This window comes from Amycolatopsis orientalis DSM 43388 (assembly GCF_000411975.1).
Classification (GTDB): Bacteria; Actinomycetota; Actinomycetes; order Mycobacteriales; family Pseudonocardiaceae; genus Amycolatopsis; species Amycolatopsis orientalis_D.
This window is the reverse complement of record NZ_ASXG01000040.1, coordinates 1-56143: the sequence shown is the minus strand read 5'-3', so window position 1 is coordinate 56143 and position 56143 is coordinate 1. Positions and strand designations below refer to the sequence as shown.

Below are 56143 nucleotides of genomic sequence, written 5' to 3'. Positions count from 1 at the left end.
GCCCAGCGGCAGCACGTTCGCGAGGAACGAGCCGCCGACGGCCAGGCCGAGCAGGCCGGTCACGACGTACAGGCCGGTGGCGGTCGCCTCGGCGTATTCGCACCAGTCGATCGGCCGCAGCCGGGCGAGCGCGCGGTAGCTGCCGGAGAGGTAGAGCAGGTGCCAGCCGGTGGCGAGGACGACGCCGCCCTGGAAACCGCCGCCGGGCGTCAGGTGCCCGTGCACGACGATGTCGATGCCCAGCAGCACCGAGACCGGCAGCAGCAGGAAGCCGGCGAGTTTCACCGCGGGCAGGACGTAGCCGGTCCCGTCCGTGTCCGGCTCTTTCTCGGGCGGCTGCAGCAGGGCGAGCGTGCCGACGACCGCGGCGGCGACGATCGTCTCCTCGCCGAGGGTGTCGAGCGCGCGGAGGTCGAAGTTGACCGACGACACCAGGTTCGGGGTGACCTCCCGGAACCCCATCGGCAGCACCAGGTCCCGGTAGACGTGGCCGGCGGCGCCGGCCACGGGCATGCGGGCGAACGCGGCGGCGAACAGCGCGGCGACCCCGGCCAGCCCGGCGGCGCCGACGACGTCGCGGGTCCTCATCGCTTGCCCGTCTTCCGGAGCGTCAGCAGGACGAGGAGCGGGACGACGGCCGCGCCGACGGCGAGTTCGGACAGCGCGACGTCCGGGGCTTGGAAAACGACGAAAAGCACCGTCAGGCACAGGGAAAACACCGTGAGCGTGATCGCTTGCCGGCGCGGGTCGTGCGTCGCGACCACGGCGTACCCGGCCACCGCGACCAGCGCGAGGGCCACCAGCAGCACGGCGGCGCTCACGAGGGGAGGTCCTCGTCGGTCTCGCCGCGGTGGCGAGCTTCGAGCCGGGCGGTGGCCGATTGCAGGATCGGGCTGGTGACCGCCAGCAGGACGACCGTCGCGAGGATCGCGCCCGAACCGAGCTGGACGCCGTTGACCAGGACGAGGCCGACACCGATGAGCGGCGCGCCGAGCGTGGTCGCCGGGGTGAGCAGGTGCAGGCGCGTGAGCAGGTCTTCGGCGCGGAGCAAACCGATCGCCGAGGCGAGGACGACGAACACCCCGGCGAACACGAGAATCTGCGCGGCGATCGTCATCGGGTCCCCAGAAGGCGCGCGAAGACGAGCGTTCCGGCGAAGGCGAGGACGGTCAGCGTCAAGGGGAGAATGACGGCGCTGGACGGGCCGTACGCCTGGACGAGCAGCAGAAGCGTCAGGACGGTGACGGTGCCGGCGAACTGCATCCCGGCGAGGCGTTCGATGGCGGTGCCCCGGGCGGCGAGCCACAACGCGGTGCCGAGGCCGCCGGCCATCAGGAGCAGCGCGGCGAGGAGCAGCCACGTCATCGCGTCACCCGATCGAGGGTCGCGGAACCGGAGAGCAACCGGTGGACCACGACGTCCGTGCGGTCCGGCGGGCTCGCGACGACCATCGCGCCGGGAGTGCAGCCGACGACCACGGTCGCGACGGCGAGCCGCGCTTCGTGCTCGGCGCGCGGCGCGGCGGGGACGGTGACGGTCTCGCACTTTCCGGCGGAGGGACGCCGGAAAACCGTGCGCACCGCGGCGACGGATTCGCTGACGGCGGCCTTGGGCAGCGGGGCCAGCCAGGTCAGCCAGCTGGTGGTGAAGTGCCACGAACCGTTCATCGCCCGGCGCGCGGAACGGGCGGCGAGCGCGCACACCGCCGCCGCGCCGGCGCCGGCGAGCAGCTCCGGTGCTGCCGGGGTGGAGAGCGTGAGGGTCCACAACCCGGTCAGGGCAAGCCACCACAGCAGGATCTCGGTCGGAGCGCGCATGTCTCACCTCGGGCAGGGGCTACCCACTTCGGAGACCGGCCAATCCGCCGCGACTTCCCCGGCCCGATCCGCGGCGCCAACGGTCCGTGAAGGACTCCTTGAGCGAATCAGATTCCCGCAAGGAGCCCTTCACGGACCACCTGACCTCAGCCGACGACGATCGTGTGGTCGGCGCGCGGAACCAGCTCGCCGATCACCGGGTAGCCGGGGAGCTCGCCGGCCACGAGCAAGCCGCCGGAGGTCTGCGCGTCCGCCAGCAGCAAGGTCTCGTCCTCGGAGATCCGCGACAGGTCGGCGTGCGGCCGGACCCAGTCGAGGTTCCGGCGGGTTCCACCGCTGACGTACCCGGCGCGCAACGCCTCCCGGGCGCCTTCGAGATACGGGACCGCCGCCGGGTCCAGGCGCGCGGTGACGCCGCTCGCCCGGGCCAGTTTGTGCAGGTGGCCGAGCAGACCGAACCCGGTGACGTCGGTCGCGCACACCGCGCCCGCGGCGAGCGCGGCGGCGGACGCGGCGCGGTTGAGCGCGGTCATCGCGGAGATCGCCTCCTCGGAGCGTTCGCCGGTGGCTTTGTGCCGCGAGTTCAGCACGCCGATCCCCAGCGGCTTGGTCAGCGTCAGCGGCGTGCCCGGCTTGCCCGAATCGTTGCGCAGCAACCGATCCGGGTCCGCGGTGCCGGTGACCGCGAGGCCGTACTTGGGCTCCGGGTCGTCGACGCTGTGCCCGCCGGACAGATGGCAGCCGGCCTCCGCGCAGACGTCCAGCCCGCCGCGCAGCACCTCGGCGGCCAGTTCGAACGGCAGCACCTCGCGCGGCCAGCCGAGGAGATTGACCGCGACCACCGGGACGCCGCCCATCGCGTACACGTCCGAGAGCGCGTTCGCGGCGGCGATCCGGCCCCAGTCGTACGGGTCGTCGACGACCGGGGTGAAGAAGTCCGTGGTCGCGATCAGCGCGACGTTCCCGGCGATGCGGACGGCCGCCGCGTCGTCGCCGTCGTCGAGGCCGACCAGGAGTTCGCCGGGCGGATTCCGCGGGGCGGCGCCGGCGAGGCCGCGGACGATCGATTCCAGTTCGCCGGGCGGGATTTTGCACGCGCAGCCGCCGCCGTGCGCGTACTGGGTCAGCCGGACGCTCATGCTGTTCATCATGCGGGGGCGCGGTGCTCTTGGCAGGATGGCGGAATGCCCCAGGGAGGCGTATCCGGCCTGGTGACCGGCGCGGTCTTCAACACCGTTGAGCGGCAGGTCCTGCCGCTGGCGGGTTCGATTCCCGTCCGCCTCCGCCATGGGTGACCCGCGCCGGGCGATCCCGCGCACCGACGCCGTGCTCGGCGAGCCGAGGATCGCGAAAGCCGTCGAGACGCTCGGCCGCGACCTGGTGAAGTCGCTGGTCGCGGCCGCGCAGCAGCGGGCAAGGGCGGGCGAGATCGAGCCCGGCGAAGTCGTCGCGGAGGTGGTGGCCCGGCTGCCCGCGAGGGTGTCGTCGCTGCGCCCGGTGCTCAACGCGACCGGCGTTCTCGTGCACACCAACCTCGGCCGCGCGCCGCTGTCCGCTGCCGCGTTGGACGCGATCGTCGCCGCCGGCGGAGCAACCGATGTGGAGTTCGCCCTCGAAACCGGGGAACGGGCCCAACGCGGTCGCGGCGCCTTGGCGGCGCTGGCGGAAGCGGTGCCAAGGGCCGAGGCGGTGCACGTGGTCAACAACAACGCGGCGGCGTTGCTGCTGTGCGCGCTGACGTTGGCTCCCGGCAAGGAAATCGTGGTCAGCCGCGGCGAACTGGTCGAGATCGGCGACGGCTTCCGCATCCCGGACCTGCTCGTCTCGACCGGAGCCCGGTTGCGCGAAGTCGGCACCACCAACCGGACTTCCGCGGCGGATTACGCGGCGGCGATCGGGCCGGACACCGGATTCGTGCTGAAAATCCATCCCTCGAACTACCGCGTCACCGGGTTCGCCTCGGAGGCGAGTGTCGCCGAACTGGCCGGGCTCGGCGTGCCGGTGGTCGCCGACGTGGGGTCCGGGCTGCTCGCGCCGCATCCGGTGCTGCCGGACGAACCGGACGTCGCGACCGCGCTGGCCGACGGCGCGAAGCTTGTCACCGCGAGCGGCGACAAGCTCCTCGGCGGCCCGCAGGCCGGACTGCTCTTCGGAGACGCCGGACTGGTGCACCGGTTGCGGCGGCATCCCGCGGCTCGCGCGCTGCGGGTCGACAAGCTGACCCTCGCCGCGCTCGAAGCCACCGTCCGCGGACCGGAACCACCCGTGCGGGCGGCACTTCTCGCGGAGGGGCTCCACGAGCGCGCCGAGGCACTGGCGCAGTCGCTGCAGTCGGCGGGGGTGGCCGCCGAAGCAGTGGACTCGACGGCGGTCGTGGGCGGCGGCGGCGCGCCGGGGGTGGAGCTGCCCAGCGCCGCGGTCGCGTTGCCCGCCCGGTACGCGGAGGCGCTGCGGCTGGGCGAGCCCGCGGTCGTCGGCCGGATCGTGCGGGACCGGTGCCTGCTCGACCTTCGGACGGTTTCCCCGGCGGACGACGCGGCGCTGCGGGAGGCGGTCCGCCGATGCGGGTGATCGCCACCGCCGGACACGTCGACCACGGGAAATCCACGCTCGTCCGCCGGCTCACCGGCATGGAGCCGGACCGGTGGGCCGAGGAACGCCGCCGCGGCCTGACCCTCGACCTCGGCTTCGCCTGGACCCGGCTGGGCGAAGAAGAAATCGCCTTCGTGGACGTCCCCGGGCATCAGCGGTTCGTCCCGAACATGCTGGCGGGCGTCGGTCCCGTCCCGGCCGCGTTGGTCGTCGTGGCCGCCGACGAGGGCTGGATGCCGCAATCGGCGGAACACCTGGCGGCACTCGACGCGTTCGGGGTCCGGCATGGCCTGCTGGCGGTGACCAAATCCGACCGCGCCGATCCAGCGAGGGCGACGGCGGCGGCGCTGGAGGAGATCGCGGCGACGGCGCTCGGCGAGGTGCCCGCGGTGAGCGTCAGCGGCACGACCGGCGAGGGGCTCGAAGACCTGCGCTCGCAGCTCGCCGAACTGGCCAGCCGGTTGCCGCCGCCGGATCCGGACGCGGATGTCCGGCTCTGGATCGACCGGGCGTTCACGATCAAGGGCGCGGGCACCGTCGTCACCGGCACGCTCGGCGGCGGAACGCTCCGGGTCGGCGACGAGCTGACTCTCGGGGAGACCAGCGTGCAGATCCGGGGCCTGCAGTCGCTCGGCGAACCGCGCGAAAGCGTGTCCGCGGTGGCTCGGATCGCGGTGAACTTGCGCGGGGTGCCCAAGGATTCCGTCGGACGAGGCGACGTGCTGCTGACCCCGGGCGCGTGGCGTCCGGCGACGGAAGCCGATGTCCGGTTGCGCGGCGCCGCTTCGGGCGAACTGCACCGGAACCTCGTGCTGCACCTCGGTTCCGCGGCGGTGCCGGCCCGGGTCCGTCCGCTCGGACCGGATACCGCCCGGCTCCTGCTCGCGAGCCCGTTGCCGCTCCGGACAGGCGATCGCGGACTGCTGCGCGACCCGGGGGAGCACCGGATCCCGGCCGGGTTCGACGTGCTGGACGTCCGGCCGCCGTCGCTCGCGCGCCGTGGCGCCGCGCGAGCCCGCGGCGAAGAACTGGCCACCCGGGAACCAGGCTGGGATTACCTCCGCCGCGAGGGTTTCGTGCGCCACGAGGAGTTCCGTGCGTTAGGGCTGCCGGAGGTCGGCGACCGGCTTGGCAACTGGCACGCGGACCCGGCGCACCTCGCCCGGTTGCGCGCGGAGGCCGGAAAAGCGGTCGTTGCGTGGAGCCGAGAACATCCACTGGCGGCGGGCATTCCGGCCGAAGCGCTCCGGCACCGGCTCGGCCTGCCGGACGCGGAACTCCTCCCGGCGGTCCTCAGCGACGGCCTGGTCCTCAAGGACGGGCTCGTCGGCAAACCCGGTGCGGGCTTGACCGCCGAAGTGGAAAAAGCCGTCAAGCTCCTGGAAAAGCGGTTCGCCGAGCACCCGTTCCGCGCGCCGGAAGCCGACGAATTGCGGAAACTCGGCCTGGGCAAACGGGAATTGGCCGCCGCCGTCCGCGTCGGCCGGTTGCGGGCGATCGCCGACGGAGTGGTGCTGAGCCCGGACGCGCCGCGCCGCGCGGCGGAAGTGCTGGCCGCGCTCGGCGAACCGTTCACCGTGTCGCGGGCGCGGCAGGCATTGGACAGCACTCGCCGGGTGATGATCCCGCTGCTGGAACACCTCGACGCCGCCGGGCTCACCGAACCGCTCGGCGACGGGACCCGCCGGATATGCTGCGCGGGCCCGGCGAACGGATTACCGTGACCGCATGGGCATGCGGCAGTGGATCGAAGGCTGGCCGGTGTACCGGCAGCTGGCCGGTCCCGACCGCACCGCGCGCGGCGCGGCGGCCAAATCCCGCGGTTCGGAACAATGGCACGCCCGCACCGAAGACGCCGACCGGGTAGTCCGTTCGATCTGCCCGTATTGCGCGGTCGGCTGCGGGCAGAAGGTGTACGTCAAGGACGGCGCGGTCACCCAGATCGAGGGCGACCCGGATTCGCCGATCTCGCGGGGCAGGCTGTGCCCGAAGGGATCCGCCAGCAAGCAGCTCGTGACCAGCCCGAGCCGCGTCACCGAGGTCCTCTACCGCCGGCCCTACGGCGCCGACTGGGAACGGCTGTCGCTCGACCAGGCGATGGACATGATCGCCGACCGGGTGCTGAAGACGCGCGCCGAAACGTGGCAGGACGCCGACGACCAGGGCCGCAAGCTCAACCGCACGCTCGGCATCGCGAGCCTGGGCGGCGCGACCCTGGACAACGAAGAGAACTACCTGATGAAGAAGCTGTACACCGCGCTCGGCGCGATACAGATCGAAAATCAGGCCCGTATTTGACACTCCGCCACGGTTCCCGGTCTGGGGACCTCCTTCGGTCGTGGGGGTGCCACGACGTTCCAGCAGGACCTCGCCAACGCCGACTGCGTCGTCATCCAGGGCTCGAACATGGCCGAATGCCATCCGGTCGGGTTCCAGTGGGTGATGGAGGCGAAGGCCCGCGGCGCGAAGATCATCCACGTCGACCCGCGGTTCACCCGCACGAGCGCGGTCGCGCACGTCCACGCTTCGGTGCGGGCGGGTTCGGACATCGCGTTCCTCGGCGGGCTGATCAACTACGTCCTGCAGCACGAGCTGGACTTCCGCGAGTACGTCGTGGCCTACACGAACGCGGCGGCGATCCTGACCGAGGAGTTCGCCGACACCGAGGATCTCGACGGCCTGTTCTCCGGATTCGATCCGGAAAAGCGCCAGTACGACAACTCGACCTGGGCGTACGAGGACGCTGAGGCGACCCCGGCGGCGGGCGCCCGCGACCCGGGGCAACCCGGCGGGCACCACGGCGGCGAGAAGCACCAGAGCTCCGCGCGCGCCGAGTCCTACGGCAGCGGCGGCGCGGCGATCGGCGCGAAGCCCAAGCGGGACGAGACGCTGCGGCATCCGCGCTGCGTCTACCAAGTCCTCAAACGGCATTTCTCCCGCTACACGCCCGAGGCGGTCGCGGACGTCTGCGGCCTGCCGGTCGAGCAGTTCACCGAAATCGCCGAGGCGATCACCGCGAACTCCGGCCGGGACCGCACCACGGCCTGGGTGTACTCGGTCGGCTGGACGCACCACACGGTCGGCGCGCAGTACATCCGCACGGCCTCGATCCTGCAGACGCTGCTGGGCAACATCGGCCGTCCGGGCGGCGGCATCCTGGCGCTGCGCGGGCACGCCAGCATCCAGGGCTCCACCGACATCCCGACGCTGTTCAACCTGCTGCCCGGCTACATCCCGATGCCGCACGCGCACCAGCATCTGGACCTCGACGGCTTCGTCGAATCCGACGCGGGCAAGACCGGCTTCTGGGGCAACATGCGCTCGTACACGGTGAGCCTGCTCAAGGCGTACTGGGGCGAGGCCGCCCAGCCGCACAACGACTTCCGGTTCGACTACCTGCCGCGGCTCACCGGCGACCACGGGACCTACGCGACGGTGCAGAAGCAGATCGCGGGGGAGTGCAAGGGGTACTTCCTGGTCGGCGAGAACCCGGCGGTCGGGTCGGCCAACGGGAAGTTCCAGCGGCTCGGGCTGGCCAATCTCGACTGGCTGGTGGTGCGCGACCTGCAGTTGATCGAGAGCGCGACGTTCTGGAAGAACGGCCCGGAGATCGAGACCGGCGAGCTCAGGCCCGAGGAGATCGGCACCGAGGTCTTCTTCCTGCCCGCCGCCGCGCACACCGAAAAGGACGGCAGCTTCACCAACACCCAGCGGCTGCTGCAATGGCACCACAAGGCGGTCGAACCGCCCGGCGACGCCCGCAGCGATCTCTGGTTCTACTACCACCTGGGGAGGCTGATCCGGGAGCGCGTCGGCGCCGACGAACGCGACGCCCCGCTGCGCGACCTGGCGTGGAGCTATCCGACCGAGGGGCCGACCGACGATCCGAGCGCGGAGTCCGTGCTCGCGGAGATCAACGGCCACGGCCCGGACGGCCCGCTCTCGTCCTACACCCAGCTGAAGGACGACGGCTCGACGTCGTGCGGCTGCTGGATCTACTGCGGCGTCCGCGCCGACGGCCACAACCACGCCGCGAACCGGCAGCCCGGCTCGGAGCAGGACTGGATCGCGCAGGGCTGGGCCTGGGCGTGGCCGGCGAACCGGCGGATCCTGTACAACCGCGCGTCGGCGGATCCGGACGGGAAACCGTGGAGCGAACGCAAGAAGCTGGTCTACTGGGACGCCGAGGAAGCCAAGTGGACCGGCCCGGACGTCCCGGACTTCGAGCCGACGAAGCCGCCCGGCTATGTCCCGCCGGACGGGGCGAAGGCACAGGACGCGCTCAGCGGCCGCGATCCGTTCATCATGCAGACGGACGGCAAAGCCTGGCTGTACGTCCCGGCCGGGCTGGCCGACGGCCCGCTGCCCACGCACTACGAGCCGTTCGAAAGCCCGGTCGGCAACGCCTTGTACGGCCAGCAGGCCTCGCCGGTGCGCCAGACCCTGGACAGCCCGGTGAACCAGTACAACCCGGCGCGCAGCGAGGTTTTCCCGTACGTGTTCACCACCTACCGGCTCACCGAGCACCACACGGCGGGCGGGATGAGCCGGACGCTGCCGTACCTGTCGGAGCTGCAGCCGGAGTTCTTCTGCGAGGTCTCGCCCGCGCTGGCGGCCGAACGCGGCCTCGACCACCTCGGCTGGGCGACCATCGTGTCGTCGCGGACGGCGATCGAGGCCCGCGTGCTGGTCACCGACCGGATCAAACCGCTCGCGGTGCGCGGCCGCACCGTCCACCAGGTCGGGCTGCCCTACCACTGGGGCCCGAACGGCCTGTCCCGCGGCGACGCGGCCAACGACCTGCTGTCGATGGTGCTGGACCCGAACGTGCACATCCAGGAGGCCAAGGCGGCCACCTGCGACATCCGTCCCGGACGGCGGCCGCGCGGGCCGGCGCTGCTGGAATTCGTGGCGGAGTACCGGAGGCGAGCCAATGGCTGAGTACGGCGCCCAGCCCCGGATGGGCTTTTTCACCGACACGTCGGTGTGCATCGGGTGCAAGGCGTGCGAGGTCGCGTGCAAGGAGTGGAACGGCGTCCCGGAGGCCGAGAGCGCGCCGGACCTGCTCGGGCTGTCCTACGACAACACCGGCGCCCTCGGCTCGAACACCTGGCGGCACGTGGCGTTCATCGAACAGGAGAAACCCGCGGTCGACCTGGGGATGCCGACGGTCGGGGCACCGGACCAGCAGCCGGAAGAGCCGGGCGTGCGGTGGCTGATGTCCAGCGACGTCTGCAAGCACTGCACGCACGCGGCCTGCCTCGACGTCTGCCCGACCGGTGCGTTGTTCCGCACCGAATTCGACACCGTGGTGGTGCAGCAGGACATCTGCAACGGCTGCGGCTATTGCGTTCCCGCGTGTCCGTACGGCGTCATCGAAAAGCGCGAGAGCGACGGCCGCGCGTTCAAGTGCACGCTGTGCTACGACCGGCTCGGCGCGGGGATGGAACCCGCGTGCGCCAAGGCTTGTCCGACCGACTCCATCCAGTTCGGCGAGCTGGACGAACTCCGCGAACGGGCCGCCGCGCGAGTGTCGGCGCTGCACGGCGAGGGCGTGCCGGAGGCGCGGCTCTACGGGCACGATCCCGGCGACGGGGTAGGCGGGGACGGCGCGTTTTTCCTGCTGCTGGACGAACCCGAGGTCTACGGCTTCCCGCCGGACCCGGTCGTGACGACCCGCGACCTGCCGCGGATGTGGAAGCGGGCCGCGACGACCGCCGCCGGGGTGGCCGCGGCGCTGGTCGTGTCGTTCCTGGGGCGGCGCCGATGAGCCCCCGCCGCGAACGGGCGATGGTCGAGCCCGCCGAATTCCGGTCCTATTACGGCAGGCCGATCCTCAAGGAACCGGCCTGGAAGCAGCCGGACGTCCCGCTGTATCTCTTCCTCGGCGGCGCGGCCGGCGCGTCGGCGTCGCTGGCCGCGCTCGCCGACGCGACCGGGCGGCCGGAACTGGCCAAGGCCGGTCGGCTGGCGGCGTCGGGCGGGTCGATCGCCAGCGTGGTCGCGTTGATCCACGACCTCGGCAAGCCGACGCGGTTCCTGAACATGCTGCGCGTGCTCAAGCCGACTTCGCCGTTGTCGGTGGGGTCGTGGATCCTGTCGCCGTTCTCCGGTCTCGCGGCCGGGGCGGCCTTTTCGACGCTGACCGGGCGTTTCCCGCGGCTGGGCCGGTTGGCCGGCGCGGGAGCGGGCGTCCTGGGACCGGCGATGTGCACGTACACCGCGGTGCTGCTGGCCGATACGGCCACGCCGTCCTGGCACGAGGCGCACGGGACCCTGCCGGTGTTGTTCGCGGGCAGTGCGCTGACCAGTGGCGCGGGGGTCGCGCTGATCGCGGTGCCGCGCAAGGAAAACGGTCCCGCGGTGCGGGCCGGTCTTGCCGGGGCCGCGGCGGAACTGGCTGCCGAGCAGCACCTGGAGACTGGGCTGGGGCTGGCTTCGGAGCCGTACCGGACCGGCCGGGCCGGGCGGTTGTTGAAGGCCGCCAAGGTGCTCACCGCGGCTGGCGCGGCGTTGTCGTTGGCCGCCCGGAAAAATCGCGCGGCGGGCGTTGCCGCGGGGGCGGCCTACCTGGCATCCGGGCTGTGCACCCGTTTCGGGGTTTACGCGGCCGGCGTGGAGTCCGCAAAGGACCCGAAGTACGTCGTGGTCCCGCAGCGGGAACGGCTGGCGCGGCGCGCGGAGGAGCGTCCGGGCCGGTAAGCCCGGACGCACCCCGTTACGCCGCCGGTTCCAGCAGGACCTTCTGCGCCCCGTCGAGCTTCTTCTGGAACATCTCGTACGCCCGCGGCGCCTCCGCCAGCGGAAGCTTGTGCGTCGCGAAGCCTTCGACGCCCAGCGGATCCCCGTCCGCGGTGAGCAGCGGCAGGACGTCGTCGATCCACCGGCGCACGTTCGTCTGCCCGGTGTGCAGCCGGATCTGCTTGTCGAACAGTTCCATCATCGGGATCGGGTCGGCCATCCCGCCGTACACCCCGGACAGCGAGATCGTGCCGCCGCGCCGGACGCTGTCGATCGCCGCGTACAGCACGCTCAGCCGGTCGATCCCGGCCTTCTCGGTCACCTTCGCGCCGAGAGTCTGCGGCAGCAGCGCGACCAGGTTGTGCGCGAGTTTCCCGATCGGCGCGCCGTGTGCTTCCATGCCGACCGCGTCGATCACCGAGTCCGCGCCGCGGCCGCCGGTGAGGTCGCGGATCGCGTCGCCGATCCGCCGGTGGTCGCGCAGGTCCAGCGTGGTCGCGCCGTGCGCGCGGGCCCGCGCCAGCCGTTCCGGCACGAGATCGACGCCGATCACCTCGCCCGCGCCCTGGTGCAGCGCGACCCGGGCGGCCATCTGGCCGATCGGGCCCAGCCCGAAGACCACGACGGAGCCGCCGTCGGGAACGTCCGCGTACGCGACCGCCTGCCACGCGGTCGGGACCACGTCGGAGAGGTAGACGAACCGTTCGTCCGGCGGGCCGTCGGGCACCTTGATCGGCCCGTACTGCGCCTGCGGAACCCGCAGGTACTCGGCCTGCCCGCCGGGCACCTGCCCGTAGAGCTTCGTGTAGCCGAACAGCGCCGCGCCCTTCTCCTGGTCCTTGACCTGGGTGACTTCGCACTGCGACTGCAGCCCGCGTTCGCACATCCAGCAACGGCCGCAGGAAATGTTGAACGGCACCACCACGCGGTCGCCGGGTTTCAGCGAACTCACGGCGCTGCCGACTTCCTCGACGATCCCCATCGGCTCGTGGCCGAGGACGTCGCCCTCGGTCATGAACGGGCCGAGGACCTCGTACAGGTGCAGGTCCGAGCCGCAGATGCCGGTGGAGGTCACCCGCACGACGGCGTCGGTCGGTTCCTCGATCTTCGGATCCGGGACGTCGTCGACTCGCACGTCCCGCTTGCCGTGCCAGGTCACTGCCTTCATGGCGGCCGGATTCCCCGTGCCGGTGCGGGCAAACGTCAGAGTCCGCGCAGGTCGGCGACGAACTCGTCGTACGCGGTGTCCCGGTCGGGCGCGCGCAGCACCGCCGACGGATGCACGGTGGCGACCGCGGAGGCGAACAGGCCGGCGAACTCCTCCGGCGGGTCGAGCGGTTCGCCGCGATGCCGGGTGAGCCGGAAACCGCTGCCGTACACCGATTGCGCCGCCGTCGCGCCCAGCAGCAGCACGAGCCGCGGCTGCACGGCCCGCAGTTCGGCCACCAGCCACGGACGGCACGCCACCACCTCGGACCGCGCCGGCTTTTCGTGGATCCGGCGTTTGCCGCGGAGCTTGAACTTGAAGTGCTTCACCGCATTGGTCACGTAGAGGGAAGCGCGGTCGAGACCCGCGTCTTCCAGGGCTCGGTCGAGCAGCTTGCCGGCCGGGCCGACGAACGGTTCGCCGCGCCGGTCTTCCTGGTCGCCGGGCTGTTCGCCGAGGGCGAAGATGTCCGCGCGCTCGGCTCCCGCGCCGAAAACCGTCTCCGTGGCGTCGCGATACAGACCGCAGCCGCGGCACTCGCGGGCGGCTCGGCGGAGCTTGCCGAGGCTCGTGGTGTCCGGCGGTTCGGCTCCCGGTTCCTGACGCGCGACCATCGGATCTCGTTACCCGCAACGGGCCCTGGGCAAACACGGCGAGCGCGCCGCCGCCGGGAGAGCTAACGTCGGGGGCCATGACCGACATCACCAGCCTGATCCTCGACGACCACGAGCGGTTCCGGCGGGCGTTCGCGGCACTGGACGACCTCGCCCGCCCGGACGAGCTGGCGCGGGCGTGGGAACCGCTCGCCGACCTGCTGGACCTGCACGCGGCGGCCGAGGAGGCGGTCTTCTACCCCGAGCTGATCCAGCGCGGCGCCGACGCCGAGGACGAGACGCTCGACGCGGTCGGCGACCACAACGACATCCGCGACGCGGTCGCCGAAAGCCGCAGGCACCCGCCGGGCAGCGCGGCCTGGCACGCGGCGGTCCGGAAGGCCCGCACCGCCAACAGCGAGCACATGGCCGAGGAGGAGGACGACGCGCTCGCCGACTTCCGCAAGCACGCCGACGCCGGCCTGCGCGAGGAACTCGGGCGGAAGTTCCTCGCGTTCAAGGCCGAGCACGAGGGGGCCAAGGGCATCGACACCGGGGACGTCGACCCGGCGCGCTACGTCGCGGAGCAGGAGCGCAAGGCCGGCAAGACCCCGTCCGACGACGGTTCGCTGGGCATCGGCAGCCTGAAGGACTGAACGAGAGGGAGCACGATGAACCACCTGATGCGCGACCTCGCGCCGATCCCGGCCGAAGGCTGGAAGCGGATCGACGACGAGGCGCGAGAGCGGCTGGCGACGCACCTGGCGGCCCGCAAGATGGTCGACGTCGAAGGCCCGCACGGCTGGCAGCACTCGGCCACGCCGCTCGGCCGGACCCGGCGCATCGACCCGCCGGAGGCCGCGCGCGAGCGCGAGACCCTCGCCCAGCAGCGCCGGGTGCTCCCGCTGGTGGAGGTGCGCGTGCCGTTCACCGTCGCGCGCGGGGAACTCGAGGACGCCGAACGCGGCGCCGACGACCTGGAGTTCGACGACCTGGACCAGGCCGCCGCGCAGGTGGGCCTCCTGGAGAACCGGACGGTGTTCCACGGCTGGCCGGACGCCGGGATCACCGGGATCGTCGAGGCGAGCCCGTACGACCACGGGACGCTCGGCACCGACCCGGAGCGTTACCCGCACGTCGTGGCCAACGCGGTGAACACGTTGCGGTGCAACGGAATCGAGGGCCCGTACGCGCTCGCGATCAATCCCGAGGGCTACACCTCGATCGTGGAGAGCACCGAACACGGCGGCCTTCTCGTGCTCGACCACCTCCGCCGCGCTCTCGGCGGCGGCCGGGTCAAGCGGACGCCGGGGCTGGCCGGCGCGGTCGTGCTGAGCCTGTCCGGCGGGGACTTCGTGCTCGAACTCGGCCAGGACCTCTCGGTCGGCTACCGGCACCACGACGCCGAAACGCTCACGCTGTACCTGGAGGAGAGCTTCAGCTTCCGGGCGACCGAACCGGACGCCGCGCTCGTGCTGGACTGAGCACGATTCCGCGGCCGCGCGGCCGGGTATCCGGCTGCCATGAGCAGTCGCGGAAAGATCCAGGTCACCACCCGAGTGCGGCTCGACGACGCCGGCGACCTCGCCGAGCACTACACGCCCGGCGTCGCCGAGCTGGCCAAACGCGTCGCCGAGGACCCGGCGGTGCTGGCACGGGAGACCGTGCGCAGCAACTCCGTCGCGATCGTGTCCGACGGTTCGGCGCTGCTCGGGCTCGGCGACCAGGGCCCGGCTGCCGCGCTGCCGGTGATGGAGGGCAAAGCGGCGCTGCTGAAGCGGTTCGCCGACGTCGACGCCTGGCCGATCTGCCCGGTCAGCCGCGAACCGGAGGACCTGGTGCGCACCGCCAAGGATCTCGCGACGTCCTTCGGCGCGATCAACCTGGAGGACATCGCCGCGCCCCGGTGCTTCACCGTCGAGCGCCAGCTGCACGACGAACTGGACATCCCGGTCTTCCACGACGACCAGCACGGGACCGCGATCGCCGTGCTCGCCGCCCTGCACAACGCGCTCAAGCTGACCGGCCGCACGCCGGAGGACACCTCGGTGGTGCTCTCCGGAGCGGGCGCGGCGGGTTCCGCGATCGCGCGGCTGCTGCTGAAGGCCAACTTCCGCGCCGACCGGATCGTGGTCTGCGACAGCCACGGCGCCTTGCACGGCGAACGCGATCTGACCGGCGAGAAGCAATGGCTCGCGGAGAACACCAACCGCGGCGACGCGGTCCGGGGAAGTCTTCAGGACGCCCTGCGGGACGCGGACGTCTTCATCGGCGTGAGCGTCGGCGGCCTGCTCAAGGGCGACGACCTCGCCCGGATGGCCGACCGGGCGATCGTGTTCGCGCTGGCCAATCCGGATCCGGAGGTCGATCCGGACGCCGCGCGCGAGCACGCGGAGATCGTCGCGACCGGCCGCAGCGACCTGCCCAACCAGATCAACAACGTCCTCGTGTTTCCGGGGATGTTCCGCGGCCTGCTCGACTCCGGGGCCGCGAGGGTGACCGCCCGGATGCTGCTCGCGGCGTCGCACGCGCTGGCCGCCACGGTCGGCGACGACCTCGACCGGGAGCACATCGTGCCCAGCGTCTTCGACGAGGGCCTGGTGCCCGCGATCGCCGAGGGAGTCGCTGGCGCGGCCGAAGACGACTGAAGGAGCTGGAAAAATGAAAAGCGCAGAATCCGGGCGCAAGTACGAGCTGAGTCTGACCGCCCGGGTGCCGCAGCTGGCGGGCAAGGGGATCGGCCAGGAAGCTCCCGCCGAACACACCGTGGAGACGGTTTATTACGACACCAAGGATTTCCGGCTGTGCGGAGCCGGGATCACCCTGCGAAGAAGCAGCGATTCGGGGTGGTGCTTGACCGTCCCCGGACGAGAGCCGCAGTTCGCGCACGACGACGACCCGAAGCCGCCCGCCTCGATCACCGCGCTGGTTCGCGCCTACACACTCGGCCGCAAGGTCCGGCCGGTTGCGCAGCTGCGGACCGACCGGTTCACCCACCGCCTCACCGACGCTTCCGGCACCACCCTGGCGACGCTGGCCGACGACCACGTCACCGGCGAATTCCTGGGGGGACAAGCACTTCGGCTGGACCGCTGGCGGGAGCTGGACGTCGAGCTGGCCGCGGACTCCGCGCCGGAGCTTCTCGACCGCCTTGATCGCACCTTGCGCAAGCGCGGGGCCGAGGACGCGCGGTGGCCGTCGAAACTGCAGCGGTTGCTCGGAGCCGAGACCGGGCGGGCATCCGGTCCGGACGAGGTCCTGCGGGCGTATCTGAGCGAGCAATTCGAGCGGTTGCGTCGCGCCGATCTGGGGTTCCGGGCCGGGGCGGACGATTCGGTGCACCAGCTGCGGGTCGCGGCGCGCAAGCTGCGGAGCGCGCTGCAGACGTTCGGTTCCTTGGCGGGCAAGAAGAAGGCCAAAGCCGTCGCGGCGGAGCTGAAATGGCTGGGCGGCGAACTCGCGCCCGCGCGCGACGCCGAAGTCAGCCAGGCGCGCCTCGAAACCTGTCTCGACGAGGTCCCTTCGGAGCTGGTTTTCGGGCCATTGCGGCAATACCTCACCCGCGACTTCGCGCGCACCTCGCAAACGGAACTCGTGCGGGCGACGGAAGCGTTGTCCAGCAACCGATACCTCACGTTGCTGCAGTCGATCGACGCGCTGCTCGACACGATGCGCCCGGCCGGCAAGAAGGCATTGCGGAAGCCGCTGCGCAAGACCGCGCGCAAGCTCTATCGCGCTGCCGCGGCGACGGAAGGGCTCAGCGGCGCCGAGCTGGAGAAGGCGCTGCACAACGTCCGGAAGAAGGCGAAGCGCGCTCGCTATGCCGCGGACGCCGTCCGGCCGGTGTTCGGCAAGAAGCTGCGTGCCTGGCGCAAGAACGTCAAGGCAGTGCAGCAGACGCTCGGCAAGCATCAGGACAGCGTGGTCGACCGCGCGGCGTTGCGGCACCTCGCGATCGACGGTTTCGGCGAGAACCAGAACACCTTCACTTTCGGCCTTCTTTACGGCCGGGACGAAGCCGCGGCGAAGATGCTGCGGGACCGGTTCGCCGACGAATGGCGCACGGTGCGCAAGGGCGTTCGCCCGGCCTGGCTGAAGGCCTGAGCACTGGCGTCCACAGTGGACAGCAGAAACGCCGGCGGTGTTCTGGCGTCACCGGCGTCCCCGCGGCAACGAAAGTCTTGTGGCGGACTTGGGCCCGCGGTGCGGTCTTTCTACCCCGGCGGGGTCCTTCCCTTGGAAGTCCACCGTCCCGACGAGCGCCGCGCACGTGCTCGCGCGCTACGGGCTGGCCTAGGTTGCGCGGGTACTGCTCCCTGCGCTGGCGGCGGCGTCCCGCGCAGCTGACCGGTCGGTCACCGCATAGCGTGCCGACGATCACCGCATCGGGTTTGCCAACTTGGCGTTCCGTCGGCAGTTCCGCCGAACTCGCCACTCTGCCGCGCCCGCCCGCGCCGGCTTGAGCCCCCGTCCGGGTGGGCGGCTGATTGATCTTGCCCTCGAACGGGTACCACCCGGCCAGGACGCTCCGGCTTCCCGGCGAGCGCGCGGCTCCGGCGTTCGCTCGCCTTGCGGCGTCCGGCACCGTCCACTAAGGATTACTAGCGTCGCCGAAGCGATGCGCACCAGGGCACTACCCGAGTCACGTTCCGTTCGGCTGTCAGGAGGACCTGCATGACCGCGGCGACCATGACCCGCACCCGGCGCGACGACTACCGGCACTGCGCGGCGCTGTTCGAGGAAATCAGCCGCCTCGCCGAAGACACCGGCGAGCGCTCCCGGCTGCGCCGCCGTCTCATCGAGGAACACCTCCCGCTGGCCGAGCACATCGCGCGCCGCTTCGCCCGGCGCGGCCAGCCGTCCGAAGACCTCCTGCAGGTGGCGCGGATCGGCCTGATCAACGCCGTCGACCGCTACGACCCGGCGCGGCGGACGGATTTCGTCGCGTTCGCCGTCCCGACCGTGATGGGCGAGGTCCGCCGGTACTTCCGCGACCACACCTGGTCGGTCCGGGTCCCGCGCCGGCTCAAGGAACTCCACCTGCGGATCGGCCAAGCCGCCACCGAACTGGGCCAGCGCCTCGGCCGCGCGCCGACCGCCCGCGAACTCGCCGACCACCTCGACCTGGACCTCGACGAGGTCGCCGAAGCCCTGCACGCCGGAAACGCCTACCAGGCCTCGTCGATCGACTTCCCGGCCCACGACGACACCGGCTCGCTCGCGCTGGCCGACACACTCGGCGACGACGATCCCGAACTCGAGAAACTCGAGGACCGCGAAACGCTCAAGCCGCTTCTGCGCAGCCTGCCGGAACGGGAGCGCGCGATTGTCGTCCTGCGGTTCTTCTCGAACATGACGCAGAGCCAGATCGCGGAGCGGGTCGGGTTGTCGCAGATGCAGGTCTCGCGGTTGCTGGCGCGCACGCTGACCACGTTGCGGGAGCAGCTCACCGAAGCGGCCAGGGCCGATCGCTGACCGTCCGTGCGAGGGAACTCCGCGGAAATCAGAGTTCCCCGCACGGACTTCGGGGTCGCTCAGGTGAAGCGGGGAACCTCCTTGGCCGGGGCGGTCGCCCGCGCGTCGTCTTCGAACAGGTCGCTCTGCCGGATCGCCAGGGTGCAGGCGACGCTGATCACGGTCGTCGCCGCGAGGTAGACCAGGATGCCGGTCGTCCCGGTCCGTCCGGCGAGGTAGGCGAGGACCAGCGGGGTGAGTCCCGAGGCCACGACGCCGGAAAGCTGGTACACGACGGAAATCCCCGTGCAGCGCCGCGAAATCGGGAACAGTTCGGCATAGAACGCCGCCTGCGGGCCGTACATCACCGGGTAGCTGATGCCCAGCACCGCGACGAGCGACAGCGTGATCAGCACCGGGTTTCCGCCGTGCAGCGCGGCCAGTGCGGGGATCGCCAGCACCAGCGTCGTCACGGCTCCGGCCGTGAAGGTCCGGCGGCGCCCGAACCGGTCGGACACCTTGCCGAACACCGGGATGAACACGACCATCACCGCGGCCGCGATCATCACGCCGACCAGCAGCGGCTGCCGGTCCAGTTTCAGCGTCCCGCTGCCGTAGGAGATCACGAAGACCGCCCACGCGTTGAACGCCACGCCCTCGGTGAAGCGGCTGCCCATGCCGAGCAGCAGGTGCCGCCGGGAGAGCCGGTCGCGGACCAGTTCGACGGCGGGCACGGTGGCCGTGCCCTCCTCCGCCGCCATGATGCGGAAGGCCGGCGTTTCCATCACCTTGACCCGGATCAGCAGGCCCGCCACCACCAGCACGGCCGACAGCAGGAAGCCGATCCGCCAGCCCCACCGCAGGAACGCCTCGTCGCTGGTGACCGCGTTCAGCAGCGCCAGCACGCCGGTGCCCAGCGTGAGCCCGATGGCCAGGCCGATCTGCGGGAAACTGCCGTAGAGACCGCGTTTCCCGGCCGGGGCGTATTCGGTGGCCATCAGCACCGCGCCGCCCCATTCGCCGCCGACCGCGACGCCTTGGGCCAGCCGGAGGACGACGAGGATGATCGGTGCGGCCGGTCCGATCATCCGGTAGTCGGGCAGGAGCCCGATCAGGCAGGTCGCGGTGCCCATGATCAGCATGGTCGCGACGAGGATCTTCTTGCGGCCCACCCGGTCGCCGAGGTGGCCGAAGACGAACCCGCCGATCGGGCGGGCAAGGAAGCCGAGCGCGAAGGTCGCGAACGCCAGCACGGTGCCGACCAGGGGATCGGAGCCGGGGAAGTACAGTTTGTTGAAGACGAGACCCGCGGCGGTGCCGTACAGGAAGAAGTCGTACCACTCGACGGTCGTGCCGAACACGCTGGACGCGACTACGAGGCGGACGTCGGTGCTTTTCTCCGGAGTTGTCGCCATTGATAACTCCCGGTGGTCACAGCGAGCGGCGGAAGATGTCTTCGAGCGCGGTCCGGGTGACCGGACGGGGCACGACGGCCAGCTGGCGGGTCTGCTTGAGGGTGCCGTCGACGAGGGTGTCGATGTCCTCGTCGCCGTAACCGAACGCGTGCAGTCCCTTCGGCATCTGGATGTCGGCCATCAGTTCGGCGAGCACGTGCGGGAGGGCGTCGGCGCCGTCCGTGGCGGTGAACGTCTGCCCGCCGGACAGCAGATGCGCGGCGTGCAGATGCCGTTCCGGCGCCGCGGGATAGGTCCAGCGGAAGACCTCGGCGGCGGTCGCGGACACCGCTTGGCCGTGCGGGACCATCGGCATTTCCGGGTAGCCCTCGGCGCGGTACTGCTTCACCGCCCCGGCGATCGGGTAGGCGTTGGCGTGCGGCAGGTGGGTGCCGGCGTTGCCGAACCCGGTTCCGGCGTAGGTGGACGCGAGCGCCATCTGGGTGCGCGCGGTCAGGTCGCGTCCATTGAGGACAGCGGCGCGCAAATGCTTGCCCACCAACGTCAACGCCATCTCGCACCAGACGTCGCTGATCGGGTTGGAGCCGCAGAAGGCCGGTCGCTTCATCGGGTCTGCCGGTGCGGGCTTCGCGTCGAACGCGACGCTGGTGTAGCTCTCCAGCGCGTGCGAGAGCACATCCATGCCGCTGGCCGCGGTCACCGCCGAGGGCAGGCTGATCGTGGTGCGCGGGTCGACCACCGCGAGCGACGGCCGCAGCGACGGGTGGCTCACCCCGGCCTTGAGGTGCAGGCCGAGCAGGTCGACGACGCAGATCGTGGTCGATTCGGACCCGGTGCCCGCGGTGGTCGGGACGGCGATCAGCGGCTTCAGCGGCAGCCACGGCGCCTTGCCCGCGCCGATCGGCGGGGTCACGAAGTCGAGCAGTTCGCCCGGGTGCGTGGTCAGCAGATTGACGGCCTTGGCGGTGTCGATCGCCGAACCGCCGCCGATCGCGACGAAGCAGTCCCATTCCTCCTGACGGGCGTAGGCGACCGCTTCGTCGATGCTCGCGTCGGTCGGTTCGACCCCGACGCCGTCGAAGATCTCGCTTTTCACTCCGGCCGCGCGGATCGAGTCGAGCACCCGGTCCGGGATCCCGGTGCCGCGGACGCCGGGGTCGGTGAGGATCAGGCACGACTTGGCCTGCCGGGCGGCCACCTCCGCGCCCAGCTCGTCGAGCGCGCCGGCGCCGAATTTGAGCGGGGGCGCGGCCCAGGTGAAGACGCTTTCGTTGCGGGGCAGGTCGGACAAGGAGACCACTCCTCACGTCGATGTTGACAACATGTGGAAGCTATATCCACTATGTGGCGAGCCTTCACGGTAGCCCGGCGACCGCGGCGCTGTGAACCCCCGATTTCCCAGGAGACGCCCATGCCGGTCCGGACCCGTTCGCATTCGGCACTGCAGGAGGCACTCGCGCGGGCGGTGTCCGGCGAAGTCGCCGGCGACCCGGCCACGCTTGCCACCCACTCGACCGACGCGTCGAATTACCGGCACGTCCCGCTGCTCGTGGTGCGGCCGCGCAGCGCGGAAGACGTGGTGGCCGCGCTGGAGGTGTGCGCGGACCACGGCGCGCCGGTCCTCCCGCGCGGCGCGGCGACCAGCATCGGCGGACAGGCCGCGAACCGGGCGGTCATCGTGGACTTCACCCGGCATCTGAACCGCGTGCTGGAACTCGATCCCGCGGCCCGCACCGCGCGCGTCGAACCCGGCCTCGTCCTCGACCGGCTGCGCGAGCAGGCCGCCGGGCACGGGCTCACCTTCGGCCCGGACCCGTCGACGCACAGCCGCTGCACGATCGGCGGCATGATCGGCAACAACGCCTGCGGTTCGCATTCGGTGGCTTGGGGCAAGACGGTCGACAACGTCCGCGCGCTCGAGATCGCCCTCCTCGACGGGACCCGGCTCGAAGTCGGCCCGACCTCCCCGGCGGAGCTGGAGGAGCTCTGCGCGCGCCAGGATCGGGTCGGACAGCTGTACCGCCGCCTGCGGGACCTGCGCGACGAATACCTGGCCGACATCCGGCTCGGCTACCCGAAACTGCCGCGGCGGGTTTCCGGGTACAACCTCGAATACCTGTTGCCGGAGAACGGTTTCGACGTCGCCAAGGCCTTGGTCGGCGCCGAGGGCACCTGCGCGACGATGCTGAGCGCGGTCGTCGACCTGGCCCCGATCCCGGCGGCGCGCGCTCTCGCCGTGCTGGGCTTCGAGAACAGCGTCGCCGCGGCGGACGCGGTTCCGTCGCTGCTCGACCTCCCGGTGCTGACCATGGAGGGCATCGAAGCCGGTCTCGTCGCCGCCCTCGACGCCCGGAAACCCGGCGACCGCAGCACCTTGCCGGACGGAACGGCGTGGCTGTACCTGGAAACCGGCGGCGCCGACGCGGCGGAGGCCCTTGCCGTCGCGCGGCAGGTCGCCGCGCGTGCCCCGCGGGTGGGGGCGTCTTCGCTGGTGGTGGCAGACCCGGCCGCGCAACGGAAACTCTGGCGGATCCGCGAGGAAGGCGCGGGTCTCGCGACGCGGCTGGCCGACGGTTCGGAGGCGTGGTCGGGCTGGGAAGACTCCGCGGTCCCGCCCGAGCGGCTCGGCTCGTACCTGCGCGAATTCGACCTGCTGCTGGACAAGCACGGCCGCAAAGGCGTGGTCTACGGCCATTTCGGCGACGGCTGCCTGCACGTGCGGATCGATTTCCCGATGGCCGCGCCGGAGGCGAAGGAAGCGTATCGGGCATTCATGGTCGAGGCAGCGGAACTCGTGGTGTCCCATGGCGGTTCGCTGTCCGGCGAACACGGGGACGGCCAGGCCCGAGCCGAGCTGCTGCCGCTGATGTTCTCGCCGCGGCTGATGCAGGCCTTCGCCGATTTCAAAGCCGCCTTCGACCCCGCGAACGGCATGAACCCGGGCCGCGTCGTCGATCCCGCGCCGCTGGACGCCGATTTGCGCACCGTGGTCGCCCCGCCGGTCCTGCCGACCCGCGCCCGGCTCGCCCTGCACGCCGACGACGGAGACCTGGCCGCGGCCTCCCGCCGCTGCGTGGGTGTCGGCAAATGCGTCTCCGCGTCCGGCGGGATGATGTGCCCGAGCTACCGCGCCACCGGCAAGGAGGAACACTCGACCCGCGGCCGGGCGCGCCTGTTGTTCGAAATGCTCGCCGGGGAGGTCATCGAGGACGGCTGGCGTTCCCCCGAAGTCCGCGACGCGCTCGACCTCTGCCTCGGCTGCAAGGCCTGCAAATCCGATTGCCCGGTCGGCGTGGACATGGCCTCCTACCGGACGGAATTCCTCAGCCGCCACTACGAACGCCGGATCCGGCCGATGGCGCACTACACCATGGGCGCGCTGCCGCGCTGGCTCCGGCTAGGCGCGCCGTTCGCGCGCGCGATCAACGCCGTGGCCCGCGGCCCCCTTCGCCCAGCCCTGAACCGGCTCGGCGGGATCGCCGCCGAACGCGCATTGCCGCAACTCGCTTCGCCGACGTTCGTTGCGTGGTTCCGCCGTCGGGAGCGGGCGAGGTCGGCGTCGAAGGTCGTGCTGTGGCCGGACACCTTCACGAACTTCTTCGATCCGCAGGTCGGCCGCGATGCGGTGGCCGTGCTGGAAGCGCTGGGCCACGAAGTGGTGATCCCGGAGCGCACTGTCTGTTGTGGACTGACCTGGCACAGCACCGGACAGCTTGCTCCGGCGCGCCGGGTCCTGCGCCGCTCGCTGGACGCGCTCGATCCGTGGCTGCAGCAAGGAATCCCGGTGATCGGCCTGGAGCCGAGCTGCACCGCGACCCTGCGCGAAGACGGCTCCGAGCTGCTGCCCGACGACCCGCGCGCAGGCCTGCTGAAGCGCAGTGTGCGAACTTTCGCCGAACACGTGGGGGAGAGCGAGCTTCCCGCGTTGAAGAAGTCCGCGGCGCCGGTGCTCACCCAGGTGCACTGTCACCAGCACGCCGAGCTCGGCTACGACGCCGACTCGCGGCTGCTCGACCGGCTGTCCGAACACTCGCAGGTGCTGCGCGAGGGCTGCTGCGGCCTGGCCGGGAACTTCGGTTTCCAGCGAGGGCATTACGACGTTTCCGTCGCTGTCGCGGAACACCAGCTGATGCCCGCACTGCGCGCGGCCCCGGAGGGGACCGTGGTGCACGCGGACGGGTTCAGCTGCCGGACCCAGATCCGGCAGCTGTCGGAGCACCGGCCCGCGCATCTGGCGTCCCTGACGGCGCGGGCATTGGGGGTGAGCAGCGAGTGAGCAGGGGCCAGGCCGCGCTCGTCCAGCCGTGAATCAGTAGCGAGTGAGCCGGTCCGGTGGCAGGAACGGTGCGATCTCCTTGGCCGCCTCGATCGCGAGCGCGCCCAGCTCGGGCACCCGGTCCTCGGGCAACCGCACGGTCGGCACCTGGATGACCACCGCCGCCCGGGCCAGCCCTCGCTCGTCCAGCACCCCGGCGCCGACACAGCGCACTCCGGCGACGTTCTCCTCGTTGTCGATGCTGTACCCGCGATCGCGGGTCTCGGCGAGTTCGAGCGCGAGGTCGTCGCGGGTGGCGAGGGTGTGCGGCGTCAGCGCGGGCAATTGCTCGGGGAGGCCCGCGAGGTAGGACTCCGCGTCGAGGGAATTGGCGAGCATCGCTTTGCCGGAAGCCGTGGCGTACAACGGGAAACGCGCGCCGGGATGCTGCTCGAACCGCAACGGCAGCGTCGACTGCGCCCGCAGCAGCACCACCGATTCGTCGCCTTCGCGGATGGTGAGGTTCACCGATTCGCCGGTGTCCGCGTTGATCCGCTGGATCACCGGCAGCGCGAGCTGGAGCCCGTGCACGCGTTGGGCCGCCTGGCCCAGCAGGATCGCGCCCGGGCCGAGGTGGTAGCTGTCGGTGCGAGGGTTGTGCGCGAGGAGCCCGTCGACGCTCAGCGCGCGCACCACCCGGTGCGTCGTGCCCGGCGTGAGGTCCAGCTTGCGGGCGATCGCGGACAGCGTGAGCTCTCCGTCCTCGTCCATGAGGAGCCGCAGGATGCCGAGTGCTCGGCGAATGGCCTGCGTTCCGGCGGGCGGCTGTGCTCCGGTCTGGTTCACCTGGGTTCCGTGATTCTCGCGCTGTCGGTCCGAACAAGGTTAACCCGTCGCTGTGTTTGATGGCGCCGACTCCGTCGTCGCGGGCGGGATCGCCTTCAAGTCGGCGATCCCGCGTTGGGGTTGCGTGGGAGGTGGCGGCTGTCCGCGCGGCTGCGGGGGCGGCCGCGCGGGGCCGTATCATCGGGATCGTACGGTCCGCCAACGATGGGCAGGGGAAACGATGTCAGGTCCGCTGGTGCCGGGCGGGATCGGGGAGCACACGAGCTGTCTCCTGGTCAAGCTCGGCCAGGTCGTGTTCCGGCTCGCCGAGGACCGGCTGCACGAGCTGGGCCTGCGGGTGCGGCACTACAGCGTCCTGCAGGCGCTCGCCGACAACGGGCCGATGTCGCAGCTGTCCCTTGGCGCGTACCTGCGGATCGACCCGGCGACCATGGTCAGCAGCCTGGACGACCTGGAAAACCTCGGCCTCGCCGCGCGGGCCCGCGACCCCGAGGACCGGCGGCGTTACGTCGTCGACCTCAGCGACGCGGGACGGAAGACGCTGCGCGAGGCGAACGAGCTGCTGGCCGGCCTCGACCGGCACGTGCTCAGCGACCTTCCGCAGCGCTCCCGCGATCCCCTGCACAAGCTGCTCGCCAAGATGAACGAGGGCGACACCCTGCCCGGGGACTTCGACCGGATGCGGGATCAGGCCGGGTCGACGAAAATGTCCAGCGCCAGTTCGCCGTCGCCGCGCTGATAACCGGACAGATCGGTCACGCCTTCGGCGGCGAGCACCTCGTCGTCGATGAAGAGGTTCCCGGTGCACTCGCGCGACGGCCGGGTGAGAATCGCGTACGCGGCATCGGCGATGATCGACGGCGTGCGCGCTTGGCTCGCCCCGCCGATGATGTTGCGCACTGCCGCGGTGTCGATGAGGGTGCGCGGCCACAGTGAATTCGCGGCGATTCCGTCCGCTTTGAGTTCCTCCGCCAGGCCTACCGTGCACAGGCTCATGCCGTACTTGGAGAGCGTGTAGCCCAGGTGCGCGCCGATCCACGCGGGGGAGAGGTTCAGCGGCGGCGACAACGTCAGGATGTGCGGGCTCGCCGCCTTGCGCAGATGCGGGATCGCTGCCTTGCTCAGCAGGAACGTGCCGCGGGTGTTGATGTCCTGCATGAGGTCGTAGCGCTTCATCGAGAGCTCTTCGGTGCGCGACAGGTTGAGCGCGCTGGCGTTGTTCACGACGATGTCGATGCCGCCGAACTGGGAGACCGCCGCTTCGGTCGCGGAGAGCACGTCGTCCTCCGACCGCACGTCGCCGACGACCGGCAGCGCCTTCCCGCCCGCGGCCTCGATCTCCTTGGCCGCGGTGTAGACGGTGCCTTCCAGCTTCGGATGCGGTTCGGCGGTTTTGGCCAGCAGGACGACGTTCGCCCCGTCCCGCGCCGCGCGGGTCGCGATGGCCAAGCCGATGCCGCGGCTGCCGCCGGACATCAGGACGGTCTTTCCGGCGAGAGTCATGGCCGGGGTCCTTTCGGGTGGGCGAACGTGGTCGGCAGGCCGCCCGAGGGTGGCCGTGAGCGCAACATACCATTAGTGCTGCGTATTATTTAAGGGGCAAAAGCTCACCGCACAGCGCTGAGCTCACCCGCGCGAGGTCCGCCGCAGCAGGCGGAGCACGGCTTTCTCGATCCGCTCCCGCAGCTCCTCCTCCGTCAGCCCGTCCGCGTCCGCCTTGCGCAGCGCCCGGTGCACCGTGTGGTGCCGCTCGAACTCGCGCAGTACCCGCGGGTCGACATACGAGCGGCGCGCGACCGCGGGCGTGTTGCCCAGTTCCTCCGCGACCTCCTTCATCGCCGCGCTCTCGGCCCTGGCCAGGCCGCGCTGGGAAGTCGGGGCCTCCTGGGCGGCGAGCGAGGCGGCGGCGAGCACAGTCGCGTGCCACGTGCGCAGGTCCTTCACCGTGAACTCGTCCCCGGCGAGTTCCTTGAACCGCTCGTTGACGTCGGCGGCGTGCAGTTCGTGCCAGCCGTCCTTGGTGCGGTAGGCGAACAGGCGCGAGGTGCCGGTGCGGCAGCGGCGGAGCGACTTGAGGACGGCGGCGAGTTCGCTGTCCCGCAGCCCCAGGGACCGGACCAGGCCGCTTTTGGCGGGGTAGCAGAAGGTCAGCTCGTCGCCGCTGATTTTCACGTGTTCGCGCAGCAGCGTGGTCGCCCCGTGGGAGCCGTTGGTTTCGGCGTACTCCTCGCCGCCGCTGCGGAAGACGCCCCGGTCGATCATCCGCAGCGCGGCGGCCGAGACCCGCAGCCGGTCGAGGCGCGGGCGGCGCAGGTCGTCGCGGATGGCGGCGCGCACGTCCGGCAGCGCGTCCGCCAGCGCGAGCACCCGGTCGTGTTTCTCCTCGTCGCGCGCCCGGCGCCATTCGGGGTGGTAGAGGTACTGGCGGCGGCCCGCGTCGTCGGTCCCGACGGCCTGGATGTGCCCGGTGGGATGCGGGCAGATCCACACCCGGCGCCACGCAGGCGGGATGACGAGGTCGCGGATGCGCTCCAGAACCTCGGGATCGGTCACCGGGGAGCCGTCCGGCGCGAGGTAGCGGAAACCGCGGCCCCGCCGCTGCCGCTTGATGCCTGGCGAGGACAGCTCGCTCCGCCGTAACCGCATGCTCGCGGTTGCCCGCGGCGGCCCGGTTCAAACCGGATTCCGGACGCCGGTTGGCCGCTGGACCACAGGTCTGTCCCGCGCGCCGGAGTTCGGCGGCCAGCGGCCCCGGTCGCTCGCCCGACGTTTGCCCGATGCCGCACTGGTTACCCGGTTACCTGCGCGCCGGACCCGGCGCGGGCGAACCAGGGAGGGCTCCGGTCATGTCAACCGCCGTTGTACGGCGTACCCCGTGCCAGCTCGCCGCTGCCGGGGCGGTGTCCCTGGTCGGCGGCGGGGTGCTCTGCCTGGTCCGGTCGGTCTGCGAGCTGGTCGCCGACCACGGCAGCTCGGCCGACTTCGTCCCGGTCCGCCCCGCCGAAAACTGGCTGCACCTCGGCCTCGCCGCGGCGATGATCGCGCTCGGCGTCGTTCCCATGAGCGCCCGGAGGAGCCTCTGATGACCACCACCGCAGAACAGTCCCTGTGGCTCGCGACCGCCGCGGCGTCCAGCCGGTCCTGTCTGAGCGGCCGGGAACGCGCCGAGGTCGCCGTGATCGGCGGGGGCATCGCCGGGTTGACCACCGCGCTGTTACTCGCCCGCCGGGGCGTGCACGTGGCGGTCCTCGAATCCGGGCGCATCGCGGAAGGGGCCAGCGGCAACAACACCGCCAAGGTCACCGCACTGCAGTCCACTGTGTACTCGACACTCGCCCGGGAACACGACGCGGCCACCGCGACGGCATACGCCGAGGCGGCGCTGGCCGGGGTCGAACTGGTAGCGGAACTGGCCGAACCGATCAGCTGCGGGCTCCGCAGGTTGCCCGCCGCGACGTTCGCGATGGACGCCGACGAGGTGGACACCGTGCGGGCCGAGTACGAAGCCGCGCAGCAGGCCGGTCTGCCGGTCGAGTGGACGGCCACGCTCGACCTGCCGGTGCCGGTGCACGGCGCGGTGCGCCTGCCCGGGCAGCTCGCGCTCCATCCGGCCGACTACGTGCGCGGGCTCGCCGACGCCGTCGAGGCCGAGGGCGGGCGCGTCTTCGAGAACAGCCGGGTGCGCGAGGTGAGCGCGGCACCGCCGTATCGCGTCACGACCGCCGACGGCGCACTCGACGCCGAGAACGTGGTCGTCGCGACGCACTACCCGATCCTCGATCGAGGGTTGTTCTTCCCCCGGTTGGAGGTGCAACGGTCGTATTGCGTGGCCGCCACCTTGAAGTCCGGCAAGCCGCCGCAGGACCTGGCGATCAGCGCCGGGAGTCCATTGTGGTCTTTCGCCTCCTACGAGGACCGGCTGATCCTCGGCGGGCAGGGCCATCCGGCGGGCGACCCGGCCGACTTCGCGCGGTACACCGCGCTGGGCGAGTTCGCCGCCCGCCACTTCGACCTCGACGAGATCACCCACCGCTGGTCCGCGCAGGACCCGAAGGCCTACGACAGCATCCCGCTCGCCGGCCCGTATTTCCCGGGTGCCCGGAAACTGTGGGTCGAGACGGGATTCGGCAAATGGGGCCTGGCGATGGGCACCGCGGCGGCGGCCGTGGTCGCGGACGGGATCACCGGATCCGCCAATCCGCACCGGAATCTCTTTTCCCCGCAGCGGCTTTCGCTCCGGTCCGCTTCGAAGCTGGTGCAGCAGAACGCGAAAGTGGCGAAGGATTTCGTGGGCGACCGGCTCGCCCCGCTCGACGCGAAAAGCACCGACGACATCCCCGTGGACCAGGCGAAAGTGCTGGCGGACGGGCACGGGCGCAAAGGCGTTTACCGAGACCGCGAAGGCACTTTGCACGCGGTGTCCCTGCGCTGTACGCATCTCGGTTGTTTCGTGCGGTTCAACGCCGCGGAACGCAGCTGGGACTGCCCGTGCCACGGTTCGCGGTTCGACGTCGACGGGAGCGTGCTCGAAGGTCCCGCGACCGCGCCGCTGCCCCCGCGGACTCCGTGAAACTCAACCGGGTTCGCCGGGCCAAACCGGACCCGCCCTGTGCGGGACGTACTCGCCGACGCAGACTGCGGTGGGTTCGCTCAAGAGCAAGGCGAAGGAAGCGAAGAACAAGGCCAAGTAGCCGGCGCTGGGAACACGGACCGGTCGTGCCCGGGGTTCCTGCCCGTCAGACGCCCCGTTGGCCCGCTGTCTGCGCGAGGTGGTTCTGCCCGGTTTCGGCGAGAGAAGGATCAGGCGGGTCCCGGTTGGGTCCACAAAGGACGTTCCGGGCCTGGCGAGACTGGGGCGGCGGATTGCGCCGCCTGGCCCAGTGGCAACGGAGACCACAGCGGGTATCCCCACCGCATGAACCGGATCGCCGACAAGGTCGCCCGAGGCGAGAAGACCGACACCGCCCAGCTGCTCGGCCGGGCGGGAATGGCCTGTTACGCGCTCGTGCACCTGATCCTCGCGTATCTCGCCCTGCGCGTCGCGTGGGGCGGCGGCGGGCAGCCGGACCAGAAGGGCGTCCTGCAGGAGGTCGGGTCGACGGCGTTCGGCCGGATCCTGCTGTGGGTGGTCGCGGCCGGGCTGGTCGCGTTCGGACTGTGGCAGTTCCTGATGGCCGCGACCGGATACACGTGGACCAGCGGCGGGAAGCGCACGCGCAAGCGGCTCGGCGCCGCCGCGCGAGGGATTGCCGTGCTCGCGGTGGGCGCCACGGCCTTCCGGCTCGCGGCGGGCGCCGGAGGGGGCGGTTCGAGCGACCAGACCCAGCAGGAGTTCACCGCGAAGCTGCTCCAGCTGCCCGCCGGCCCGGCGCTCGTGGTGGTCGCCGCCGCGGTGGTGCTCGGCGTCGCCGTCGCGGCCGGGGTCAAGGGAGGGAAGCAGACTTTCCTCGAGGACCTGGATTTCAGCGGGCTGCCCGGCAAGTCCCGGCGCTGGGTCGGGCAGCTGGGGAGCACCGGATACCTGGCGAAGGCGGTCGTGTTCGCGGTGACGGCGTTCCTGCTGGGCTACGCCGGTTTCCGCTTCGACGCGAGGCAGGCGGGCGGCCTGGACGCCAGCCTGAAGACTCTCGCTGCCCAGCCGTTCGGCGCGGTGCTGCTGACTGGGGTGGCACTCGGTCTGGCGGCGTTCGGCGGCTACTGCCTGGCGGCGGCCTGGGCGCACCGGCGCTGACCGGACGCCGGATCGCGTCAGGGGTTTCCCGCCAGCAGGTCCACGACGTCCTCGCCGCGCCGCCGTTCGGCGAAGCGGCGCAGTTGCCGGTCCGCGCCGCTGCCCTCGGCGCACAGCCGCGCCGTCGCCTCCTGCGCGAACTCCCGGTCCCCGGCTGAGTCCAGCGCGGCCGAGGTCAGCTCGATCAGGTCGGCGAGCACCGCCTTGGCCGGCGCCAAATCGCCGCTGCGCGGATGCGGGCAACAGCCGCTGATGCCGTCCCGAGACGCGCGCCAGAGCTGGGCTCGCAGCACCTCGTTCGACAGATCCGGCGGGGGACCGTCGTCGGCCAGCGCGGTGGCGACCAGCCCGCGCGCCAGCACCCCCAGCAACACCGCTTCCTCCGGTGTCGCGGCGACGTCGGAGACGCGGAACTCGATCGTCGGCTGCTTCTCCGAGAGCCGGACGTCCCAGTAGACCATCCCGCGGTCCAGGATCGCGCCCGCACGCAGCCACGCGTCGACGACGCTTTCGTACTCGTCCAGCGACGCGAACCGCGGCGGCGGCCCGGCTGAGGGCCACCGGGCCCATTGCTGGTAGCGCCAGCTGCGGTAACCGGTGTCGTACCCGTCGGCGATCGCGGAATTCGCGGTCACGGTCAGCAGCGCGGGCAGCCACGGCCGGACCCGCCCGAGCACCCGGACGCCGGCCTCCTTGTCCGGGATCGCCACGTGCACGTGGCAGCCGCAGGTCAGCGACGTCCGCGCGGTCGCGCCGAAATGCGCGCCGATCCGCTCGTAGCGCGGATGCCGGGTGACGTCCGGCAGGCCCTCTTCCGGCACCGGCGGCGCGCCCGCGGGCAGCAGCCGGCGGTTCCGGCGGCGGGCGGCCCGAGCCAGGTCGTCGCGCAATTCGCGCAGCCGCGCCAGCGCCTCGTCCCGGGTCCGGCAGACATCGGTGGCGATCTCGGCCTGCGACTGGATGAGTTCGTGCTGCAATTCGCCGTTGTCGCCGCCGGTCGCGGCGGCGTGCTCGACCACCTCCGCTGCCGGGGCCGGCCGTCCGTCGCGGTCGACGACGAAGAACTCCTCCTCGATGCCGAAGGTCAGCACGTCGCCGCTCTGGTCGTTCACCGCTGTTCTCCTGGGGTCGGGGCGACGGAGTACCCGCGCGGCTTCGCGGGCAAACGACGTTTTCCCGCCCGGAAAACGGGTAATCCGCCGGGCGAGAAACGGCGGGCGGGGCGATCCCGCGCTGCCCGCGCCCGGACCGCACTGTGAGGACGCCGATGTCGACCGATGCGATCGTGCTGCTCAAGAACGACCACAAGACGGTGGAGAAACTGTTCAAAGAGTTCGAAAAGGCGGGCGACAAGGCCTACCGGAAAAAGCGCCGGATCGTCGACTCGATCATCGAAGAGCTGACCGTTCACGCCTATATCGAGGAAGAGATCTTCTACCCGGCGGCCAGGGAAGCGGTGCCGGAAACCAAAGACCACGTCCTGGAAAGCGTCGAGGAGCACCACGTCGTGGTGTGGATGCTTTCGGAGCTGCTCGACCTGAATCCGGAGGACGAAACCTTCGACGCGAAGGTGACCGTGCTGACCGAAAACGTCCGCCATCACGTCGAGGAAGAAGAGGACGACTGGTTCCCGGAGGTCCGCTCGGCGATGGGGCGCAAACAGCTCCGGGAACTCGGGCAGCGGATGCTCGACGCGCGGCCGGACGCGCCGAAGAATCCGCTGAAACTGCAGAGCGCCAAGGCCTGACCGGCGTCCGGGCCGGACGCGGGGGAGCGGGTCCTCGCGTCCGGCCGGGGAGAACCGAGCAGGGCAGCGTCGAGTCCACAAAGGACTGAGGCAGGCTGGTTCGCGGGCGGCGGCAAGCGCATTCTTCACCGCCCCAGTGGCGGCAGCGACGTCTGTCGTCCCAGGTGCGCATCACCGCGACGGCGAACGTGCGCGATCGGCCTCCCCGCCGAATAACCCGACGAGCCAGGCCATTCGGCGGGCAACTCCGTCCGGCCGGTCCGCGGCGGTTCGACGCCGATGGCGCCCCGTCGGCCGGGAGCCCGCACAAGTCGACGACGGCGAAAGCCGGAAGACGTACAGGCACTCCTGCCTGCCCGGTCCTCCTTCTCGCCGTCGCCGTTTCCGGGGTTCGTTCAGTCGGTTTCCGGCTGCTGCCACGCCCGGCCGGCCCGCTGGGCGATCACCTCGATCTCGTCGCCGACCTCCTGCCAGTTCTGGTCCGTCGGGTCGTGGTCGCCGATCCAGGTGCGCCGCGGCGCCGCGAGGGAGCCGCCGGCCGGCTGCGGTTCGTGTGTCATCTGAGTCATGATTCCTCCGTCTCCGGGCGAAGACCACCTCGGATTACCCTTTCGGGGGCCCCTGAAACGGGGCGGGTTTGAGGTCGGCCGGACCGGGTACGCGAGGCGGGTGGCCGATCATTCCCGCGCACCAGTGCTCGAAGCGATCCGGCGGTTCCGCGCGTCCGGACACGTGTCGTTCCTGCCGCCCGGACACAAACAGGGCCGCGGCGCGGACCCGAGACTGGCCGAGATCGTCGGCCGGGACGTGTTCGCCTCGGACATCATCCTGATGAACGGCCTGGACGACCGGGCGCTCAACCGGGGCGTGCTGGCCAAGGCCGAGGACCTGATGGCGGACGCGGTGCACGCGGACCGCGCGTTCTTCTCCACCTGCGGCAGCTCGCTGTCGGTCAAATCGGCGATGCTGTCGGCCGCCGGACCCGGCGAAGAGCTGCTGATTTCCCGCAACGCGCACAAATCCGTGGTGGCCGGGCTCGTCCTCAGCGGCATCCGGCCGGTATGGGTTCCCCCGCGCTGGGACCGGACCGGGCACTTCGCGCATCCGCCCGGCCCGGACGAAACCGAGGCGGCCTTCGCGGAACACCCGGCGGCGAAGGGAATGCTGCTCATCACGCCGACCGATTACGGGTCCTGTGCGGACATCCGCGGCGTCGCGCGGGTCTGTCACGAGCGCGGAGTGCCGCTGATCGTCGACGAGGCCTGGGGCGCGCACTTCCCCTTCCACCCGGACCTGCCGGCCTGGGCGATGGACGCGGGCGCCGACCTGTGCGTGACGAGCGTGCACAAGATGGGCGCGGGCCTGGAACAGGGCTCGGTCTACCACCTGCGAGGCGACCTGGTGGACGCCGACGTCCTCGCCATGCGAGCCGATCTGCTCGACACGACCAGCCCGTCGTCGCTGATCTACGCCGGGCTCGACGGCTGGCGCCGGCAAATGGTCGAGCACGGCAAAGCACTGCTCGACGAAGTGCTCCGGCTGGCCGCGGACACCCGCGAGCGGCTGGCCGGGATCCCCGGGATCGCCGTGCTGGGAGACGCCGAACTCCTCGGCCCCGGCCGGGCGGACGACCGGGACCCGCTGAAACTGCTGATCGACGTGTCGGAGCTCGGCTGCTCGGGCTACGACGCGAACCACTGGCTGCGGGAACACCAGCGCGTCGACGCCGGGCTGTCGGACCATCGCCGGATCGCCGCCCAGCTGACCGTCGGCGACGACGAGAGCACCGCCGCCCGGCTGGTCGAGGCGCTGCGGGCACTTTCCGGCCGCGCCGGCGAACTGCCGCGCGCCAAACCGGTGGACCTTCCCTCGCCCGAGGACCTGGAACCGGACCAGGCGATGCTGCCGCGCGACGCGTTCTTCGGCCCGGCCGAACAGGTCCCGGTCGAGAAGGCCGCCGGACGGATCGCCGCCGAAACGATGAGCCCGTACCCGCCGGGCGCCCCGGCCGTGCTGCCCGGCGAAGTGCTGACCCGCCCGATGCTCGACTACCTGCGCAGCGGCGTGGAAGCAGGCATGTTCCTGCCCGACCCGGTGGACCCGTTGCTGCGCAGCGTGCGGGTCGTCGCCCGCTGAGATTGCCGCGAGCGGACGTGGGGTAATCCCAGGCCCATGACGGAATGGGACAACCGGCTGCCCGTCGTGCACGACCTGGAGGAACTGGTCTCGGCGTTCCGCCAGGCCGGCGAGGACGACCTGTACGTGCGATGGTCGCTCGGCCCGGACGCGGACCTGAGCTCCGGCGAGGAAAGCCGCGACGGCCTCACCGGGATGCTGCTGCCCGGCCTGTCGGCGAACTCGCTGGCCCGGCAGCCGTGGTGGCGCGGCCGCTCGCTCCGGCTGTGGCTGGCGCGCCGCCTGCACGACTACCAACACCTGCGCGAACGCGGCGGCCCCGGTGTGCGTCCGTGGCTGTTGCGGGGCCGGGAGATCGCGCGAGGTCCGGATAACGAGCCGTTGATCGTGGACGCGGAACCGCTGGCGTGGATCGAAGACGCGGTGATGCACGAAGCACGGCAACTGGTGGCACAGGAGGCCCCGGCGGACTGGGGGTCGATGGACCGGCAAGCCTGACCCGGGACGGCGGAGTTTCTCGCCCTGCGCAAGGAATTCCGCAGTGGCTCCGGCCGCGCGCACTGTTCGTAAGGGGAGTCGTGCGGAGCCGCCAGCTGAGCTCGTGGACAGACCGCCACTCAGCCAGTCGGCAGCTGCCACATCTGCGAAGCTGAAGCACATGCATGCGGTGAAAATCAGGGACGGCGGCTTCGAACTCGGCGATGCGCCCGACCCGACTGCGGACGGCGACCAGGTAGTGGTCCGGATCCGCGCGGCCGGATTGAACGCGGCTGACTTGCAACAGGCCCGGGGCACTTACCCGGCACCTCCCGGCTGGCCGGACGACATCCCGGGGCTGGAGATCGCCGGGGTAGTCGAACAACCGGGCGCGAGCACGTGGGCCGCCGGGGACCGGGTCATGGCCGTGGTCGGCGGCGGCGCGCACGCCGAACGCCTCGCGGTTCCGGCGAGCCTCTTGCTGCCGATCCCGGACTCGGTCGACGACATCCACGCCGCCGGTTTTCCCGAAGCGTTCAGCACTGCCTGGGACGGTCTGGTCGACCAGGCCGACGTCCGCCCCGGCGACCGGGTGCTGGTCACCGGCGCTGCCGGGGGTGTCGGCACCGCGATGCTCCAGGTCGCCAGCCTCGCCGGGGCGGACGTCGTCGCGAGCGTGCGCCGTCCGGAATCGCACGCCGCTGTGCAGGCGTTGGTGCCGGATGCGACAGTCGTGACCCCGGACCAGGAAGAGGACAACGGCCCGTACGACATCGTCGTCGAATTGGTCGGCGGCGAGGACTGCCTGCGCCGCGTGCGGTGGCTCAAGCCGTACGGCCGGATCCTGGTCATCGGAGTCGGCGCCGGAGAGGAGACGTCGCTGCGGCTGTTCGACTTGATGCGGGCCCGCGGCCGGGTGCTCGGGTCGACCATCCGGGCCCGCAGCACCGTCGAGAAGGCGGCCCTCGCGACCCGCGTGCGGGAAGGGCTCCTCGGCGCGCTCGCGGCCGGTCGGCTCACCGTTCCGGTGGACCGCGTTTATCCGCTGGAGCAGGCGACTGAGGCCTATGTCCGGCTGGGTTCGCCGGGAAAGCTCGGCAAGATCGTGCTGCGGATGGACTGATCCTCCTGGCCGGAACGTCGGGTTGGGCCTCGACGCCCAACCCGACTCCGGGGAGTTCAGCGGGACGTCCTCAGGCGTCGCCTTTGATCTTCTTCATCGTCAGGTGCGACGTCACCCGCAAGACGCCGGGCAGACCGGACAGCTTGCGCGTCTGGAACTCCTCGTACGCGGCGTGGTCGGCGACCGCCACGCGGATGAAGTAGTCGGGGCGGCCGAAGAGCCGCCGGAACTCGATGACTTCCTCGTAGGACGCGATGGTGTCCTCGAGCGCCTCGATGGTCGCCCGGTCGGTCGCGTAGACCTCGAGGTCGATCAGCGCCTCCAGCCCCCGGCCGACGGTCTCGGGGTCGATCACCGCGCGGTAGCCGGCGATCACGCCCGCGTCCTCGAGCCGCTTGACCCGGCGCAGGCACGGGGGAGGGGTGAGCCCGACCCGCTTGGCGAGTTCGACGTTGGTCAGCCTGCCGTCCTGGCGGAGGTGAAACAAAATTTCCCGATCGAGCGCATCCAGCTTGACTACATTGCCCACGAGGGCATTCTACCGCCATGATCGGACACCAAATTAGCCGAGGGCTGACGTAGTGTTCCAAGCGTGGAAACCGTGTCCGACCTGGCTGTTCGTGATCGCTCGCCCGCGCTGGCCGCACTGAAGGACTGCGGGTCCGTCGGGATCGGCCTGGTCCCGCTCGGGCTCGCGTTCGGCGCGTTCCTCACGCATTCGGGACTGTCCTGGTGGTGGGCGACGATCTTCACCACGTTCATCTACGCGGGCTCGTTCGAGTTCCTGCTCATCGGCCTGGCCGCGGCGGCGGCTCCGCTGGCGTCGATCGGGCTCTCGGCGTTCCTGGTCAACGTCCGCCACGTGTTCTACGCCCTGTCCTTCCCGCTGCACCGCGTGCGCGGCCGCGGCGCCCGTGCGTACAGCACCTTCGCCCTCACCGACGAGGCCTACGCACTGTCCACAACGGACGCCGCCCGGGAATGGAGCGGTGCGCGAATCCTGTGGCTGCAACTGTTCCTGCACCTGTTCTGGGTCGGCGGCGCGACGGTCGGCGGACTGCTCGGCTCCCTGATACCCAGCAGCGTCGTCGGCCTGGACTTCGCCATGACGGCCCTGTTCGTCGTGCTCGCGCTCGACGCTGTCCGCGATCGCAAGGGAGACCTGCCGACCCCGATCCTCGCCGCCCTGAGCGCCGTCCTGGGCCGCGTGCTCTTCCCCGGGCAAATGCTCCTGGCGGCTTTCCTGCTGTTCGTCGGAGGACTGGTCGTCCGCGGCGTCGTCGCCGAACGGAGCGTGAGCAATGCCTGACCCCGCCTACCTGCTCGCCGCGGTCGCGGTGTCCGCCGCGGTCACGTGGGGTTTGCGCGCGCTCCCGTTCGCCGTCCTGGCCCCGTTGCGCGCCAGCCGGGCCGTGCAATACCTGAGCACGCGCATGCCGGCGGGCGTGATGGTGATCCTGCTGATCTATTGCCTGCGCGACGTTTCGTGGACGTCCCCGAGCGCGCTGGCCCCGACCGTCGCGCTGGCCGTGACGATCGGCCTGCATCTGTGGCGCCGCAACGCGGTGTTGAGCATTGTCGGCGGTACTGCGGTGCATGTTTTGCTGGCTAGCCTGCTGTTCCCGGTATGATTCGGCGGTGGAACACCATCTTCCAGCGCAGGAGCGCCGGACTGCTCTACTTCGCGACGCCGGGTTTGTCGTAGTGGCGGCGAATTATTCGTTCAACGGCCCTTCTCCGGAAGCTGCCTGGCGACCGGTGATCAGCGGAGATGCCGTTCCGACCGTGCGGGTGAGCCACGAATCCGCTTCGGCCGACCATGAACGCGAAGTCGACCGAAGCTGGGAGTCGGTGGCGGAAGAATTCGGGGTTTTCGGCGAAGGCGGAGATTTCCTGATCAGCGTCGCGGGCGAAGGCATGGGAAGCCTGCCGTGGGCGCACGTCCGCCGTGGTCGAAACCTTTCTCCGGCAAGGCATCTCGTGGACTACCCAGGCGAACCCGAATTCGTGACGATGTCCATGGACGGCCGTGCCGTGTGCGGGGTGACTACCGAGGAATACGACATCTGGATCATCGGCGCGACTCTTGCTTGACCGGCGGAACCCAGGCTGGCCCTAGGCGTCCGGTCGATCCGCGGCCGCAGCTTGCCGGGATCGGTGAACGGCGTCGCCGTCCCCGCTGTCCCACCGAGCCGCGCGTCGAGACGAAGCAGTGCGGCTATCGTCCAGTGCCGGTCGTGCGAGCGGGCCAGGTACCGGTCGACGATGACGCCGAGCGCGGCCGAAGACGAGTCCCTTCCTCGGGCGTACCCCGGACGTCGAGTGCGAGCGCGCTCGGTTCGTCCGTCAGTTCGCCCAGCTGGCCGCGTAATCGACGTCCCAGCTTAGCCCCGGCAGCACTCAGTCCCGCGGAGGCAAACTCGCCAGCACCTTCTCCCCGGCCTGCTGACCAGAATTCGCCGCATCCGCCAAAGAAGGTACATCGAGCTGGTAATCCCCAGCCAGATAAACCGGACCGAAGTTCTCGCGCAGCGTTGCGAGCGACGCCCGTCCTCCGGGGGCCCAGAACGGCACCACCCGCGGGTGCCGGCGCAGGATTCCTTCGCCGAGCTTTCCCTTCAGTTCCGGGTAGAGCTTCAGAAGATCCGCGGTGAAACGACCGACGATCTCCTCGTCGCTGAGTTCGAACAGCTTGTCGGCTTCGGCTCCGCCAGCGAAGCAGGCCAAGGCACCGCCGGGTTTGCGCGTGGCTCCGCGCCGCAATGCGGCAGCGTGGTTGAACACTGCCTGGAACGAAAGTTCCGGCGTCGACACGGCCAGATAGTCGTCCCAGCTCTGCGGTCCCTCCTCGTGGGTGAAGAAACCCACCACGACGTACCGGCCGTAGCGGATGTCGGCGAACGCCTTGCGGTATTCGGCAGGCAGATCGCGCACGATCCGCACCGCGAGGTCGGCGGGCACCGCGACAACGGCGCGCTGGGCCTTGAGGCGCACCGGCCCGTCCGCGCTGTCGTAGTCCACGACCACGCCGTCGGCGGTCCGTTGCACCGAAGTCACCGGCGAGTTCAGCCGGATCCGTTCGCCGAGGTCCTTGCTCAGGATGTCGGTCAGCGTCTGGTTTCCGCCCTCGGGCAGCGAGAGGTTCGGGACCTTGCTCGGGTCGGTCAGCAGGATGCCCATCGAGTAGACGAACTGCGTGGCGGCGGTTTCCTCCGGCTCGCATCCCATCCACTGCCCGGACCACGAGCGGACCATCGTCCGGGCGAGGTCCGATTTGACCCCGCGCAGCACGAAGTCGGCGCGCCGGGCGTCGAGCTTCGCCCGGACCCGGTTCGCCCAGCGGTTGTCCATTTCCAGGAACGGGACGTTGGCGATGATCCGGGTGCCCACCGCCGCCAGCCCGAGCCGGTCCAGGAAGCTCATCCGCGACTGGAACATCAAGGCGAACGGGTTGGACGTGTCGACCTGCTTCCCGCCGAGCGCCAGCGCCACCGACTTTCCTTCGAGCGTTCCCATCGGGACGCGGTGCCGCCGCAGGGCGTCGATCAGCGGACCGGTGCCCTCGGTGAACTGGGTGCCGACGTTGATCCAGTAATCGCCCTGGCGCACCGAATCCACTCGGCCGCCGGCGCGGTCTGCGGCCTCGAGCACGACGACGTCCCGGTCCGCCAAAGCGGTCGCGGCCATCAGACCGGCCATGCCGGCGCCGACCACCACGACCTCGCAGGTTTCTTCACGCACGCTGGTCATTGGTTCTCCTTAACGAAATCAGCGGGAAGGACGCCCGTTCCGCGGGCGCGGGTCGCGACGATCGGTTCGGCCAGGACCTCGGCCCGGCCGGACTCGTCGAGCGAGCGGCAGATGACGCGCAGTTCGAAATCGACCGTCCGGCTGCGGGTTCCCTTGGCCGCCAAGCGAGCCTCGACCTCGATCACGTCGCCGCCGCGAACCGGGGCGAGGAATTCGACGGAGGAGTAGCCCGCGAAAAGGCTCTCGTGGCCGTCGCCGAGGATTGCCAAATGGGTTCCGGCGTCGCCGAACAACTTCAGGCTGTATGCGCCGTCAACGAGGTTTCCGGCGTAATGGGCGTCGGAATAGGCGACGTAGCGCTGGTGCACGACCTTCATCCGCCGACGACGGTGGCGGCGTCCGTCTGCCCCTCCCGCGCCGTCGTCGGAGCCGGGACCTCGACCTCGGTGTCGATGCGGCCGAGGCGTTCGGCGACGGCCTTCCCGTCGAAAGCGATGCCGGGATAACCGCGGCGGGCGATTTCCTCGCAGATCCGGCGGTACCGGCCGACGCCGCCGACATAGCCCATGAAAGTCGACGGTTTGCCTGCGACATTGGAGCCTCGGTACCACGAATCGGTGCTCGCGTAGAGCGTCTGGTTCACCGTCCACTCGGTGATGTCCACCCAGTCGTCCTGGCCCTCGGGGGTCGCCTCGATGACCTCGCGGCCCTCAGCCCGCGCGTGGGCGATCAGGTCGGTGATCCAGTCGACCGCCTGCTCGATGGTCATTACGACATTGCTGGCGAGCGCCGGGCTTTGCGGACCGGCGACCATGAAGAAGTTGGGGAATCCCGCGGTGAGCAGACCGAGGTAGGTGCGCACGCCGTCGTGCCAGACGTCCTGCAGCTTGCCGTGGCCGGGCGCGGTGACGTTGAGCCCGAAGAGCGGTCCGGTGAAGGCGTCGAATCCGATCGCCAGGACGATGACGTCGACCTCGTACGAACCCGCCTCGGTGACGATGCTGTCCGCGGTCATCGTGGTGATGGGTTCCTCGCGAAGCGAGACCAGGGAAACGTTGGGACGGTTGAAAGTCTCGTAATAGCCGGTGCCGAAACAGCTTCGCTTGGCGCCGAGCGGGAAGTGCGGCTCCAGCAGCGTCGCCGTGCGCTGGTCGTGGACTATTTCGTGGATCTTGCCGCGGAAGAAATCGGCCGCGGTCTTGTTCGCGTCGAGGTCGAAGAGCAGGTCGGCGAATTCCGCGCCCACGCCCTGGAAACCGCTGCGCTCGTACGCTGCTTCATAGCGGCGCTGGCGTTCTTCGTCGGACACGTCGAAGGCGCGGTCGGTCACCGGGCGGTCCGGGATGCCGCCGGGCGAATAGCGGCATTCCTGGCGGATTTCCGGGTACCGGCTCTTGATCTCGTCGACGACCTCGGGCGGCAGCACGCGATTGCGGGCCGGGAACACGTAATTGGCGGTGCGCTGGAACACGGTCAGCTGCTCGGCCACCTCGGCGATGAGCGGAATGCATTGCACGCCAGAGGATCCCGTGCCGATCACCGCGACCCGCTTGCCCTTGAGGTCGTCCAGCGAGAGGTTCCAGCGGCTCGTCGAAACGGTGCGGCCGGCGAAATTCTTCAGACCGGGCACGTCGACGTCCTTCGGCGTGGACAACCCGCCCGAAGCGGCCAGCAGATAGCGGCCCCGCCGGGTGGCGCCGGAATCGAGCGTCACCTCCCAGAGCTTTTCCTCAGCCAGCCAATGGGCCGCTACTACCTTGGTGCTGAACTGAAAATACCGGCGCAGGTCGAAGCGATCGGCGACATGGTTGATATAGCGCAGGATTTCCGCCTGCGGCGCGAAGCGTTCGCTCCAGGTCCATTCCTTCTGCAGTTCCTCGCTGAAGGAATACGAGTAGTAGATGCTCTCCACGTCGCATCGCGCGCCGGGGTAGGTGTTCAGGAACCACGTGCCGCCGACCTCGGGCGCGGCCTCGAATCCGGCGAACGTCCAGCCGTGCTCGCGGGCCTGATAGGCGGCGTACAGGCCGGAGAACCCGGCGCCGACGCACAGGACGTCGACGACGGCGGCGGGCTGCGTCGTGCTGTCGGTCATGGTTTCCGCTCCTCGAGGGTTGCCGGGCGTGCCGCGCGAGATTGGTCAAAAGTCTGAGTCGAATGACTAAGAAGCTACGGGCCGCTGTGACCGGAGTCAATGGCCTGAAGGTGCCGGGCCACGGCGGAGAGCGCGGCGTCGGTCTGCGGGAAGGTGCCGACTTCGGTGAAAAACCCGTGGAAAACCCCGGCGTGGCGGATCAAGGCGACCGGTACGCCGTCGGCTCGAAGTCGTTCGACGTAGGCCTCCCCGTCGTCGCGCAGCGGATCGACTTCCGCGGTGAGCACGAGTGCCGGTGGCAAGCCGCGCAGGGACGCCGCCTTCATCGGCGCCGCGTACTGGTCGATGGCGGCGGAACTGCCCCCGACGTACTGCTCCCAACACCAGCGCGCGTCGGCGGTGGTCAGCAGGGGAGCGTCGGCGCACTCCGTCCAGGACGGCGTGGCGAAGCGGTCGTCGACCGCCGGGTAGACCAGGATTTGGGTCTCCGGCAAGCGCAAGCCGTGCTCGCGCAGGTGCAGGCAGAGCGCGGCGGCGAGGTTGCCGCCCGCGGAGTCGCCGCCGACGGCGATCCGGTCGCTGCCGTCCTTCCGGAGCCAGGCGACCGTGTCGACGGCGTCCTCGAACGCGGCGGGATACGGGTGTTCGGGCGCGAGCCGGTACTCCAGCGACAGCACGTCCCAGCCCGATCGGGCGGCGATGGCGCGACACGCCTCGTCCGCGCCGTCGAGCGTGCCGAGGACGAATCCGCCGCCGTGGAGGTAGAGCAGCACGCCGCCCCGTGCCGCCGGTGCGTGATAGCGGCGCGCGCGGAGTTGTCCGGCGCGCGTCGGCACCGCGAGTTCTTCGACCCGGTCGAGTGCCGTGCGCGGGACTTCGGGTGGCGTGCTCGCCAGCATCGCGCGCGCGTTTTCGGCGCCGAGTTCGCGGACGGGGGCGGGCAGAGCGGCCGAGATCGCTTGTGCGACAAGGAATGCGTTGCGATCAAGCCGGGCCCAGCACGAAGGTTCGGTCATCGAGGACCTTTCTGGCGAATTCGCCGAGGGGTGTTGACACCGTGTGACCCGTGACTCACTATCACTGGTCAACTGCCTCAGTCAAATGACTAAGTTCGCCGCGAACGGCACCCGAAAGGACCGGAAATGACCAGAGGGAAGCGCACCGCGGACGCCGCGCGGGTCGAAATCAGGATCGAGGACGACGCCAGTCCGATCGTCCGGCTGATCGGCCGCACGCTGCGCGACGCACACCGCGCCGGGTACGCGCTGGAGGACCTCAGCCGCACCAGCGGGGTCGTCGCGGTGAAGTCGCACGACACGCCCCAGTCGGCCACGATTGCCTTCGGCCCCAAGGGAATCGACGTTTCCAGCGGGGTGCTGGTCGAGCCCGACGCGGTGGTGACGGTCGACCTCAACGGGCGGTTCGCGCCCGCCGCGGAGGCGGTCGGCGACACCGACCTCGCCGCTGGCGTGCTGCACGCGCTCACGCCGCCGATCCCGCCGTGGCGCGAAGGAGCGAAGCAGTTCTGGGACCGTACCCGGACGCTTCCGGGAATGCCCGAGACGCTCGTGGTGGTCACTGAAGGCGAGGGCGGGCTGGAGCAGCTCGTGCTCGGCGAGGGCTCCTCGCGCTACCTCATCGCCTCGGATCCGGATTCGCTCGCGGGCATTTTCTCCGGCGCCGACGACCTTTTCGCCGTTCTCAACGCCGGTGCCCTTGGCCTGCAAGGAACCATGTCGCAGCTGTCGGTCCTGGCCGGCGCCTCCTGGAAGGTTCGTTACGATGTCTGACACTCCGCGCGCTGTGCGCCTCGAAGCGACGAACCACGAGGGCTGTTTCCTCGGCAAGACCGTCTCGCCCCGGAAGTACGAGTCCGGCAAGCACGCCGGTTTCCCGCACGCGGACCTGCTGTTCGGCCTCGATCTGGGCAACCTGCCGGTGTTCGGGGCGGCGTTCCCGGAATGGCGCGGCCACATCGACGACGTCTACCTGCGGCCGGACCCGGCCACGCTGGTGCGCTGGAAGCCGGGTCTGGACGCGGTGATCGGCGACTACTGGCTCAAGGACGGCCGCCCGGTCCCGCTCTGCCCGCGAAACCTGGTGCGCCGCATGGTGGACCGGCTCGCCCAGCACGGCTACACCGCCACCGTCGCGGTCGAGATCGAGGCGACGGTTTTCGAGGAGTCGATCCACGAGGCGCGCGCCCGCGGCTACCGCGACCTGTCGCCGCTCGGCGGCACCGCCGGAACCGCTTACCACCACGCCAAATCCCAGGACTGGTCCGAATACCTGCACGCGGTGACCGATCGGCTCGACGAGGTCGGCATCGTCTGGGAGGCCTGGAACGACGAGGACGCCGCCGGTCAGATCGAGCTCAACATCGCGATGGGCGACCCGATCAAGGTCGCCGACGACTGGGCGCGCACCCGTCAGGTGATGCGCGAGGTGGCGCACGACCTCGGCCGCAGCGTCACCTTCATGGCCAAGCCCACTGCCGGATACGGCCAGGCGTCCCACATCAATCTCTCCCTGCAGCGCGACGGAGCCAACGCGTTCTACGCCGAGGACGGGCCGTCCGAGACCATGCTGCACGCCGTCGGCGGACTGCTGGAGACCATCGCCGGCAACACCTCGATCGTGCTGCCGCAGATCACCTCGTACCGCAGGCTGGTCGACCTCAGCGGCCCGCCGGTCACGATCAGCTGGGGCATCAGCAACAAAACCGCCGCGGTGCGCGCGGTCGTCGGCCACCCGGAGTACTCCCGTCTCGAATACCGCCTCCCCGGCGCGGACGCGAACCTCTATCTCGCGCTCGCCGGCGTCCTGGCCGGGGTCGTCGCGGGCGTCGAGCAGAAGCTGGAGCCGCCGGAGCCGGTCTCCGACATGGCGTGGTGCCTGCCGCCCGGGCTCGGCATCGAGCGGATCCCGGACACCATCACGAAAGCGGCCGCCGCGCTCGACGCCGACGCGAATTTGCGCGAGCTGCTCGGGAACGAGTTCGTCGACTTCTGGGTCGCGTCGCGCCGGTGGGAGTGGCTGGCCTTCCACACCATGGGCGGCGACCCGTTCGCCGAACTCTCCGAGTGGGAGTCGGCCCGCTACTTCGAGCTGCCGTGAGCCCGCGCGAGAGCCCGCTGATCGGCGTCACCGGCCGGCGCTTCCGGCTTTCCCTGATCGCCGGGGCCGACGCACGGTACGGCGACCGGTGCGCGGACAGTTTCATGGCGGACTTCGCGACCCGGATCGCCGCGGCGGGCGGCCTCCCGGTCCACCTGTCCTACGACACCGACGCGGCGGGGGTGTGCGAGTGGCTGTCCGCGGTCGTGGTGACCGGCGGGCAGGACGTCCACCCGGCGTACTGGGGCGGCGACACGTCGGTCGTCCGCGACATCGATCCGCGCGCCGACCCGATGGTCCACGACGCGGAGCGGGACGAGTACGAACTCGCCCTGGTCCGCGCGGCGCTCGAACGGCGGATCCCGGTGCTGGCGGTCTGCCGCGGCCTCCAGGTGCTCAACGTCGCCTTGGGCGGCACGTTGATCGCCGACCTGCCCGCCGGCCCGGTCGCGCACCTGTCGGCCGAGGCGGCGCCCACCGACGGGACCGCCGACCACGTCGTGACCTTCGCACCGGGCTCGACCGCCGCCAGCCTCTTCGGCGGCTCCGCGCGCACCAATTCCTGGCACCACCAAGCAGTCGACCGCTGCGGTGCCGGATTGGTGGTGACCGGCCGTGCGAGCGACGGAGTGGTCGAGGCGGTGGAGCTGCCGGGAGCTCCGGTCCTCGGAGTCCAGTGGCATCCGGAGTGGATGGCGGGCAGCGACCCGAGTTTCGCCTGGGTCGTCGCCGAGGCCGCCCGCCAGCTGGAGTCCCAGCGCGAGAGGAGCTGCTTGTGAGCACCGGAACGCAAGACGCGGCGGTCCGCGCCGAGCGGATGGAGGAGGCCCCGCCCGTCCCGACGCTGACCGCGTTGCTGGCGCGCCGGGCCGAGGACGCCGGAGACCGGGAATTCCTGCGGTTCGCCGAGGGATCCTGGACGTTCGGCGAAATCGACGCCTGGACGTCGCGGCTGGCGCACCGGCTGATTGAGGTCGACGGCGTCCGCCCGGGAGACCGGGTCGCGATCATGCTCCCGAACGTCGTCCACTGGCCGGTGGTATGGCTGGCCGCGCTGAAGGCGGGCGCGGTCGTCGTCCCGGTCAACTGCTCGTACCAGCGCGCGGATCTCGCCTTCGTGCTGCGCGATTCGGGGGCCCGGATCGTGTTCACCGACTCCGAGCGGGCGGATCTGGTGGCGGAGGTGCGGGTGGCGGACGACGCGCTCGCGGGCGTTCGCGTGATCGACGTGGCCGACGACGGTTCGAAGCCGTTTCCCGCGCAGGCGCCGCCAATTCCGGCCGAAGCGGAGACGCTGGCGAACCTGCAGTACACCTCGGGCACGACGGGTTTCCCGAAGGCCTGCATGCTCACGCACGACTACTGGCTGCGGCTGGGCTGGGTCTGCGCGGGCGCGACCGGGCTGGGACCCGACGACGTAATCCTTACCGCGCAACCGTATTCGTACATGGATCCACAGTGGAACACCGCGCTGGCGCTGACCGTCGGCGCACCGCTGGTCGTGCTGCCGCGGTTCTCCGCGTCGACCTTCATGGCCGACGTCCGCCGCCACGGCGTCACGTTCTTCTACGTCCTCGGGTCGATGCCGACGCTGTTGTTCAAGCAGCCGCCGACGCCCGAGGATCGCGACAACCGGCTGCGGATGGTGTTCTGCTCGGGGATTCCCGTTGCCCTCCACGAGAAATTGGAGGAACGGTGGGGTGCTCCGTGGCGGGAGATTTACGGGATGACGGAGTCCGGAGTGGACTTGTTCAGCCCGCTCACCGATGCAGTGGGCACTGGCAGCCTGGGCGGTCCGGTGCCCACGAAGCGGATTCGCGTGGTGGCCCCGGACGGCAGCGAGGCGCCGGACGGCGAACCGGGCGAGCTGGTCGTCGCCGGAAAGCCGATGATGACGGGCTACTGGAACCGGCCCGAAGCCACCGAAGCGATCCTGCGCGACGGCTGGCTGCACACCGGCGACCTCGTCGTCCGCCAATCAGGCGAAGGCCTCCGGCTGGTCGGGCGGATCAAGGACATGGTGCGCCGGGGCGGCGAGAACGTCGCCTGCGCCGAGGTCGAGGCGGCGCTGGAACGCGACGACCGGGTAGTCGCCGCCGCGGTGGTCGCCGTTCCGGACGAGGTGCTCGGCGAGGAGGTCAAGGCGTTTCTCCAGCTGCGCAACGGAATCCCGGCCGACCGGACGACAGCCGAGCGCATCCGCGAACAAGCAGGCGCCCAGCTCGCCCGCTTCAAGGTGCCGCGCTACGTCGAGTTCGTCACGGACTTCCCCCGCACCCCGTCCGAGCGCGTGGCCAAACCGGTGTTGCGGGAACGCGACCCAGGCACCACCTACGACTTCTCGCCCCGAAGGAGCTAGCCATGCCTGCTGAGCAGTTCCTCGACGTCGAGGTCGTCCGCGAGGTCGCCGTCATCACCTTCAACCGTCCCGAGAAGCTCAATGTGTTCACTGTGGACACTCGGCTCCGGCTCGCGGAGTTGATCCGCGAACTCGGCACCGGCGAGACGGTGCGCGGCATCGTGCTCACCGGTGCCGGACGCGCGTTCTCCGCGGGGGAGGACCTCCGCCAGGCGCCGACCACCGACGCCGAGGTCCGCCAGGCCTTCGAAAGCTTCCACGACATCACCCGCGCGATCCTGGCGACGCGGGTGCCGGTGGTGGCAGCCCTCAACGGCATTGCCGTCGGCGGTGCCTCGGAGATCACGCTCTGCTGCGACGCGCGCATCGGCACCGCAGCGACCGAGTACTACCAGCCGGAGAACGGCCGGGGACTCACGATTTCCAACGCGTCGAGCGTGCTGCTGCACCGCCTGGTCGGCAACCACGCGATGCGAATGGTGCTCGGGTCGCCGCGAATCGGGGCCGAAGAGGCGCTGCGGATCGGCCTGCTCGACGAACTGGCCGAACCCGCGGCACTGCTCGACCGCGCGATCGACACCGTTCGCGAGTGGACCCCGGAGGGCAACACAACGGCCCTTCACCTGGCTCTCCTGCGCCCGCAGGCCGGGGAGGTCGAAGCCGCTTTCGCCCGCGAAGACGAGGCGGCCCGCCTCGCCTGGCGCAGCGGTGCCCTCAGCGCGGGCGTCGAGGCCTTCTGGTCCGCCCGCGCGTAGTCCCACGAACCACGACCCCAGAGGAGGCGGCCGCATGATCGAAACCCGCGCCGCAGTACTGACCGAAGTCAACCGGCCGCTCGAACTGACCGACATCCGCGTGGACGATCCGGAACCGCACGAGGTGCGGGTCGCGGTCGCGAATGTCGGCCTGTGCCACAGCGATGTGCACTACCTGACCGGCACCGTGCCCATCGAAACCCCGGTGGTGCTCGGCCACGAGGTGGCGGGGATCGTGGAATCCGTCGGCTCGGCCGTCACCGGGCTGCGCCCGGGGGACCGGGTCACCGGAGCACTGACCCCCTCGTGCGGCCTGTGCGCCCAGTGCGCCGAGGGCCGGTCGACGCAATGCCTGCGGATCGAGGAGATCCGCCGCCGCCCGCGTCCGGCGTTCCAGCTCGCCGACGGACAGCCGATCGGGCGGCTGGGCGACATCGGCGCGTTTTCCCAGCACGTCCTGATGCGGGAGAACGCACTCGTCAAGCTGCCCGACGACGTTCCGCTGCATGTGGCCTGCCTGCTGTCCTGCTGCATCGTCACCGGCGTAGGTGCGGTATTCCGCGGGGCACAGCTGCGGCCGGGCAGCACCGCCGCGGTCATCGGCTGCGGCGGCGTCGGCTCGGCCATCATCCAGGGCGCCCGGCTCGCGGGCGCATCTGCGATCGTCGCCATCGACCTGGACGACGAGCGGCTCGAAGCCGCCCGCGGCTACGGTGCCACCCACGTCATCAACGGCGGTGTCGGCGATCCGGTAGCCGAGTTGCACCGCCAGCTCGGCGACGGCGTCGACTACGCCTTCGAAGCAGTCGGCTCGGCTCGCACTGCCGCCACCGCGCTCGCCCTGGTGCGGCCCGCAGGCACGGCTTGCCTGGTCGGCATCGCCCCGGCGGGCACCGAGATCAGCGTGCCCGCCTTGGACTTTTTCTTCCAAGAGAAGCGGCTCATCGGCTCGTACATGGGTTCGGGCCAGGCCCGCGAGGACATCGCGCAGTTCGCCCGCCTCTACCAGCAGGGGCGGCTGCTGCTCGACGAGATGGTCAGCCAGGTCATCCCGTTCGCCGAGATCGCCAAGGGCTTCGACGCGATGACGTCCGGCGCGGTCACCCGCGTCGTCCTCGACCTGCAGTCCTGACCAACCCCCGAATCGAGGCGAACGCTATGCCCCACAACGGATTCCCGGTGCCCCAGCCGGTGAATTACATCGCCGATGAATGGAGCGAATGCGCAACCGTCGGCGACGCGTGGAACGTCGACCCCAACACGCGGGAGCCTGTCCACCGGCTCGCCACCACTCCGCCGGACGACCTCGAACGCGCCTTGCGTTATGCCGAGCAGGCCTACGACATCGGCCGGTGGGACGAGGACGCCCGGCACGAGCGGGCGGAAATGCTGGAGCGAGTGGCCGCGATCGTGGAAAGCCGCGTCGAGGACATCGCCCGCGCGGACGCGCTCACCAGCGGCACGCCGATCAGCGTCACCCGCACGGTCGCGGCGTTCCTCCCGTTCCGGATCCGGTCCGCTGCGGCCGATTTGGTGGCCATCCCGCGCGTAACGGCCCTGGCCGCCGACGGGCGGGACGTCCGGCTCTACAAGGTGCCGTGGGGCCCGGCCGCGATCCTCACGCCGTGGAACGGACCGAGTTTTATCCCGGCCGCCAAGGTGACCAGCGCGATCGCAGCGGGCTGCCCGGTCGTTCTGAAACCCTCCGAGCACGCGCCGTCGAGCGCGCAGATCGTCGTCGAGTGCTTCGTGGAGGCGGACCTGCCCCGCGGTGCCTTGCAACTGGTGCACGGCACTGGCGACGTCGGTGCGCGGCTCACCTCCGACCCGCGGATCAAAATCGTCTCCTTCACCGGCGGTCCCGGCGCGGGCCGCGCCATCGCGCGCGCCGCGGCCGAGGATTTCAAGGTCCTGCAACTGGAACTCGGCGGCAACAACCCGGTCGTCGTGCTGGACGACGCCGACCTCGACACCGCGGCCGACGGGATCCTGGAGGGGATGACCAAGCTCAACGGCCAGTGGTGCGAGGGACCGGGCAAGGTGCTCGCGCCCCGGCCGATGGTCGATCCCTTGCTGGAAGCGCTGACCGAGCGGATCGCCAAGCTGGCCGTCGGCCACTCCCTGGACGAGGACTCCCAGGTCGGCCCGATCTCGAACGAACCGCATTTCCGCACGCTGGCGAACCGGATCGCGGGGCTGCGCGACCTCGGTGCCAGCATCCACCAGCCCGCGCGGCTGCCCGATCTCGCCGGTTTCTTCCTGTCCCCGACAGTCGCCGTCGGCGCCGACCCGGCCCAGGCGACGGCGGAACTGTTCGGCCCGCTCGTTTCCTTGCACGGCGTCGATTCCGTCGAGGAAGCGCTGCGGATCGCCAACGCCGCACCGTCCGGTTTGGACGCTTACGTCTTCGGCTCCGACACCGACCGCGCGATCGAAGTGGGCGCCCGCCTCGTCGCGGGCGAGGTGCGGGTCAACGGCGCGAAGATCGCCGACCTCGGCGACGGCTCCGCGCAGAGCTTCTGGGGCCCGGCCGGCATCGGCGGCCACGGCCCGGCCGAGTCGGTGCGGGTCTTCTGCGGCGACCGCGTCGTCGGCGTGGACAGCCCCGGCCTCCCGTTGTGAGTCCCTGCCCCGAGATTTGGAGAAACCCATGCAAATCGAAGTAGCGCTCGCCCAGGTGCGGGCCTTGGAGGGCACGCGGCGGGCCAGCCGGACAGCCCTCCTCGCGGTCGCCGCCCTGCTGGCCACCGTGACCAACGCGGTGTCGTTCATGGTGCCGCCGCTGCTCCCGGTCATCACCACGAGCTACGCCCACAACTCGGTGAGCGCCGCGGTCTGGATCCTGGCCGCGCTGACCTTGGGCGGCGGCGCGGGATTCGTGCTCATCCCGCGGCTGACCGACATGCTGAGCGACCGGTCGATCGCGCTGCTCGCCGGCGGTTTCCTGGCCGGCGGCGCGCTCGTGGCGGCCGTCGTCGACACCTATCCGGCGCTGGTCGCCGGCTCCGCCTTGCTGGGCTTCGGCAGCGCCGCGCAATTCGTGCCGCTCAGCTTCCTGCGCCGCTACCTGCGCGGCAAGAGCATCTCCACGGCGGTCATGGTGCTGATCATGGCCACCGGCAGCGGCGTCGTGCTGGGCATGGTCGGCGGCGGCGTCTCGGTGCGGATCTGGTCGCTGCCGTCCCGGCTCAACCCGGACGGCACGGTGCCCGCCCTTTCGCTCGCGCCGTTCTACTTCACGCTCGCCGTGCTGTTCGCGCTGACCACGCTCGCGTTGCTGGTCGTCGTCCCGAATTCGCCGCCGCAGGCCAAGGGACGGCTCGGCCTCGGCAACACGCTGTGGCTCATCGGCTGGGTTTCGCTGATCCTGCTGGCGCTCAGCGCGCCGCCGGACGGCGCGATCGGCCAGAACGCCCCCGCGATCCTGCTCGTCGGCGTCCTCGCCGCGGTCGGCTGGGTTTTCGCCGAGCGCCGGGTCAAAGCACCGGTCTTCGACATCGATGTGCTGCGCACGCCGTACGTCACCACCGCCTGCGCCTCCGCCGGGCTGTTCGGATGCATCGACGCCGCGTTCCTGGTGCTGTCCAACTACTACGCCCAGACGGTGAACGGCCTCCCGCTGTCCACGGACGGCGGCAAAACCGGATGGTCCCACGCGTTCGCGGAGTACGGCCTGAGCTTCGACCCGCTCACCACGAGCCTGATCCTGCTGCCGTTCGCGCTGACCATGTTCATCAGCGGCAAGTACTCCGAGCGGCTGATCGCCCGCGGCCGCCCGGAACTCATCCTGATCGGCGGCGCCGTCGCCTGCGGGGCCGGGCTGCTTCTCCTCGGGCTCGCCCACGACCAGGCGTGGCACTTCGTCGTCGCGTCCGGGATCATCGGCCTGGGCAGCCGGGCCGGCTACAGCGCCGCGTTCTCGATCCCGCAGTTCGTGGTGCCGGAGACGAAATCCGGGATGGCCGCGGGCATGCCGGGCACGATGATGGCGATCGGGATCGCGGTCGGGGCGGCGGTCGTCACGATCGTGCTGAACGGGTCGGGGTTCGTCTACCACTCGGTCGACGTCGCCGGAATGCTCGCCGGCAGGGTCGATCCGGCGTCGGTGAACCTCAAGACGTCGGACTACCTGCTCGACGGCTCGCACATCCCGAGCGCCGACGCCTTCACCACGAGCTTCTATCTGACGCTGATCTTCCCGGCGTTGGTCGTCCTCGCGACGGTGCTGTCCCGGACCCGGCACACCGGCGGCTTCAAACGCGTGCTCGAACAGCACCTCGGCTGATGCCTGCTTACGCAACGGCAGGCCGCCTCGCCGGGCGCGGCCCAGCGGCTTACCCCGCGACGGTCGCGGAGCCCAGCCGGGCCGCCAGCCAGCTTTCGAACAGGGAGTCCGCGAGCTGCATCTGCTTCTCGGCGAAGGCGCGGTCGCCGTAGGTGATCCAGCCGACCGCGAACCCGTCGGACAGGCAGGCGATCGCCGAAGCGATCTCGCGGATCGTCTCGTCGTCGACCGGGCGGTCGCCGGCCGCGTCCCGCAGCGCCGAGCGCGCCCCTTCGAGCGCCCGGTCGTAGAGGTCGATCCCGCTGTCTTCGTGCTGGCGCCGGGCCCAGTTGATGAGTTCCAGCGCCGAAACGGCGAAACTCGGCGACTCGACGTAGTACTCCATGACGTCGTGCAGGATCTTGCGGGCCGCCTCCGCCAGGGTGGCCCGCGGGTCGACCTTCGAGCTCAGCCCGCGGAATTTGCCGACCACGAACTTGTAGACGTCGGCGAAAAGGTCCTCTTTCGAGTCGTAGCAGTAATGCACCATCGCGAGATTGGCGCCCGCCTGCTCGGCGATCCGCCGGGTGGTCGCCCCGTCGATGCCGTGCTTCGCGATGACCTCGACGGCGGCGTTGACGAAGTCCTGGCGCCGCTGCGCCGCGGAGATCCGTGCCACGAGCCCTCCCAGGGACGAAACGCGCCCCAAAGTTGGACGCTTGATCAAGTAAGCACCAGGTTACCAGGCCCCGGATGGCCGCGGGATGAATCGATCCGAAGCCCCGGGCAGAAGTTAGTCAAACATCTTGAACAGATGACTAAGTGTGTCGTACGGTATGAGCGCGATCACACGAGCGAGCTGCCTCCGCCGGTCGGGCGGGGCACGATCTAAGGACTCGATGCAATGAAAGAGCTGCTCTTCGCACTGGCCGATCTCTGGATGATGTTCGCCGGCTTCTACTGCGGCTGGAAATTCCTCCGCCGCTATTCCAATTACCTGCTCGGCCTCGAATGGATCATCGTCGCCACGTCCGGGACGAACTTCCTGGTCTGGTCGCTGCTCGGCGGCGACGAGGGAAGTTTCCTTTACAGCGTCGCGTATTTCTTCGACGCGTTCTCGCGGTCGGTCGGCATCACCCTGATCCTGGTGATGGGCCTGATGCGGGTGACGCGCCGGTACAAGCCGTCGCTGGCCGTCGACATCGGGGTTTTCGCGGTCGCCGTCGCCGCCGGGCTGTTCCTGCAGCAGTTCCGCGCCGACCGCCTGCACGTCGGCCCCGCGACTTTCTACGTCGTCGTCAACATCCTCACGACGTTGTTCCTCGCCTACTTTTCCTGGCGGCTGTGGAAAATCGGGGCCACCGGCCTGGCCGTGGCCGCCGGTCTCGCCACCGCGGCCGGCACCGCGATCGCGCTGACGTACGACTTCTTCCCGTTCCCGGACGACGCGCACCGCACGGTGTTCTACATCCTGGCACTCGGCACGTGGGGAACCCAGCTCTTCGTCTACTTCCGCAGCTATCGCGCCCTGCACGAGCACAACGTCCGGACCGGCGTCGAGCCCGCGTCCGCCCAGCGCAGCGCCAGCGCGGTCTGAACCCGCTCGCCTGCCGCGTCCCCGAGGAGAAGCTCTGATGAAAACCGACCACGTCGAGTACCACGCCTTCAGCGGCTGGGTGAAACCGCCCAGCGACGTCCGGCCCGCCTTGGCCGAGGACGTGACCTGCCGCGTCGCCGTCATCGGCGGCGGGATCAACGGCATGTCGACTGCGCTGCGGCTGACCGAACGCGGCCACGACGTGGTGCTGCTGGAGGCGCAGTTCTGCGGCCACGGCTCGAGTTCGCGCAACGCCGGCCAGTTGGCCGGAGCCCCCGGCGGCGACCTGCAACTGCTCAACCTGTTGTCGCGCAAGAAAATGCCCGGCATGATGCGGCTCGCCGAACACGCCGCGCACCACGTCGAGGGCTTCATCGCCAAGCACGACATCGATTGCGACTACGAGGCCACGGGCAACGCCTTCGCCGCAGTGTCGCGCGGGCAAATGGGTCGCGTGCGGCGGGTGGCGAAAATCGTCACCCGCGCCGGCGGCCACGTCGAAGTCGGCACGAGCGAGGAACTCGGCATCCCGCGCGGTTTCGTAGGCGGGTTGCGCGAGGTGGTCGGCGGGATGATGAACCCCGGCAAGTTCAGCCTCGGCATGCGCCGCGTCCTGCTCGACTCGCCCGCCCGCGTCTTCGAACGGACGAAGGTCACCGACGTCCGGCCCGACGGCGCTCAGACCGTCCTCACCACTCCTCGCGGCCGCGTCCGCGCGGACAAGGTCGTGCTCGCCACCAACGCGTTCGCGGGGGAGTGGGACGTCACGCCGCGGCACCTGTCAGTCCCGATCTACGTGGTCGAGGCGGAAACCGAACCGATCGACCCCGACCGGCTCGCCGCGTTGGGCTGGACCAGCCGGATGGGCCTCGTCACCCAGCACGCGATCATGGAGAACTACCGGCTCACGCCGCGCAACACCATCGTGTTCGGCGTGCGCCGGCTCGAGCGCGGAACCAGCTATCCGCTGCCCGAGAAGACGCCGGATCCCGCACTGGTCGAGGAATTGGCCGGAGCGTTCGCCACGCGTTTCCCGGCCCTGTCCGACCTCGCGATCGAGCGAGCGTGGGGCGGATGGATCGCCATCACGTCGTCCTGGCTTCCCCTCGCGGGCCAGATCGGGGACAGCATCTATTACTCGATCGCCTGCAACGGCCACGGCCTGGCCCAGGCCCCGTACGTGGGCACCCTCATCGCGGACGCGATCATCGACGGCGAACGGCACGAGGATCTGCAGACGCTGTGGGCGGCGAAACCGAACTTCCCGCGCCCGATGATGATGGGCCGCCTGGGACTGCGCACCATCTGGGCGGTCGACCGCTTCAACGACCTGGTCAACGGCAGTCGGCGCAACGCCCGGCGAGCCGCGGCGGTGCCGGTGCGGGGCGGGGTTCGGTGAGGGCGGCTCCACCGCCCGGGTTCGTGGCGGGTGGATGACCGTCGATCCAGGTGCGGGCAGTTCGGTGCCTCGGGATAAAGCACATCATTCCCACGCACGTTTCGAGCGCGCCGCAGATTTCGGTTGCAGGCACCTGCGCGAATCCCGTTCCGGGGCGATGCGCGACCGACGAGTAGTTCGCTGAACCGCGAAAGCAAAAAGATTCGCGAATGCCCCGGGGCGGTTCGGGTGCCCTCCGCATCGGGAGAAATGTTTTTTGAGCTGCGGGTTTCCGCTTGGGTGGCGTTGGGTGCTGCGCACGCGTCGTATCAGCGTGGCCGGGTGTTCGCGTGGCGGTTTGGCGAGGAGGGAACGGCTTCGGCCGGGCTCGTCGGTCTGCTCCATGCCAAGTCGCGGTAATCCGCGACCCGCTCAGGCGAGTCCTTTGCGGACGACGGCGCGGCTCGCGGAACTGAGCGGGCCCGGCGTCTCGGCGACGCCGGTGCTGTGCTGCGACATCGTCGCGCGCATCGCTCGGCTACCGGATCGCGGCGATCGTGGTCGCCGCGATCCGGTAGCCGGCCGGGTTTATCGGCGGCGCTCGGCGCGGGCGGGTCCGGTGGAGCGTCGCGGGATGAGTGTGGGGGCTGCGACGAGGGTGCGGGGTGCGGTGCCGCGCGAGGCGGCGGCGAGC

53 protein-coding genes and 1 tRNA gene (1 of these 54 cut by a window edge) are annotated in these 56143 nt (G+C 70.5%); 33 read left to right on the top strand and 21 right to left on the bottom strand.

Features of this window, described 5'->3' with window-relative positions; genetic code table 11:
* From L942_RS07320 to selD, 6 genes are all read right to left on the bottom strand, one after another.
* Positions 1–588 carry the 5' portion of an MnhB domain-containing protein gene (locus tag L942_RS07320; RefSeq protein ID WP_037356699.1) on the bottom strand. The gene continues 129 nt to the left of window position 1, outside the view, so the window shows 588 of its 717 coding nt (coding positions 1–588); its start codon is at positions 586–588; the stop codon falls past the left edge of the window.
* On the bottom strand, positions 585–821 hold the full coding sequence (locus tag L942_RS07315; RefSeq protein ID WP_037356696.1) for a Na(+)/H(+) antiporter subunit B: 237 nt from the start codon (positions 819–821) through the stop codon (positions 585–587). The genes L942_RS07320 and L942_RS07315 overlap by 4 nt, the downstream gene beginning before the upstream one ends.
* The gene (locus tag L942_RS07310; RefSeq protein ID WP_037356693.1) at positions 818–1117 is read right to left on the bottom strand and encodes a cation:proton antiporter; all 300 of its coding nucleotides are present in this window, start codon (positions 1115–1117) and stop codon (positions 818–820) included. The genes L942_RS07315 and L942_RS07310 overlap by 4 nt, the downstream gene beginning before the upstream one ends.
* The gene (locus L942_RS07305) at positions 1114–1365 is read right to left on the bottom strand and encodes a monovalent cation/H+ antiporter complex subunit F (protein ID WP_037356679.1); all 252 of its coding nucleotides are present in this window, start codon (positions 1363–1365) and stop codon (positions 1114–1116) included. The genes L942_RS07310 and L942_RS07305 overlap by 4 nt, the downstream gene beginning before the upstream one ends.
* Positions 1362–1817 (bottom strand): Na+/H+ antiporter subunit E, encoded by a 456-nt coding sequence (locus tag L942_RS07300; protein ID WP_037356667.1) that lies wholly within the window; start codon positions 1815–1817, stop codon positions 1362–1364. The genes L942_RS07305 and L942_RS07300 overlap by 4 nt, the downstream gene beginning before the upstream one ends.
* 146 nt (positions 1818–1963) lie before the next feature.
* A complete protein-coding gene (gene selD / locus L942_RS07295) occupies positions 1964–2956 on the bottom strand; it encodes a selenide, water dikinase SelD (RefSeq protein WP_037356665.1) in 993 nt (330 codons plus the stop codon).
* Between the two features lie 54 nt (positions 2957–3010).
* On the opposite strand from selD, the gene L942_RS07290 reads away from it, so the two are divergent.
* The 6 genes from L942_RS07290 (at position 3011) to nrfD (ending at position 11111) form a co-directional block, all read left to right on the top strand.
* Positions 3011–3105 (top strand) — tRNA-Sec (locus L942_RS07290).
* Positions 3105–4388, top strand: a complete 1284-nt coding sequence (gene selA / locus L942_RS07285) for an L-seryl-tRNA(Sec) selenium transferase (protein WP_037356663.1) — start codon at positions 3105–3107, stop codon at positions 4386–4388. The genes L942_RS07290 and selA overlap by 1 nt, the downstream gene beginning before the upstream one ends.
* Positions 4379–6133: a selenocysteine-specific translation elongation factor gene (selB, locus tag L942_RS07280; protein WP_037356660.1), complete on the top strand. Its 1755-nt coding sequence runs from the start codon at positions 4379–4381 to the stop codon at positions 6131–6133. The genes selA and selB overlap by 10 nt, the downstream gene beginning before the upstream one ends.
* 4 nt (positions 6134–6137) lie before the next feature.
* Positions 6138–9350, top strand: coding sequence for a formate dehydrogenase (gene fdh, locus L942_RS07270; protein WP_162472736.1), 3213 nt, complete (start codon positions 6138–6140; stop codon positions 9348–9350).
* Positions 9343–10179 carry a 4Fe-4S dicluster domain-containing protein gene (locus L942_RS07265; protein ID WP_037356649.1) on the top strand — a complete coding sequence of 279 codons (837 nt, stop codon included), beginning with the start codon at positions 9343–9345 and terminating at the stop codon, positions 10177–10179. The genes fdh and L942_RS07265 overlap by 8 nt, the downstream gene beginning before the upstream one ends.
* Complete coding sequence (gene nrfD / locus L942_RS07260) at positions 10176–11111, top strand: NrfD/PsrC family molybdoenzyme membrane anchor subunit (RefSeq protein WP_081654968.1); 936 nt, start codon at positions 10176–10178, stop codon at positions 11109–11111. Before L942_RS07265 ends, nrfD begins: the two co-directional genes overlap by 4 nt.
* A gap of 16 nt (positions 11112–11127) precedes the next feature.
* Here the strand turns inward: nrfD and L942_RS07255 are convergent, their stop codons facing one another.
* Positions 11128–12318, bottom strand: a complete 1191-nt coding sequence (locus L942_RS07255; protein WP_037356644.1) for a zinc-dependent alcohol dehydrogenase — start codon at positions 12316–12318, stop codon at positions 11128–11130.
* Between the two features lie 35 nt (positions 12319–12353).
* Positions 12354–12971 (bottom strand): UdgX family uracil-DNA binding protein, encoded by a 618-nt coding sequence (locus tag L942_RS07250; RefSeq protein ID WP_037356641.1) that lies wholly within the window; start codon positions 12969–12971, stop codon positions 12354–12356.
* Positions 12972–13048: 77 nt separating this feature from the next.
* On the opposite strand from L942_RS07250, the gene L942_RS07245 reads away from it, so the two are divergent.
* The 5 genes from L942_RS07245 (at position 13049) to L942_RS07225 (ending at position 18425) form a co-directional block, all read left to right on the top strand.
* Positions 13049–13606 (top strand): hemerythrin domain-containing protein, encoded by a 558-nt coding sequence (locus tag L942_RS07245; protein WP_037356638.1) that lies wholly within the window; start codon positions 13049–13051, stop codon positions 13604–13606.
* A gap of 15 nt (positions 13607–13621) precedes the next feature.
* Positions 13622–14434: a family 1 encapsulin nanocompartment shell protein gene (locus tag L942_RS07240; protein WP_037356636.1), complete on the top strand. Its 813-nt coding sequence runs from the start codon at positions 13622–13624 to the stop codon at positions 14432–14434.
* A gap of 39 nt (positions 14435–14473) precedes the next feature.
* Positions 14474–15598, top strand: a complete 1125-nt coding sequence (locus L942_RS07235; protein WP_037356633.1) for an NAD(P)-dependent malic enzyme — start codon at positions 14474–14476, stop codon at positions 15596–15598.
* Positions 15599–15611: 13 nt separating this feature from the next.
* Positions 15612–17054 carry a CYTH and CHAD domain-containing protein gene (locus L942_RS07230; RefSeq protein ID WP_037356630.1) on the top strand — a complete coding sequence of 481 codons (1443 nt, stop codon included), beginning with the start codon at positions 15612–15614 and terminating at the stop codon, positions 17052–17054.
* 570 nt (positions 17055–17624) lie between these two features.
* A complete protein-coding gene (locus L942_RS07225) occupies positions 17625–18425 on the top strand; it encodes a SigB/SigF/SigG family RNA polymerase sigma factor (RefSeq protein ID WP_037356627.1) in 801 nt (266 codons plus the stop codon).
* 59 nt (positions 18426–18484) lie between these two features.
* Here the strand turns inward: L942_RS07225 and L942_RS07220 are convergent, their stop codons facing one another.
* Positions 18485–19819 carry an MFS transporter gene (locus L942_RS07220; RefSeq protein ID WP_037356622.1) on the bottom strand — a complete coding sequence of 445 codons (1335 nt, stop codon included), beginning with the start codon at positions 19817–19819 and terminating at the stop codon, positions 18485–18487.
* 16 nt (positions 19820–19835) lie between these two features.
* Positions 19836–21110: a hydroxyacid-oxoacid transhydrogenase gene (locus L942_RS07215; RefSeq protein ID WP_037356619.1), complete on the bottom strand. Its 1275-nt coding sequence runs from the start codon at positions 21108–21110 to the stop codon at positions 19836–19838.
* Positions 21111–21230: 120 nt separating this feature from the next.
* On the opposite strand from L942_RS07215, the gene L942_RS07210 reads away from it, so the two are divergent.
* Positions 21231–24095 (top strand): FAD-binding and (Fe-S)-binding domain-containing protein, encoded by a 2865-nt coding sequence (locus L942_RS07210; protein WP_037356616.1) that lies wholly within the window; start codon positions 21231–21233, stop codon positions 24093–24095.
* Positions 24096–24128: 33 nt separating this feature from the next.
* On the opposite strand, the gene L942_RS07205 is transcribed toward L942_RS07210, so the two are convergent.
* The gene (locus L942_RS07205; protein WP_051165776.1) at positions 24129–24920 is read right to left on the bottom strand and encodes an IclR family transcriptional regulator; all 792 of its coding nucleotides are present in this window, start codon (positions 24918–24920) and stop codon (positions 24129–24131) included.
* Between the two features lie 220 nt (positions 24921–25140).
* Between L942_RS07205 and L942_RS07200 the strand changes: the two genes are divergently transcribed.
* Complete coding sequence (locus L942_RS07200) at positions 25141–25659, top strand: MarR family winged helix-turn-helix transcriptional regulator (RefSeq protein ID WP_051165775.1); 519 nt, start codon at positions 25141–25143, stop codon at positions 25657–25659.
* Here L942_RS07200 and L942_RS07195 read toward each other — a convergent pair.
* Both L942_RS07195 and L942_RS07190 read right to left on the bottom strand, forming a co-directional pair.
* Complete coding sequence (locus L942_RS07195; protein ID WP_037356613.1) at positions 25608–26423, bottom strand: SDR family oxidoreductase; 816 nt, start codon at positions 26421–26423, stop codon at positions 25608–25610. The two genes, L942_RS07200 and L942_RS07195, sit on opposite strands and share 52 nt — an antisense overlap.
* Before the next feature lie 123 nt (positions 26424–26546).
* Entirely contained in the window at positions 26547–27566 is a 1020-nt protein-coding gene (locus L942_RS07190; protein ID WP_037356610.1) for a DNA topoisomerase IB, read from the bottom strand.
* A 200-nt stretch (positions 27567–27766) separates the two neighbouring features.
* Here L942_RS07190 and L942_RS07185 point away from each other — a divergent pair, with 200 nt between their 5' ends.
* The 3 genes from L942_RS07185 (at position 27767) to L942_RS07175 (ending at position 30651) form a co-directional block, all read left to right on the top strand.
* Complete coding sequence (locus L942_RS07185; protein ID WP_081654967.1) at positions 27767–28003, top strand: DUF4383 domain-containing protein; 237 nt, start codon at positions 27767–27769, stop codon at positions 28001–28003.
* Entirely contained in the window at positions 28003–29490 is a 1488-nt protein-coding gene (locus L942_RS07180; protein ID WP_037356607.1) for an FAD-dependent oxidoreductase, read from the top strand. The genes L942_RS07185 and L942_RS07180 overlap by 1 nt, the downstream gene beginning before the upstream one ends.
* A 345-nt stretch (positions 29491–29835) precedes the next feature.
* A complete protein-coding gene (locus tag L942_RS07175) occupies positions 29836–30651 on the top strand; it encodes a DUF1206 domain-containing protein (RefSeq protein WP_037356604.1) in 816 nt (271 codons plus the stop codon).
* Between the two features lie 17 nt (positions 30652–30668).
* Here the strand turns inward: L942_RS07175 and L942_RS07170 are convergent, their stop codons facing one another.
* Positions 30669–31763, bottom strand: coding sequence for a carboxylate-amine ligase (locus tag L942_RS07170; protein WP_037356601.1), 1095 nt, complete (start codon positions 31761–31763; stop codon positions 30669–30671).
* A 155-nt stretch (positions 31764–31918) separates the two neighbouring features.
* On the opposite strand from L942_RS07170, the gene L942_RS07165 reads away from it, so the two are divergent.
* Entirely contained in the window at positions 31919–32398 is a 480-nt protein-coding gene (locus L942_RS07165; protein WP_037356598.1) for a hemerythrin domain-containing protein, read from the top strand.
* 395 nt (positions 32399–32793) lie between these two features.
* Here L942_RS07165 and L942_RS44160 read toward each other — a convergent pair whose 3' ends face one another.
* Entirely contained in the window at positions 32794–32967 is a 174-nt protein-coding gene (locus L942_RS44160; protein WP_158684435.1) for a hypothetical protein, read from the bottom strand.
* Positions 32968–33067: 100 nt separating this feature from the next.
* Here L942_RS44160 and L942_RS07160 point away from each other — a divergent pair, with 100 nt between their 5' ends.
* From L942_RS07160 to L942_RS07150, 3 genes are all read left to right on the top strand, one after another.
* On the top strand, positions 33068–34534 hold the full coding sequence (locus L942_RS07160; RefSeq protein WP_037356595.1) for an aminotransferase class I/II-fold pyridoxal phosphate-dependent enzyme: 1467 nt from the start codon (positions 33068–33070) through the stop codon (positions 34532–34534).
* A 36-nt stretch (positions 34535–34570) separates the two neighbouring features.
* Positions 34571–35032 (top strand): DUF6098 family protein, encoded by a 462-nt coding sequence (locus L942_RS07155; RefSeq protein WP_037356592.1) that lies wholly within the window; start codon positions 34571–34573, stop codon positions 35030–35032.
* Between the two features lie 160 nt (positions 35033–35192).
* Positions 35193–36134 carry a zinc-binding dehydrogenase gene (locus tag L942_RS07150; RefSeq protein WP_037356589.1) on the top strand — a complete coding sequence of 314 codons (942 nt, stop codon included), beginning with the start codon at positions 35193–35195 and terminating at the stop codon, positions 36132–36134.
* Positions 36135–36204: 70 nt separating this feature from the next.
* On the opposite strand, the gene L942_RS07145 is transcribed toward L942_RS07150, so the two are convergent.
* Positions 36205–36663 (bottom strand): Lrp/AsnC family transcriptional regulator, encoded by a 459-nt coding sequence (locus tag L942_RS07145; RefSeq protein WP_037356586.1) that lies wholly within the window; start codon positions 36661–36663, stop codon positions 36205–36207.
* A gap of 63 nt (positions 36664–36726) precedes the next feature.
* On the opposite strand from L942_RS07145, the gene L942_RS07140 reads away from it, so the two are divergent.
* From L942_RS07140 to L942_RS07130, 3 genes are read left to right on the top strand one after another with little or no spacing between them, the layout of a single operon-like run.
* Entirely contained in the window at positions 36727–37443 is a 717-nt protein-coding gene (locus L942_RS07140) for an AzlC family ABC transporter permease (protein ID WP_081654965.1), read from the top strand.
* Positions 37436–37765 carry a branched-chain amino acid transporter permease gene (locus L942_RS07135; RefSeq protein ID WP_037356583.1) on the top strand — a complete coding sequence of 110 codons (330 nt, stop codon included), beginning with the start codon at positions 37436–37438 and terminating at the stop codon, positions 37763–37765. The genes L942_RS07140 and L942_RS07135 overlap by 8 nt, the downstream gene beginning before the upstream one ends.
* Before the next feature lie 7 nt (positions 37766–37772).
* Positions 37773–38228: a hypothetical protein gene (locus L942_RS07130; protein WP_158684434.1), complete on the top strand. Its 456-nt coding sequence runs from the start codon at positions 37773–37775 to the stop codon at positions 38226–38228.
* 306 nt (positions 38229–38534) lie between these two features.
* Here the strand turns inward: L942_RS07130 and L942_RS07125 are convergent, their stop codons facing one another.
* The 4 genes from L942_RS07125 to L942_RS07110 form a co-directional block, all read right to left on the bottom strand.
* Positions 38535–39884: a flavin monoamine oxidase family protein gene (locus tag L942_RS07125; protein ID WP_037356577.1), complete on the bottom strand. Its 1350-nt coding sequence runs from the start codon at positions 39882–39884 to the stop codon at positions 38535–38537.
* Positions 39881–40261, bottom strand: a complete 381-nt coding sequence (locus tag L942_RS07120; protein ID WP_037356574.1) for a hotdog fold domain-containing protein — start codon at positions 40259–40261, stop codon at positions 39881–39883. Before L942_RS07120 ends, L942_RS07125 begins: the two co-directional genes overlap by 4 nt.
* Positions 40258–41979, bottom strand: a complete 1722-nt coding sequence (locus tag L942_RS07115; protein ID WP_081654964.1) for a flavin-containing monooxygenase — start codon at positions 41977–41979, stop codon at positions 40258–40260. The genes L942_RS07120 and L942_RS07115 overlap by 4 nt, the downstream gene beginning before the upstream one ends.
* A gap of 74 nt (positions 41980–42053) precedes the next feature.
* Entirely contained in the window at positions 42054–42995 is a 942-nt protein-coding gene (locus L942_RS07110) for an alpha/beta hydrolase (protein WP_037356571.1), read from the bottom strand.
* A 126-nt stretch (positions 42996–43121) separates the two neighbouring features.
* Between L942_RS07110 and L942_RS07105 the strand changes: the two genes are divergently transcribed.
* The 8 genes from L942_RS07105 to L942_RS07070 are packed head-to-tail and all read left to right on the top strand — an operon-like array spanning position 43122 to position 52495.
* Positions 43122–43769, top strand: coding sequence for a hypothetical protein (locus L942_RS07105; RefSeq protein WP_037356568.1), 648 nt, complete (start codon positions 43122–43124; stop codon positions 43767–43769).
* Positions 43762–45096: a glutamine synthetase family protein gene (locus L942_RS07100; RefSeq protein WP_037356565.1), complete on the top strand. Its 1335-nt coding sequence runs from the start codon at positions 43762–43764 to the stop codon at positions 45094–45096. Before L942_RS07105 ends, L942_RS07100 begins: the two co-directional genes overlap by 8 nt.
* The gene (locus tag L942_RS07095) at positions 45093–45875 is read left to right on the top strand and encodes a gamma-glutamyl-gamma-aminobutyrate hydrolase family protein (protein WP_037356562.1); all 783 of its coding nucleotides are present in this window, start codon (positions 45093–45095) and stop codon (positions 45873–45875) included. Before L942_RS07100 ends, L942_RS07095 begins: the two co-directional genes overlap by 4 nt.
* A complete protein-coding gene (locus L942_RS45250) occupies positions 45872–47455 on the top strand; it encodes an AMP-binding protein (protein ID WP_235078939.1) in 1584 nt (527 codons plus the stop codon). The genes L942_RS07095 and L942_RS45250 overlap by 4 nt, the downstream gene beginning before the upstream one ends.
* A 2-nt stretch (positions 47456–47457) precedes the next feature.
* Positions 47458–48210, top strand: a complete 753-nt coding sequence (locus L942_RS45245) for an enoyl-CoA hydratase/isomerase family protein (protein WP_037356559.1) — start codon at positions 47458–47460, stop codon at positions 48208–48210.
* A gap of 34 nt (positions 48211–48244) precedes the next feature.
* On the top strand, positions 48245–49342 hold the full coding sequence (locus L942_RS07080) for a Zn-dependent alcohol dehydrogenase (protein ID WP_037356556.1): 1098 nt from the start codon (positions 48245–48247) through the stop codon (positions 49340–49342).
* A gap of 26 nt (positions 49343–49368) precedes the next feature.
* Positions 49369–50832: an aldehyde dehydrogenase family protein gene (locus tag L942_RS07075; protein ID WP_037356553.1), complete on the top strand. Its 1464-nt coding sequence runs from the start codon at positions 49369–49371 to the stop codon at positions 50830–50832.
* Between the two features lie 28 nt (positions 50833–50860).
* The gene (locus tag L942_RS07070) at positions 50861–52495 is read left to right on the top strand and encodes an MFS transporter (RefSeq protein ID WP_051165773.1); all 1635 of its coding nucleotides are present in this window, start codon (positions 50861–50863) and stop codon (positions 52493–52495) included.
* 49 nt (positions 52496–52544) lie between these two features.
* Here L942_RS07070 and L942_RS07065 read toward each other — a convergent pair whose 3' ends face one another.
* Complete coding sequence (locus L942_RS07065) at positions 52545–53153, bottom strand: TetR/AcrR family transcriptional regulator (protein WP_037356550.1); 609 nt, start codon at positions 53151–53153, stop codon at positions 52545–52547.
* Positions 53154–53378: 225 nt separating this feature from the next.
* On the opposite strand from L942_RS07065, the gene L942_RS07060 reads away from it, so the two are divergent.
* On the top strand, positions 53379–54071 hold the full coding sequence (locus L942_RS07060) for a hypothetical protein (protein WP_037356547.1): 693 nt from the start codon (positions 53379–53381) through the stop codon (positions 54069–54071).
* Between the two features lie 37 nt (positions 54072–54108).
* Positions 54109–55470, top strand: coding sequence for an NAD(P)/FAD-dependent oxidoreductase (locus tag L942_RS07055; protein WP_037356544.1), 1362 nt, complete (start codon positions 54109–54111; stop codon positions 55468–55470).
* The last annotated feature ends 673 nt before the right edge of the window (positions 55471–56143 follow it).

Bases quoted from the DNA above. Each gene is read 5' to 3' on its own strand.
- L942_RS07310 (WP_037356693.1), bottom strand. From the start codon at position 1,117: ATGACGATCGCCGCGCAGATTCTCGTGTTCGCCGGGGTGTTCGTCGTC.
- L942_RS07305 (WP_037356679.1), bottom strand. From the start codon at position 1,365: ATGACGTGGCTGCTCCTCGCCGCGCTGCTCCTGATGGCCGGCGGCCTC.
- L942_RS07300 (WP_037356667.1), bottom strand. From the start codon at position 1,817: ATGCGCGCTCCGACCGAGATCCTGCTGTGGTGGCTTGCCCTGACCGGG.
- selD (WP_037356665.1), bottom strand. From the start codon at position 2,956: ATGAGCGTCCGGCTGACCCAGTACGCGCACGGCGGCGGCTGCGCGTGC.
- selA (WP_037356663.1), top strand. From the start codon at position 3,105: ATGGGTGACCCGCGCCGGGCGATCCCGCGCACCGACGCCGTGCTCGGC.
- selB (WP_037356660.1), top strand. From the start codon at position 4,379: ATGCGGGTGATCGCCACCGCCGGACACGTCGACCACGGGAAATCCACG.
- L942_RS07265 (WP_037356649.1), top strand. From the start codon at position 9,343: ATGGCTGAGTACGGCGCCCAGCCCCGGATGGGCTTTTTCACCGACACG.
- nrfD (WP_081654968.1), top strand. From the start codon at position 10,176: ATGAGCCCCCGCCGCGAACGGGCGATGGTCGAGCCCGCCGAATTCCGG.
- L942_RS07255 (WP_037356644.1), bottom strand. From the start codon at position 12,318: ATGAAGGCAGTGACCTGGCACGGCAAGCGGGACGTGCGAGTCGACGAC.
- L942_RS07250 (WP_037356641.1), bottom strand. From the start codon at position 12,971: ATGGTCGCGCGTCAGGAACCGGGAGCCGAACCGCCGGACACCACGAGC.
- L942_RS07245 (WP_037356638.1), top strand. From the start codon at position 13,049: ATGACCGACATCACCAGCCTGATCCTCGACGACCACGAGCGGTTCCGG.
- L942_RS07240 (WP_037356636.1), top strand. From the start codon at position 13,622: ATGAACCACCTGATGCGCGACCTCGCGCCGATCCCGGCCGAAGGCTGG.
- L942_RS07235 (WP_037356633.1), top strand. From the start codon at position 14,474: ATGAGCAGTCGCGGAAAGATCCAGGTCACCACCCGAGTGCGGCTCGAC.
- L942_RS07230 (WP_037356630.1), top strand. From the start codon at position 15,612: ATGAAAAGCGCAGAATCCGGGCGCAAGTACGAGCTGAGTCTGACCGCC.
- L942_RS07225 (WP_037356627.1), top strand. From the start codon at position 17,625: ATGACCGCGGCGACCATGACCCGCACCCGGCGCGACGACTACCGGCAC.
- L942_RS07220 (WP_037356622.1), bottom strand. From the start codon at position 19,819: ATGGCGACAACTCCGGAGAAAAGCACCGACGTCCGCCTCGTAGTCGCG.
- L942_RS07210 (WP_037356616.1), top strand. From the start codon at position 21,231: ATGCCGGTCCGGACCCGTTCGCATTCGGCACTGCAGGAGGCACTCGCG.
- L942_RS07200 (WP_051165775.1), top strand. From the start codon at position 25,141: ATGTCAGGTCCGCTGGTGCCGGGCGGGATCGGGGAGCACACGAGCTGT.
- L942_RS07195 (WP_037356613.1), bottom strand. From the start codon at position 26,423: ATGACTCTCGCCGGAAAGACCGTCCTGATGTCCGGCGGCAGCCGCGGC.
- L942_RS07190 (WP_037356610.1), bottom strand. From the start codon at position 27,566: ATGCGGTTACGGCGGAGCGAGCTGTCCTCGCCAGGCATCAAGCGGCAG.
- L942_RS07185 (WP_081654967.1), top strand. From the start codon at position 27,767: ATGTCAACCGCCGTTGTACGGCGTACCCCGTGCCAGCTCGCCGCTGCC.
- L942_RS07180 (WP_037356607.1), top strand. From the start codon at position 28,003: ATGACCACCACCGCAGAACAGTCCCTGTGGCTCGCGACCGCCGCGGCG.
- L942_RS07175 (WP_037356604.1), top strand. From the start codon at position 29,836: ATGAACCGGATCGCCGACAAGGTCGCCCGAGGCGAGAAGACCGACACC.
- L942_RS07165 (WP_037356598.1), top strand. From the start codon at position 31,919: ATGTCGACCGATGCGATCGTGCTGCTCAAGAACGACCACAAGACGGTG.
- L942_RS44160 (WP_158684435.1), bottom strand. From the start codon at position 32,967: ATGACTCAGATGACACACGAACCGCAGCCGGCCGGCGGCTCCCTCGCG.
- L942_RS07155 (WP_037356592.1), top strand. From the start codon at position 34,571: ATGACGGAATGGGACAACCGGCTGCCCGTCGTGCACGACCTGGAGGAA.
- L942_RS07150 (WP_037356589.1), top strand. From the start codon at position 35,193: ATGCATGCGGTGAAAATCAGGGACGGCGGCTTCGAACTCGGCGATGCG.
- L942_RS07135 (WP_037356583.1), top strand. From the start codon at position 37,436: ATGCCTGACCCCGCCTACCTGCTCGCCGCGGTCGCGGTGTCCGCCGCG.
- L942_RS07125 (WP_037356577.1), bottom strand. From the start codon at position 39,884: ATGACCAGCGTGCGTGAAGAAACCTGCGAGGTCGTGGTGGTCGGCGCC.
- L942_RS07120 (WP_037356574.1), bottom strand. From the start codon at position 40,261: ATGAAGGTCGTGCACCAGCGCTACGTCGCCTATTCCGACGCCCATTAC.
- L942_RS07115 (WP_081654964.1), bottom strand. From the start codon at position 41,979: ATGACCGACAGCACGACGCAGCCCGCCGCCGTCGTCGACGTCCTGTGC.
- L942_RS07110 (WP_037356571.1), bottom strand. From the start codon at position 42,995: ATGACCGAACCTTCGTGCTGGGCCCGGCTTGATCGCAACGCATTCCTT.
- L942_RS07105 (WP_037356568.1), top strand. From the start codon at position 43,122: ATGACCAGAGGGAAGCGCACCGCGGACGCCGCGCGGGTCGAAATCAGG.
- L942_RS07100 (WP_037356565.1), top strand. From the start codon at position 43,762: ATGTCTGACACTCCGCGCGCTGTGCGCCTCGAAGCGACGAACCACGAG.
- L942_RS45245 (WP_037356559.1), top strand. From the start codon at position 47,458: ATGCCTGCTGAGCAGTTCCTCGACGTCGAGGTCGTCCGCGAGGTCGCC.
- L942_RS07080 (WP_037356556.1), top strand. From the start codon at position 48,245: ATGATCGAAACCCGCGCCGCAGTACTGACCGAAGTCAACCGGCCGCTC.
- L942_RS07075 (WP_037356553.1), top strand. From the start codon at position 49,369: ATGCCCCACAACGGATTCCCGGTGCCCCAGCCGGTGAATTACATCGCC.
- L942_RS07070 (WP_051165773.1), top strand. From the start codon at position 50,861: ATGCAAATCGAAGTAGCGCTCGCCCAGGTGCGGGCCTTGGAGGGCACG.
- L942_RS07060 (WP_037356547.1), top strand. From the start codon at position 53,379: ATGAAAGAGCTGCTCTTCGCACTGGCCGATCTCTGGATGATGTTCGCC.
- L942_RS07055 (WP_037356544.1), top strand. From the start codon at position 54,109: ATGAAAACCGACCACGTCGAGTACCACGCCTTCAGCGGCTGGGTGAAA.